Raw genomic sequence first — 55724 nt, 5'->3', positions numbered from 1 at the left:
CCAGCGGCACGATCGGCTCGCGCGCGTACCAAGACATGCTCGAGGTAAATGACCGCCTCACGGTGTTCGCGCAGGCGTGTCCGCGCTTCGTCGAGTTCGTCGAGGCTGGCGAAACCGACACGCCCGAGGTGCTGGCCGTCGCCGAGGAATACCTTGCGCCGCTGCGGCACTCCGGCGTCGACACGCTCGTGCTCGGTTGCACTCACTACCCGTTCCTGAAGGGTGCCATCAGCTATGTGATGGGACCGGATGTCTCACTCGTCTCCAGCGACACCGAGACGGCTAATGACGTGTACCGGCAGCTCGTGAGTCGGGATCTGTTGGCGGCAACGGATGCTGCTGCAACCCACACGTACGAAGCAACCGGTGATTCGGCTGACGAGTTCGTGCGCCTTGCCCACCGGCTCATGGGCCGCGAGGTGCGAGACGTGCGCCTCGTGCAGACCGGAGCCATCGACCTGCGGCCCTGACCTGCCGCACTGACCGCCGCTTCGCCCGACGCGGAGCACCGACCCGGAAAGAGAACCCGCATGAGCGAGATCACCCGCGCTGACGGTCGCACCATCGACCAGTTGCGTCCTGTCACGATCGAACGAGGCTGGTCCACCCAGGCAGAGGGATCAGCGCTGATCAGCTTCGGCGGAACCCGCGTGCTGTGCACGGCATCCTTCACCAACGGTGTGCCGCGCTGGCTCACCGGCAAGGGCAAGGGCTGGGTTACCGCCGAGTACGCGATGCTGCCTCGGGCCACCAACGATCGCAACGACCGCGAAAGCGTCAAGGGCAAGATCGGTGGCCGCACACACGAGATCTCTCGCCTGATCGGCCGGGCGCTGCGGGCAGTGGTCGATACGAAGGCGCTCGGTGAGAACACGATCGTGATCGACTGCGACGTGCTGCAGGCCGACGGAGGAACCCGAACCGCCGCCATCACGGGGGCCTACGTGGCGCTCGCCGATGCCATCGAATGGGGACGGCGCAAGAAGTTCATCGGTCAGAAATCGCAGGTGCTGCTCGACTCGGTGGCTGCCGTCTCGGTCGGCATCATCGACGGTGAGCCGATGCTCGACCTGGCCTACGTCGAGGACGTCCGCGCCGAGACCGACATGAACGTCGTGGTGACGGGGCGCGGGTTGTTCGTCGAGGTGCAGGGCACTGCCGAGGGTGCGCCCTTCGACAAGCGGGAGCTCGATGCGCTTCTCGAGCTGGGGCTGTCAGGCTGCGCGACCCTACGTGACATTCAGACCGACACCCTCGCTTCGGGTGAGTGACCGGATGCCGCAGCAGATCGTCCTGGCAACCCACAATCCCCACAAGGTCGCCGAGTTCGGCCGGATCGTCGCGGCGACCCGCCCCGACCTGCACGTCATCGGCTACGACGGACCCGAGCCCGTCGAGGATGGCGTCAACTTCGCCGAGAACGCCCTGATCAAGGCGCGGGCAGCTGCCCACCACACCGGGCTTGCAGCGCTCGCCGATGACTCCGGCATTGCCGTCAGCGTGATGGGCGGCGCGCCGGGGATTTTCTCGGCGTACTGGGCGGGCCACAAGAAGGATGCCGTCGCGAACATGCGTCTGCTGCTGGATCAGCTCTCCGACATCGCGGACCCGCACCGGAAGGCATCCTTCGTGTCGACCATCGCGCTGGTCGTCCCCGAACCGGGGTCGACCGCCTTCGCCATGGAGCATGTGGTGGAGGGGCGCTGGCACGGGCGCCTTGCCACCGAACCGCGCGGCGACGGCGGGTTCGGTTACGACCCGATCTTCATCCCCGACGGCCAGGAAGCGGGCGCGGAGCGCACGGTAGGCCAGTGGAGCCCCGAGGAGAAGACCGCAGCGTCGCACCGCGCCCAAGCGTTCATCGCCCTCGCGCCGCTGTTGTCGGCGCTCTGACACACGGCCCGGAAGCGAGAATCAGACTCGTTCCCGATTGGGCGCAGAGCGCCGCCGCGGGCTTCTCTCGCCCCTACGCTGGGTGCCGTGCATGATCACGCTCCCGGCATCCGTGGCGCGAGCAACCGTCGCCTCCTGACTGCCTCGCTCACGATCACCTCCGTCGTTCTGGTCGTCCAGGTTGTCGGTGCGTTCCTGAGCGGCTCGCTCGCTTTGCTGGCCGATTCCGTCCACATGCTCACGGACACCGCGGCCCTCGTGATCGCGCTCATCGCGAGCATCGTCGCGGCTCGGCCGGCTACCGACCGGCAGACCTACGGCTACCAGCGGGCCGAGGTTTTCGGCGCCTTGATCAACGCCGTCCTGCTGATCGGCCTGTCAGCGTGGATCGTCGTCGAGGCGATCCAGCGCCTGCTCGACCCGGGTGAGGCCGAGGTGCGCGGCGGCATCATGCTGATCGTCGCGATCGTCGGACTTCTTGCCAACGCCGCGGCGATGTGGCTGCTTTCTGCCGCGCAACGTACGAGCATCAATGTCCGCGGCGCCTACCTCGAGGTCCTCGGCGATCTGCTGGGTTCGGCGCTGGTCATCGTCGCAGCGATCGTCGTGCTGCTGACGGGGTGGCAGGCAGCGGATGCCGTTGCGTCGCTGCTGATCGCGGCTCTCATCGTGCCGCGCGCAGTCGGGTTGCTCCGCGAAGTGTTCCACGTCCTGTCGGAGTCGGCGCCGAAAGGAACGCACGTTGCCGACATTCGGGAACACATCCTCTCGACAGATGACGTCGTGGCCGTGCATGACATCCACGTGTGGCAGCTCACCCGCGGAGCTCCCGTCTTCACCGCTCACGTCGTCATCGATCCCCATGCCATCGCCGCTGGACGCTCGGGCGAAATCCTCTCGCGCCTGCAGACATGCCTTGCCTCACACTTCGACGTCGAGCACTCAACCTTCCAGCTCGAGCCCGCCGGCCACGTCGATTCGGGCGACGCCACTCACGCCTAGGACGTGCCCTCCCGGACGACGGTGTCGGGGGAGCGGTCGGGCCGCAGCCCGCGCCAGCGAGCGTGACGCAAGATGCCGCCGGGCGTGAACTCGGCGAACTCGACCTCGCCGACCAGCTCCGGCTTCACCCAGATCGCATCGCGCGCGTCGGCCGCCGGTACGTCGGCGAAAGGGTTCTCGTCAATTCCGAGAGGGGCGAGCAGGCGCGCCAGAGTCGCAAGCGCGGCATCCGTGAAGCCTGTTCCTACGCGCCCCGCATACTGCAGACCGCTTTCACCCGGGATGCCCACCAGAAGCGATCCGATGGCACCGGACCTGCCCCCCTGCCCGGGACGGATGCCGCCGATGACGACATCCTGGGTGCGGGTGAGCTTGATCTTGAGCCAGTCGGGCGAGCGCTCGCCGGGCCGGTAGCGCGAGCCGGGGTTCTTGACGACGACGCCCTCGAGGTCTGCCCCGCGCGCGGCGTCGAGCGTCGCATCCAGATCGTCGAACACCGGTGGGACCGTGACGCGCTCGCCCGCGCCGTCGGCAAGACGCTCCAGCAGGGCGCGTCGATCGCGCAACGACAGCGCCGTGGCATCCTGCCCGTCGATCTGGAGCAGGTCGAACAGGTAGTACTTCACCGGCGTGCGCGCGGCCTCGCGCACGATCTCGGCAGAATTCGCGAGGTTCATTCGCTTCTGCAGCAGCGCAAAGCTCGCCCTACCGTTCTCGTCCAGAGCGACGATTTCGCCGTCGACCACGCACGGCGCCTCGCCCAGCGCGGCATCGTGCAGGTCCGGATAGGTCGCCGTCATGTCGTTGCCGCTGCGGGCGCGGAGCGTGAGGGTGGTCCCGTCCCAGATCCCGACTGCGCGGATGCCGTCCCATTTCATCTCCACCCAGGGCTCCCCGCCCCAGCGCCTGATTGCGCCGGCGGCAAGCCCCGGCGTCGACATGGTGGCCAGCATCGGGGCGGTGACCGCGGCGTTGCCGGCGTCTTCTCGCGCCGGACGCGCCTGAGCGCGGGACCGGCCAGTGGATCCGACCGAGCGCCGCGAACCTGCCTGACCGGCGGATGCATCCTTCATCCGGTGGAGGAGCCACTGCGACTTCTCGCCGTCGCCCGCGGTGCGGATGAGCGCGAACCGCACGTCATCCATCGCCCCACCCGGGGCGCCGTGGGCGCGGAAGATGACCTCGTCGGCGCGCCATTTCTCGGTCTCATACGTGCCCGTGTCCCACACCGTCATGGTTCCGGCGCCGTACTCGCCCTGGGGGATCGTGCCGTGAAAAGTCAGGTATTCGATCGGGTGATCCTCGGTCATCACCGCGAGGTTGTTGCGGTCGGGTGTCTCGGGGATCCCGCGCGGGACCGCCCAACTGACCAACACTCCGTCCCGCTCCAGACGCAGGTCGAAGTGCAGCCGCGAGGCGTGATGTTCCTGCACGACGAAGCGTGGCGGATCACCGTCGCCGCGGGCGGCCGGCCGGGATCCGGCATCCGGAACCGGCTCCGGCGTTCTCGCAGCATCGCGCTTCTCGCGGTAGCGGTCCAAGGCGGCCGGCGTCGAGGTGCCGAAGAAGGGTGCGATCCCCGCGGCTGCGCGCTCGAGAACCTCCGAGAACAGCAGGTGGCGCAGTTGCGGATCTTCCAGTTCGTCCCAGGTTCGGGGAGCCGCGACGGTCGGATGCTCACGTCCTCGCAGCGAGTACGGGCTGATCGTGGTCTTCTTGCCGTTGTTCTGACTCCAGTCCAAGAAGACTTTTCCCGCACGCACCGCCTTGGACATCGAACTCACGACGAGATCCGGATGATCAGCCTCGAGCGCCCGCGCCAACTCCCGCGCCAGGTTCGAGGCGGCTTCGCTCGTGAGCGTCCCGGGAAGCGGCGCATAGAGATGGATCCCCTTGCTGCCGCTGGTGACAGGGATGCTCTCGAGCGACATCCCGCGCAGGATCTCTCGCACGAGCCGCGCAACCTCGGCGCACTCGGCCAGCCCGATACCGGGTCCCGGATCGAGGTCCAGGACCAGCCGATCCGGGCTCGCAGGGGAGCCGTCCGGCCCAAAACGCCATTGTGGAACGTGGAGTTCGAGGCTCGCAACCTGCCCGAGCCACACGAGCGCCGCCTGCGAATCGATGAGCGGGTAGGTCTTCGTGCCCGAGGAGTGCTCGATCGGCATCCGGGGGAGCCACTCGGGCGCGCCGCGCTCGAGGTCTTTCGTGAAGAACGACATGCCCGGATGCTCCGCATCGCCCACACCGTCGGGCCAGCGCTTTCTGGTTACGGGTCGTCCCGCGAGAAGCGGCAGGATCGCGGGGGCGATGCGGCTGTAGTAATCGATGACCTCGCCCTTGGTCGTACCGGTTGCCGGATACAGCACCTTGTCGAGATTGGTCAGGCGCAGCCGGTGCCCCTGCACCTGCACAGTCTGCTCCCGACCCGCCATGGGCCCAGGCTAGCCCGCGGTGCCTGAGACGGGTCGGATGCTGGCACCGGGCGCCGCGAACGTGTGTACTGGTGTGATGAGGTCCATCTGGAAAGGCGCGTTGACATTCGGACTGGTCAACGTCCCGGTGAAGGTCTATGCCGCGACCGAGGACCACGATGTGTCGCTGCATCAGGTCCATGCCGCCGACGGGGGCCGCATCCGCTATCAGCGCGTGTGCGAACTCGACGGCGAAGTCGTGCCGTACAGCGAGATCGACCGGGCCTACGACGACGGCGAGAAGACCGTCATCCTCACGAAAGAGGATTTCGCGGCGCTTCCTTCCGAGCGCAGCCGCGAGATCGAGGTCGTCGAGTTCGTGCCGACCGAGCAGGTGGATGTCTTGACGCTCGACAAGGCGTACTACCTCGAACCCGACTCCGAGTCGCCGAAAGCGTATGTGCTGTTGCGCAAGACGCTGGAGCAGACGGATCGCACCGCGATCGTGCGGTTCTCGTTGCGTCAGAAGACGCGCCTGGCGGCGCTGCGGGTGCGCGGCGATGTCCTCGTGCTGCAGACACTGTTGTGGGCAGACGAGGTGCGGGAGGCTGCCTTCCCGTCGCTCAGCGAGTCAGTGAAGATCTCCGACAAGGAACTCGAGCTGTCGGCATCCCTCGTCGAGAGCTTCTCGGGCGACTTCGACCCCGCCGACTTCGTCGACGAATACCAGCACGAGTTGCGGACCCTCATCGACGCCAAGCTCGAGAAGGGCGACGCGATCGACACTGCCGAAACGTTCGGCGAGCAGCCGGAGGAGCAGGGCGGCGAGGTCATCGACCTCATGGAGGCGCTGCGCGCGAGCGTCGAGCGCTCACGCGCCGCCCGCGAGAGTGGCTCGGGCAAGCAGAAGAAGTCCGGCTGAGCGGAGGCCGAGTCTTACTGGGAGTCCTCGGGGCGGTTGTCGAACACCTCGGGCTCCAGAGCCAGTTCGCGCGCTTCGGCGGCATCCGTCTCGAGCTTCTCGCCTGACGCGGCTTCTTTGCGAGACTTCCACTTCTCGCTGAAGTAGTGGTACGCCACCACCAGGGCGGTACCACCGACGGCGACCAGCAAGATGATGTCGATGTATTCCGTGACGAGGTCACGCACCCACGGGATGTACGCGATGAGGTAGCCCACCATGGTGAGTCCGAAGCCCCACAGCAGCGCGCCGATGAGGTTGTAGAGCGTGTATCTGCGCCACGGCATGTGTCCTACCCCTGCGGCGACGGGAGCGAAGGTGCGCACGATCGGGACGAAACGGGCGAGGATCACGGTGATCCCGCCGAAACGTTCGAAGAACGCATTGGTTCGCTCGACGTTGCGCTTACTGAAGATCCCGGATTCCTTGCGTTCGAAGACCGCAGGTCCGCCCTTGTGTCCGATGTAGTAGCCGACCTCCCCACCGATGAACGCGGCGAGGGCGATCAGCGAGCACACGACCCAGATGTTGACGCCGAACACGTCGTTGGTGTGGGTCAGCAATCCCGAGATGATGAGCAGAGTGTCGCCGGGGAAGAGGAACCCGACGAGCAGCCCCGTTTCGGCGAAGATGATCAGGCAGACCACCAGCAGGGCCCACGGGCCGGCCGCGGAAATGATCGTCTCGGGGTCGAGCCAGGGGATGAGAGCCAGTGGGTGCACGTGCGTTCCGTCGGTATCGGCGGTCAAGGGCGCGGCAGGATGCCTCGCGTGCGGAAGGTGGGACTTGAACCCACACGCCCGAAGGCACAGGAACCTAAATCCTGCGTGTCTGCCAATTTCACCACTCCCGCTGGTGCGATCAGTCTACTGACGCAGGTTTGGCGATCTCGACGCACGATTCCGGTGCGGAGCTTCCGCGCCGAGGCTGTCGCGTGGCCCGGCGACCTCCTGCACTTGCGCCGACCGTTCCAGCGCGACAGGGTGTGCAGTGATACTGCACCGTGAGGTATGGAGTGGCGAAAGGGGAAGATCGTGACGACCGAGCAGGTCCAGAGGTGGCTGGATGACTACCGGAAGGCGTGGGAGACGCGAGACGCGGATGCCGCGGCTGCGCTGTTCACGGAAGATGCGACATACCGAGAGCAGCCCTACGAGGAGCCGTATCGCGGCCGCGAGGGGGTGCATCGCTATTGGTCGAGTGTGACGGCGACGCAATCCGACATCCGCTTCCGGGTGGGGAAAGCCGTGGTGACCGGCGCTCACGCGGCCGCAGAATGGTGGGTCACGCTTCGCAACGAGGGTGCGGAGGTGACGCTCGCGGGGGAGTTCTTCTTGGAGTTCGACGACGCTGGGCTCGTTCATCACCTGCGCGAGTATTGGCACTTTGCGCCCGGACTCCTCGAGCCGCCCACAGGCTGGGGGCTGTGACTCACCTCGCCGGCAACGGATTGGTCACGGTCGCGGACCTGCCGATCAGAACCCTTGCGTTAAGTGTGGCAACACGGCAGAGTGTACGCCAGCACTGAACACTGTCCAGGCCGGCTTTCGCAAGAAGGTCGCGCGGCTGCCCACCGTGTACCGATTTCACAGGAGAAGTCATGCCACTCAGTACAGCTGTCCCACGGCGAAGGGGGATTCTCGCCGGCGCGGGATCGCCGTCGCCGCACTGGCCCTCGCCGCGTGCTCGTCGGGGACCACCGACGCATCGGGCTCGGGCGAGACCTCGGCGCCCACCGACGAGCCGTTGCAGATCGCATACATCTCGTTCGCGGTGGCGAACACGTACGACGAGCCGATGCTGGCGGCGGCGCAGGAGGTCGCTGAGGCCAACAATGCCGAGATCACGGTCTTCGATGGAAACCTCGATCCGGCGACGCAGGCCACGCTCATCGAGGACGTCATCGCCTCGGGGGACTACGACGGCATGATCGTCCAGCCCATCTATGGCCCCGCGATCATGGATGTGGTCGCCGAAGCCATGGATGCCGGGCTCACCGTCGTCAACATCGACCAGATCCTCGGCGAGGACTTCACCTCGGGTGCCACCCAGCTGCCCGGTCTCGCGTCGAACATCGTGTTCGTGCCGTCGATTCTCGGGCAGAAGCTCGGCGAGCAGACCGTCGAGGCCTGCGCGTCGAAGAACCTGGATCCGTGCAACGTCGCCTACCTGCATGACCTGAAGACCTCGAGCGTCAGTATCGCCCTGTGGGACGCGTTCAGTGAGGCGACCGCCGGAACGCCGGTCACCGTCGTGGCCGAAGGCGAGACGTTCTGGAACCCCGCAGCCGCGCAGACCGCGGTCGCCGACATCCTGACGGCAAACCCCGACATCGACGCGATCGTCACGTCAGATCAGGGTCTGCAGGGTGCGGTCCTCGCGGTCGGCGACTCCGGCGCCGCGGTCGGCGACTACCTGTTCGTCGGATACGGCGGTTCGCAGTGGGCTCTCGATGCCATCACGGACGGCGTCGTGTACTCCGATGTCATCCAGGCGCCCGCCACGACCGGTCGCCTGGGAATGGAGGCGATGATCGCCGCGCTGCGCGATGGCACGGACATGGGCGATGTCGATCCGTTCGCCGACTTCCCCAACAACGGGATCATGACACCCGACACCGTCAGCCAGTTCACTGGCGAGTGGCCCGGCTGATCCATGCCGCACCATCCGGCCGAGGCCGGCGTCCCGCAGCTCTCCGTCGAGCTGCGGGATGTCGGCAAGTCCTTCGGGGGCCTGCCCGTCCTACGGCACATCGACCTGACTATCCGTCCCGGAACCGTCCACGCCCTGGTCGGCGAGAACGGCGCGGGCAAGTCCACGCTCGCGAAGATCATCGCCGGCCTCTACAGCGCCGACGAGGGGGAGGTGCTCGTCAACGGCGAGCGCGTGAGCTTCGGATCGCCGCGGGAGGCGCTCGATCACGGCATCGCGACGATTGCCCAGGAGCTGGCCCTCGTTCCGGCCCTGTCCGTAGCCGAGAACGTCTTTCTCGGACGGGAGCCGCGGCGGGTCGGCTTCATCGGTCGCAAACGTCTCGGCGCCCAGTACCGGGCACTGAGCGAACGCACCGGGTTCGACCTCCCCGCGGACGTCCCGGTGGGCGCGTTGCGAACGGCCGACCAGCAGAAGGTCGAGATCATGCGTGCGCTGGCGCGGGGCGCGTCGGTCATCATCATGGACGAGCCGACGGCAGCGCTGTCGGGGGCGGATGCCGACCTGCTGCACGCCGTCGTGCGCCAGCTCGCGGCATCCGGCCACACTGTGGTTCTCATCTCGCACTTCCTCAGCGAGGTGCTCGAGCTCGCCGACGACATCACCGTGCTGCGCGACGGTCGTCTCATCCGCACCGGCCCCGCAGCCGACGAGACCGAGGCGAGCCTCATCGAGGCGATGCTCGGTCGGACGCTCGGTGCCGTGTTCCCCGAACAGCCTCCCGCCCCCACCGTCGGCGATCCGGTCTTGACCGTGACAGATCTGGTCGCACCCGGGGTTCGTGGAGTGTCGTTCTCGGTGAGACCCGGCGAGATTGTGGGTCTCGCCGGGCTCGTCGGTGCCGGTCGCAGCGAGATCGTGCACGCGATCTTCGGAGCCGCGGGCCGCCACGGCGGTTCCGTCGAGCTCCTGGAGCCGGGGCATGGGGACGGGCGCAAGCGACTCTCGGTGGGCGCGTCGGTGCCCGCGGCGCTCAACGCGGGCCTGTTCCTTATCCCCGAATCGCGCAAGGATCAGGGTCTCGTGCTCGGCCGCTCGATCCGCGACAACGTCACCCTGTCGAACCTCGCTGCCTTCGCCCGCGCGGGCTGGGTGCGCACCCGCGCCGAACGCGCCGACGCGAAGGCGATGCTTGAGCGCGTCACCGTCGCCGGAGACGATCGCCGCAACGTCTCGAGCCTGTCCGGCGGCAATCAGCAGAAGGTGCTGTTCGCGCGGGCGTTGCAGAGACCCCGTACCGTGCTCATCGCCGACGAGCCGACTCGCGGCGTGGATGTCGGGTCGCGCCGTGCGATCTACGACCTCATCGTGGCCGAAGCCTCGCGAGGAATCGGGGTGATCGTCGTCTCATCGGATGTCGAAGAGGTGCTGGGGCTCGCGCATCGCATCCTCGTCATTCGTAGCGGACGCATCGTCGCGGAGCTTTCGGGCGATGAAAGAACAGAAGAGAACGTCCTCACCGCGGCCTTCGCGGATCCGATCACGAGTGGGAAATCATGACCCTGACCACCGGCACCGTGCCCACCCAAGCCCAGCAGAGCGTGCTCTCGCGCATCCCGTGGCGGTCGGTCGCGATCGTCGTGCCCTTCCTCGCGGTGTTCATCGCGCTCTCGATCGGCAGCCCCGCGTTCTTGTCGTTCCAGAACATCGGAAACGTGCTCGACCGGCAGGCGGGCATCCTGATCATCGCGGCAGCGAGCACCCTGGTGCTGATCGCCGGTGGAATTGACCTCTCGGTCGGTGCCACCTACATGTTCACTGCCGTCCTGTGCGGCACCGTGATCATCAAGGTCGGCGGCACCGAGGGCGCGGTGCTCGGCATCCTGGCGGGCGTGCTCTCGGGCCTTGCGGTCGGCATCATCAACGGCGTCATCAGCACCTACCTGCGGATCAACCCGCTGATCGCGACTCTGGCGATGAGCTTCATCATCCTGGGTGCGACCAAGCTCGTCTCGCAGGCGGGCAAAGAGGGCATCGGCCAGATCCGGGTCGACGTGCCCGAGTTCACCTGGATCGCCAAGACCGAACCGCTCGGGATGTCGCTGCCGATCTGGATCGCGCTGGTGGTGGTGGTCGCCCTCGGTGTCGTGCTGTGGCGCACGACTTTCGGACGGTACGTCTATGCGGCGGGCGGCAATGCCGAGGCGGCACGTCTTGCCGGCATCCGGGTCAACCTCGTGCGGATCGCGACCTTTGCGCTCACGGGCCTCGGCGCCGGGCTTGCGGGAGTGATCGACCTGGCACGCACTCCCTCTGTTCCCGAGAACGATGCGATCGCGACGACGCTGACCTTCACAGTGCTGGCCGGCATCGTCGTCGCGGCACCTCGATCCTCGGTGGCGAGGGGGCGGTATGGCGGACGGTGCTCGGCATCCTGTTCATCGCGATGCTCTACAACGGTTTCACGCTGCTGAAGATCGATCCGCTGTTCCAGGGCATCGCGCTGGGCGCCATCATCCTGCTCGCGGTTGGGTTCGACGCGTGGTCTCGGCTGCGGCGGCGATGAGGCCGCGGCAGCGTCAGCGTTTGGGGGCGAAGAAGAAGTAGATCAAGGGGCCGATACCGCCGAGAAGAATCACGAAGGCCCACAGGGGCTTCTTGCCGTTGATCTTGTTCTCGGGACGGATATAGAGGTCCCAGAAAGCCAGTCCCGCCCAGGCGGCCCGGATGACGCCACCGACCAGTCCGCCGACGATTCCCGTGCCGGTCTTCCGCGCCGCGTGGCTTGGTGTCTTCATGGTCATGGCTTCCGCCTTTCGGGCCGCATCCGAATGCTCTCGTGCCATTGTGCAACGCCGACGCCGGGCACCGACAGGGCCTCGGTCGTGGGACTAGATGCCCTAGTGTGCGCGGTGGCGCCTGCCTACGCTCGGGGTGTCGCCTGGGTGCGGCGTGGGAGGTCCTGATGAGGTATCTGCGCTGGATCTGGGCGTACCCGCTGGTCACGGCTACCGCGCTGGTGCTCCTCGCCGTCGGTGTGCTCGCGGCATCCGGAATGCCTGACGTTGCGCGGTGGGTCGCGACGATTTGGGTTGCGGGGATCATCGTCTGGACCCTCGTGGGCATGGTGCGCGACGTCCTGCGTGGCCACGTCGGGCTCGATGTTCTCGCTGTCACCGCGATGGTCGCGACCCTCGCGGTCGGGGAGTATCTGGCGGGGCTCGTGATCGTTCTGATGCTCGCCGGTGGTGCGGCGCTCGAGGATATCGCCGGCCGGCGTGCGCGGCGGGACCTTCGCGCGCTGCTGGACAGATCGCCGCGCACCGCGCACGTCGTGACCGGTGGCGAATCGGGCGCTGTCGAGAGTGTGAAGGACGTCCCCATCGATGAGGTCGCTGTGGGCGACATCCTGCTGGTGCGGCCGGCCGAGATCGTGCCGGTGGATGCCGTGCTGCTGAGCGCCGACGCGGAGTTCGACGAATCGTCGCTGACGGGTGAGAGTCTTCCCGTGCAGCGCACCGAAGGCGACGAGGTGTTCTCGGGGGCCATCAACGGATCTCGCGCCGTGCGGGTACGAGCGACACGACGCAGCGCCGACAGCCAGTACCAGCAGATCGTCGCGCTGGTGCATGCTGCCGAGAGTTCTCGGGCGCCGGTCGTTCGCTTGGCCGACCGGTTTGCCGTGCCGTTCACCGCCGTCTCGCTCGTGCTCGCGGGAACCGCCTGGGCGATCTCAGGAGACCCGGTCCGCTTTGCTGAAGTGCTGGTGCTGGCGACCCCCTGTCCGCTGCTGATCGCGGCACCCGTGGCGTTCCTCGCAGGCCTGTCGCGAGCGGCGAAGGCGGGGGTCATCATCAAGAGCGGCGCGGTCATCGAGCAGCTCGCGCGCGTGAGTTCGGCGGCCTTCGACAAGACCGGAACACTGACGTGGGGTCGTCCCGCTCTCGTCGCCGTCCGTCCCGCGGACGGATTCACCGCCGACGAGGTGTTGCAGTTCGCGGCCTCTGCTGAGCAGTACTCCACGCACGTGCTGGCAGAGAGCGTGCGCCGCGCCGCCCTCGACCGCGGGCTCGATCTGCTCCCTGCGTCTGACGCCTCGGAGGAGGCCACCAACGGTGTCACCGCATCGGTAGGGGGTCGGCCCGTCACCGTCGGCAAGCCCGCGTATGTCGCAGCGCTCACGGGAACGGCGCCCCGAGAGACCCTGGATGCCGGTCAGGCCGCGGCCTACGTTGCGATAGATCGACGGTTCGCGGGAACCATCGTCCTGGCCGATGATCCTCGGCCGGATGCGCCTGCGGTTGTTGCCTGGCTCCGAGAGACCGGCGTGAGCCGGGTTGCGATGTTCACCGGCGATGTCGGCGCTACCGCGCAGTCGGTTGCGACGGCGGTGGGGATTGACGAGGTGCACGCCGAGCTGCTGCCGGGCGACAAGGTGGAGCTTGCCGCCGGTCTGCAACCTCGGCCGATGATGATGGTCGGCGACGGGGTGAATGATGCCCCGGTGCTGGCGGCATCCGACATCGGTGTCGCGATGGGTGCGCGCGGGGCGACGGCCGCGGGGGATGCGGCGGATGTCGTCATCCTGGTGGATGCCCTTGCTCCGGTTGCCGACGCCGTCGCGATCGCCCGCCACACCCTGCGCGTCGCGCTGACCGCGATCGGCGTGGGGATTGGGCTGAGCATTGCCCTGATGATCGTGGCTATGACGGGCGTCATCCCCGCCGTCGCGGGCGCCCTCATTCAGGAGCTCGTCGACGTCGCGACGATCCTGTACGCGCTACGGGCGCTCGGGGCGCCCCGCAGCGCCCAGCGACCCGTGGTTTCGCCAGCGGGATGACAGAGCTCGCCGCACCGCTGTGGATAACTCCCGCGGCGCGGCGCGCGGCCTTGTCAGGATGCACGGGTGACCCTCACCTCGCCCGCCGACCCGACAGTTTCGGTGGTCGCGCGTGTACGCGAGTCGCTGCGGGCGGCACAGATCGACCCGCAGCGCGATCCGGATCGGGCGAGCCAGATCGCCAGGTCCGAAGTGCGTCGGCACAACGATTTCGCGCTGGCCCGCGGCGAGCGGACCCTCGATGACGAAGCGCACCACGTGCGCGACATCCTGGCCCAGCTCTCGGGATTCGGTCCGCTGCAGGCGTACCTCGACGACCCCGAGGTCGAGGAACTCTGGATCAATGCTCCGGACCGGATCTTCGTGGCGCGTGCCGGAGTCGCGTCCCGGGTCCCGCTCGCGCTGACCGACACGGCGGTACGAGACCTCGTCGAACGGATGCTGCACGCGACCGGCCGCCGCGTCGATCTCAGCCAGCCTTTCGTCGACGCCTCTCTTCCCGACGGGAGTCGCTTGCACGTCGTGATCCCCGACATCACACGGCGGCACTGGGTCGTGAACATCCGCAAGTTCCTGCCGCGCTACCGGACGCTCGACGACCTCGTTGTGGCGGGCAGCGTGACGGCGGCGGATGCCGACCTGCTGGCGATCGCGATGCGGGAGGGGCGCAGCATCCTGGTCTCGGGTGCCACCCATGCCGGTAAGACGACCTTGCTCGCGGCGCTGATCGCTGCGTGCGCGCCCTCGCAGCGCATCGTCACGGTGGAGGAGACGTTCGAACTTGCCGTCGACGCGCCGGACCTCGTCGCACTCCAGGGGCGTCAGCCGAGCCTCGAAGGGGGAGGGGAGGTGACGCTGCGCCGCCTGGTGAAGGAGGCACTCCGGATGCGGCCAGATCGGCTGGTCATCGGGGAGGTTCGAGACGCCGAGGCGCTCGATCTCGTCCTGGCCCTCAACACCGGAGTGCCGGGTGCCGCGACAATCCATGCGAACTCGGCAGCTGATGCACTCCGGAAGCTCTGCTCCCTCCCGCTCCTGGCTGGTCGCAACATCGACAGCGGCTTCGTGGTGCCGGCGGTTGCGGCATCCGTCGACCTCGTCGTCCACTGTCAGCGGGACGCGACCGGACGGCGGCGCGTGACCGAGATCGTCGAACCCACAGGGCTTGAGGATGGCGTCATCCGTACTCGCCCCGCGCCCCGACAGGAACGGCAACCACTGATGCGGAGCAGGGGCCGATGATCCTGCTGGTGGGCGCAATGCTCGGCGCGGGGGTGTTGCTGGTCCTTTCGCCGTGGCTGTGGCCAGCCCGGCCCGCCACCGCCGCACCCGCCGAGCCCTCGGCGCTGACCCGACTGATCGGTGAAGCCGGCTTCGCGGAGCGGGCGAGACCTCGCACGGTACTGGCCTCTGCTGTCCTGGTTGGGGCGATTGCCGCCGCACTCGTGTGGCTGGTCTTTCCCACGCTGCCTCTGTGGCTTCTCGCGGGTGTCGTCGGCGCATACGCCCCCGTCGCCTGGTTGCAGTCCCGGGCGCGTCGACGAGCCAAAGAGCGTCGCGGTCTGTGGCCTGACGTGTGCGACCTGCTCGTGTCATCGGTTCGAGCCGGGATGTCGCTCGCTGACGCTGTCGCGAGCCTCGCGGTGTCGGGCCCAGAGCGGCTTCGACCCGACTTCGTCAGGTTCGCCCGTGATGTCTCGGCCTCCGGGCATCTGGATGCCGCGCTCGCCGGTCTGAAGGCTCGGCTTGCCGATCCGATCGCTGACCGGATCGTCGAAACCTTGCGCATGGCGCGCGAGGTCGGCGGTACCGAGCTCGTGCCGACCCTGCGCGCACTTGGTGCGTCGGTTCGCGCGGATGCGACACTGCGCGCCGAGGTCGAGGCGCGCCAGTCGTGGATTCGCGCCGCGGCGGTTCTCGGAGCCGTTGCTCCGTGGGTGATTCTCGGACTTCTCGCGCTTCGCCCCGAGGCTGCTGCCGCGTACGGATCGCCCCAGGGGATCGGGCTGATTCTGGGCGGCGCTGTCGTCACGGTTGTCGCGTTTCGGCTCATGCTTCGTGTGGGAAGGCTCGCGGAGCCGCGGAGGTGGTTCGCGTGAATCCCACCGACATCGCGCTTGCCGTGATTCTTGGCGGCGGCCTCGCCGGAGGAATGCTGCTCGTCTTCTCGGCGTCGCCGCGCTGGCGCGCCCGCGGGCTGACCGCTCGTCTCGCGCCGTACCTGCGCGATGTCACCGACGGTGACCCCGGCGTCGCGTTCAGCGCGATCACCGTGCCTGTCCTGAACACCGCAGCCCCGGCGTGGGGTGCTGCGGTGAACCGACTCTCGGACATCCGTTCTTCCTGGCGGCGCTCGCGCGCGCTTGTCTGGGCCCTGCTCGGAGCCGGTACGGGAGCCGCCCTGGCGACAATCGTCGCCCTGACGCACGGCCCACAGCCGGCTCTGCTGGCGGTGCCTCTGGCCGGTGGGGCGGCCGCGGTGGTGGCGGAGCAGTCGGCGCGCCGCGCCACCGAGCGCGCCCGCTCCCGGCGCCTGCACGAGGAGCTTCCCGTCGTCCTCGAGTTCCTCGCGCTCTGCCTGTCTGCGGGTGAGGGCCTGCTCGATGCGCTGCGGCGCGTCGGCAGCCGGGGGACCGGAGAGCTTGCCGTCGGCATCCGTGAAGTTGTTGTCGAGGTCGGAACGGGGGCGGTTTTAACGGACGCCCTCCTCGCGTTCGCTCGACGGGAAGACAGCCCAGCCTTGTCGCGCGCGGTCGATCAGCTTGTCGCCGCGATCGACCGCGGCACACCACTCGCGGACGTGCTACACGCCCACGCTGCCGATGCGCGCTCGGGGGAGCAGCGCGAGCTCATTGAGCAGGCGGGTCGCAAAGAGATCGCGATGCTCGTGCCGCTCGTCTTCTTGATCTTGCCGGTGAGTGTGCTGTTCGCGATCTTCCCCGGCGTCGTGATGCTCGACCTCGGATGAGTGCCCACCAACAGAGAAGACCGAACCGAAGGAGATGATGATGAGACGGATGCTGGACCGCCTGCGTGAAGCGTTCGCGCCGCGTGCGGGGACCGACGTGGAGGATGTCGGCGTGGCAGCCGCGCTGCGTGAAGACCGTGGTGACGTACCCGGGTGGGTGCTGATCACGCTCATGACCGCGGGGCTGGTCGTGTTGATTTGGGCGCTCGCGGGTCCGGCGCTGTCGGGTCTGTTCGAGCAGGCGATCTCCCGCGTGTCGGGGTTCTGAGGCGGCTGGCTGTGGGTGATCGTGGCGTCTGGGATGACGACCGGGGCTCGGCTCCCGTCGAGTTCGTCATGGTTGCCGCGCTGCTCACGGCCCTCACCCTCGGTGTGATTCAGCTCGGCATCGTGACCTACGTGAGAAACGTCGTGCATGACGCTGCAGTCGAAGGGGCGTACTACGGTGCGCTCGCCGATACATCGACCGGCTCAGCCGTCGATCGCACACGCGAGGTGATTACGCGGGCGATCGGAGCTGAGTACGGCTCGGATGTCGGCACGCGCGAGATCATGATCGACGGTCAGCCTGTCGTTGAAGTCACGGTGCGTACCGGGATCCCGCTCGTCGGCCTGTGGCCGAGCGGACTGCAGACGGAGGTGACAGCTCATGCTCCGCTGGAGTCGTTCGATCGCTGACCGGTTGCGTTCGCGACTGGCTCGGATTCTCCGCGAGGACGACGGCTCTGCATCCCTCGAGTTCCTCACGGTCGGCCTCCTCATGCTCGTGCCGCTTATCTATGTCGTCGTCGCGCTCGGCCAGATTCAGCATCAGGCGCTCGGTGCCGAAGCCGCAGCCCGCCACGTCGCCCGGGCGATTTCGCTGTCGTCGGATGCGGCATCCGCTGGCTCGAGCGCGTTCGAGGTGCTGTCGGCGGTGATGGCGGAGTACGACCTGGATGCCTCCGTCACGTCCCTGTCGATTTCGTGTGTCCCGGCGTCGGCATCTTGCCCGACAGCGGGGTCGACCGTTCGGGTCTCGGTCGCGACGCGCGTCTCGCTGCCCCTCGCGCCGCCGGTGCTCGGACTCGATCAGATCGCGAGCGTTCCGGTCGAGGCCAGTGCGGTGCAGCGGATGTCGCGATTCTGGAGCGGCGGATGAGGGCGGTAGGGAGGCGGCTTCGTGATTCGGTGCCTGCCGCGGGTGACGAGGACGGCAGCATTCTGCCGCTCGTGCTGGGGTACGCGATGCTCGCGCTCGTGCTCATCCTCGTGACCGTCGACGCGACGAGTCTGTACCTTGCGCAGAAGCGGCTCGATAGCGTCGCCGATGCTGCTGCCCTTGCCGGCGCTGACGGATTCACGCTCACGATCGCCGGTGGGGCGCCGCGCGCTGAGCTCTCGTCGGGCGATGTGTACGCGCAGGCGAGTGCGATCCTGGCGCAGTCGGATGGCGAGGCGAGCCTGGTCTCGGCATCCACGCCCGATGGTGTGTCCGCTCGGGTGACGGTTGCGAGGCAGTGGCATCCGCCAGTCTTCAGTCTCTTCGTGCCTGACGGTGTCTCGCTCCAGGCCACGGCCACCAGCCGCAACGCCCTGCGGTGAAAATCCTGAAACGTACGTAATGCAGCAAAACGGGAGTACCGTGTGGTCATGACTGATATCCCGATCACGGATGCGCGCGATCGACTCGCCTCCGTGATCGATGAAGCCCGCCGGGGGACCGTATATCTGACCCGACGTGATAGGCGAGTTGCGGCGATTGTTGACCCGGAGACCCTCGCCCAGCTCGAGGCTGACGCCGAGGAACTCAGTGATATTCGCGCGGTCGACGAGGCTTGGGCCGAGACCGAGCGACTGTCCGAGACGCCCATCCCGTGGGAGGACGTGAAGCGCGAGCGCGGGCTGTGACCTACCGCATCGACGTCCTCCCGGCGGCGGTTCGCGAGATCCGCAAGCTTCCGCCGGAGGCGAAGCGGCGCGTCCAAGCCGTCATCGAACTGCTGAGCGAGAATCCGCGGCCGCCAGCGGCGACGAAGCTGACGGCGCGGCCCGAGTGGAGAGTGCGCACTGGCGATTACCGCGTGCTCTACCGCAGCGAGGCCGACATCCTGACGATCGTTGTCGTGCGTGCCGGTCATCGGCGGGATGTCTACGAGAGATGACTCAGTCCGAGTCGTTCACCTCGATGACGATCCGGCCGTCGGCTCCGATGACTCCGGGGCCCTTGTCGGGGGTCGGAGCTGGCGCGGGGATGATCTGCTCCTGCTCCCACGCCAACCGTGCGTTCTGGGCTGACGGGTAGAAGAGCTCGTCCATCCCGAAGGCGCCTCCCGCGCTGGACGTCGACTGCATTGCTCGGCCTTGCCGCCACGCGATTGCGCCGCCGATCGCGAAGCTCACGGGCGCCAGCGCGAGCGCCGCGATCGTGAGCCACCCGAACACATCTGACATGAGGCGAGAGTACGTTCGTCGCGCGTCGAACGTATCCCCCTCAAGACGGATGCCGCGCGGTAGCGCCACGGCGTGGCTGCCGCACTCCTTTCGTTCGCGATCCGGCGTGGGCATACTGGGGCCGTGAGCGGGTCGCAGGGTGGAGATCCAACCGAGTGGGCTCTGCGAGTCGCCCGCGAGGCGGATATCGCGTCGATATGTGCTTTCGGAGAAGCGCATATCAGGCCTCACTATGCGCCGCTGATTGGCGCGGACGCTGCGGACCTTCAAGTGAAGAACTGGTGGAACGAGACGCAGATCCGACGGGCTGTGAAGGACGGGCTCGTCACCGTCGCGGAGGCCGCAGGCTGTGTCATCGGCGTCGCGCAGCGCGGACGATACGGTTCCGCTCACGTACTGTTCAAGCTCTATGTCGATCCTGCCTATCGGGGCCGCGGGCTCGGCTCAGACCTCGTCAGCAATGTCATCGATCGCCTTCGGCCAGAGGCTGAACGACTGTGCGTTGAGCATTTCGCGGGCAATGTGCGGGCTGCCGCGTTCTATGAGCGCGAAGGGTTCTTCGTTGAACGCGTCGAACCTCACGGCGCGAGCCCGGCGCTTGATGTCGTGTGGCGCGCGCGGAAGCTGTGACCGGTTCGCTCCGCGCGGACGGTCTCAGTCAGCCCTGGTAGCCGATGAGCCAGCGGATGCCGTATCGGTCGCGAACGATCCCGTCGTAGTCGTCCCACGGGCGCTGCTGCAGGGCATCCACGACCTCGCCGCCGCCGGCGAGGGCCTCGAACCACGCGGTCAATTCCTCCGGCGATGTGGTGCCGAGCAGCGAGAACTCGACGCCGGCCATCGAGACGGACTCCTCGCCCGGCGCGGCATCCGCGGCAAACAGCGTGACCAGGCCCGAGAGGGCTCCGTGCGCGATCGCCTCTTTGGGTCCGTCGGTACGCGAGAACTCGCCGTACGTGTACAGCTCGAGCTCTCCGCCGAACACTGACCGATAGAACGTCAGCGCTTCGCGGGCGGTGCCGTCGAAGTGGAGGGAGGGGACCAGGCCGCTCATGCCGCAGCCCTGCTCGCGAGGGACCGGCGGATCAGCTTGTCGACTTCGACCACGATCGGAGGGATGAGGGCAAGGCCGATCGCGAGCCACCATTGCGCGGCATCCAGCGGCGTGGTCATGAGTAGCGCGTTCATGAAGTCCAGCTCGACTGAAAGCACTGTGAGCACGATCGGGATCCACATCCACTTCAGGGCGTTGCTGATCGGTGCGGCAAGGCCCGACCCGGGGTCGCGACGCATCGCGAAGCCGGCGAGCACCGACCCGAGGCTCAGGACGACGAACGTCATCGTGACGGGGACCGACGGCTCGGTCTGGCTCGGCGTGCCGGGGGAGAGGAGCATCGCCGCCAGGGCCACCCCGAAGATGGCGACGCCGTAGAGCAGCCACTGGCCGATCGACCGGGCGTTCGCGAGCGGCACCTTCGTGTCTCGCGGCGGCTGGCTCATGAGTCCCGCGGGGCTCGGGTCCAGGGTGATGACGATCACGGGGAAGAACGTGATGAAGAAGCTCAGGAACAGCACCATCAGCGGCGTGATCGGGGTGCCGTTGTTGATGTCGAGGATGCTGGAGACGAGGAACAACAGCACAAGCGAGAACAGCGTTGCCATCTGGTAGCGGACGTAGCTGACGATCTTGTCGTAGATCGTGCGGCCGAGCCGGATCGCCTCGACGAGCGTGCCGAAGTTGTCGTCGGTGAGGATCATCTTGCCGGCCTGCTTGGTCACCTCGCTTCCCGATCCCATCGCGACGCCGATGTCGGCCTGCTTGAGGGCAGCGGCGTCGTTGACGGCATCCCCGGTCATCGCGACGACATCGCCGCGCTCCTGCATGAGGCGGGCGATCCGCAGCTTGTCTTCGGGAGTGACGCGGCCGAACACGTGGAGTTCGGGAAGGCGCGCGGTGAGCTCTTCGTCGCTGAGCGCTCGCAGTTCAGGGCCGCTGATCGCGCCCGGGCCGAGGCCCAGCTCTCGCCCGATGGCGGCTGCCGTCACGGCGTGGTCACCGGTGATCATCCGCACCTCGATGCCCGCCTCGCCCGCAATGCGCACCGCCTCGATGGCTTCGGGGCGCAGCGGATCGATGATGCCGACCAGAGCCACGAACGTGAAGTCTTCGGCAAGGGACATCGGGTCGGCCTGCGCCGCAGCCTCCTGGCCGGCGAGGTCTCGCACGGCGATCGCGAGGACCCGCAGCCCGTTGCGACTGAGCTCGGCGTTCGCCTCCAGGATGCTGTCTTTCGCGTCCGCGATCGGGACGACGCCGTCGGCGGTGACAACGTGCGAGCAGCGGTCGATCACGACATCCGGGCCGCCCTTCATCGTCGCCAGGAACGTTTCGGCTCCCTGGAGCGGCGCGTGGTGGAAGGTCACCATGAACTTGTATGCAGAGTCGAACGGCACCTCGGCTTCGCGAGGGTAGGCGCGGCGGCTCTCTTCGGCATCCACGCCAAGCTTCGCGGCCAAGACCACGAGCGCAGCCTCGGTGGGGTCGCCGACGACAACACCGGCATCCGAGACCGTCGCATCGGAGTTCAGGCACAGGCCGTAGGCGAGCGGCGTGAAGTCAGGAACCTCCTTGCCGGCGGCGTGACGAAGGGCACCGGTCTTGCGGTAGCCCTCGCCCTCGACGGTGAACCACTGCCCGAGCGCGTAGAGCTTGGTGGCGGTCATCTGGTTGAGGGTCAGCGTTCCGGTCTTGTCGGAGTTGATGGCGGATGTCGCGCCCAGCGTCTCGACGTCGCTGAGGTTCTTCACGACAGCCCGGTGTTCGGCTAGCTGCCGGGCGCCGTACGCGAGCATCCCCTGCACGAAGGTGGGGAGCGCAGATGGGATCGCCGAGACAGCCATCGCGATTCCGACGAGCAGTACTGTCGCGATCGTCTCGCCGCGCAAGAGCCCGAGGATGATCATGATCGCCACGGCGCCCCATGCGACGAACCCGAGCACCTTGGTGAGTCCGTCGAGTTCTCGCTGCAGGGGCGACTTCGAGGGCGCGACGGCGGTGAGCATCGCCGCGATCTGCCCCATCTGGGTCGACATCCCCGTTCCGGTGATGACCATCGCGGCGGTTCCGCGGGTGACAGTGGTGTTCTGCCACAGCATGTTCGCGCGATCGCCGAGCGCGACATCGTGTCCATCGATCGTCGCGACATCCTTGTCGACCGGCGCGCTTTCACCGGTCAGCGCTGCCTCCTGCGTCTGCAGGTTCGCCGAGCGCAGGATGCGGCCATCGGCCGGCACGAGATCGCCGGCTTCGAGCTGCACGAGGTCGCCGGGCACGATTTCGGGTGCGGGCACCTCACGCAGCGACCCGTCGCGCACGACCTTCACGTGCGGGATCTGCAACTTGGAAAGTCCGTCGACGCTCGCACGGGCGGCGAGTTCCTGCCGCGTGCCGAGCACGACGTTCAGCACGATGAGGGCCGCGACGATGAACGCCACGGCGAACTGGGCGATGATGAGGCTCACCACGACCACCGCGACCAGCATGAGGTTCATGGGGTCGGCGAGCATCCGCAGCGCGATCGTCCAGGCGCTCGGAGCCGGGGGAGCGGCGATCGTGTTCGGGCCGCCGGTTGCGAGGCGACGCGCTGCATCGGCCGAGGTCAGGCCGTTCGCGGCATCCGTCCCGAGACTGCGGACGACAGCATCAGTATCGAGGGTCCACCACGCGGTTGTGTCGGACGCCCGCGCGGGTGTGGGCTGAGTGGATTGTGGTCTGGTGTGCTCGGTCATGCCGGTCCCTTCGCCGCGCCCGATCCTATCGAGGCGAGCGTGTTCGCCGACAGGGCCGTTCGTCGCTGATTGAGGCTCGAATGCCCAGGATTCTCACGGGTGGTCTCCGAGCCTCCTCATAACTGGCAGTCGTACCGTCGAAGTGTGCGTTTGGCAGTACACGAGTTCGGCAGCGGCGACCGTACCGCAGCGATCGTCCACGGCATCAGCGGATCGGGTTTGCTGTGGCAGGACTTCGCCGAGCGACTCTCGCGGCGACACGGGATGCGGGTGCTCGCCGTCGACCTTCGCGGTCACGGCTCCAGCCCCCGATCCGAGCACTATCGCCTCCGGGACTTCACCGACGATCTCGTCGAGACGCTGCCGACAGACCTCGACCTCGCTATCGGGCACTCCCTCGGCGGGCGCGCCCTTGCCGACGCCGCCGAACGGCTGCAGCCGCACCGTGCGATCTACCTCGACCCAGCACTCGACGTCGACGCAGGAGTTGCCGGTCGTCGCCTGCTGACTTACCGGATGGCCGGTCCGGTCGTGGCGCGGATGCTGTCGGTGGTGGATCCCGCTGTACCGGCGTCCCTGCGTCGACGCCTGCGGGCCAGCACCCGCCGCTGGGATCGGTTCATGGCCCTGTCGGTCGTGCAGGAGCTGGATGCACACCGGGTTGAACCCGCGGTGCCGCCGGTGCCGTCGACAATCGTGAAGGCGACGAAGTCCCGGCTTCTTCGCGGGCGCTACCTCGAGCGACTCAAGGCCTATGGCTGGGATGTGCGGGAATTCCTCAGCCGCCACGAAATGCAGCTTCTCAAGCCCGAGGCGTTGCTCGACGCCCTCGAAGACGTACTGCGTGCGCCGACGCGAGCGCTGAGCGCGGTCTGAGTCTTCGCTGCCAGGCCTCAATCGAGGTCGATGCGTTGACGCGCCTCGGGGATATCCCATGCGTTCGGGCCGTCATCCGCTGACTCGGTAGCCACACCCCCGGGCACCAGCCGGTGATCGCCATCGCCGCGAGCAAGAGCGTGCCAAGCAACGCGGGAATAGCCAGAGCCCACACACCCGTGGTCGCCGCGCTCCCGGCGATGGCTGCGACGAAGACGGCAGCCGCCCATCGCGCGATGCGCTCGCCGCGCGTAATCGTGCAAACCCGGAGCAGGCTCACGGCGTGCTCGGGGCGCCCTGGGCCGCGTTCTGCTCCGCGATCTGGCGTCGCACGTCATCCATGTCGAGTCCTTCGACCGCGGTTATCACCTGCTCGAGTTGGGGAGCGGCGAGTGCGCCGGGTTGTGAGAAGACGAGGATGCGGTCGCGGAAGGCCATGAGCGTCGGGATCGAGGTAATGCGGAAGCCCGCGGCGAGCTGCTGCTGGGCTTCGGTGTCGATCTTCCCGAAGACGATGTCGGGGTGAGCCTCTGAGGACTTCTCGAAGACGGGGCCGAACATGCGGCACGGTCCGCACCACGCCGCCCAGAAGTCGAGCAGCACGATGCCCGATTCGTTGATGGTCGTCTCGATCGTTTCGAGGGTGATCTCTCGTGTTGCCATGATCTGTATCATACCCTAGGGGGTATACCCCGAGGGCTTCTCCCGTGCGCTCACATCGGGATGCCGCCCGCGCCGCTCAGAAAGGACACCTCATGCGACGCATCCGTCTGATCCTGGCCGCACTGGCCGCCGCCGTTCTCGCCACGAGTCTCGCCGCGTGCTCGGCGACGCCGTCGGTCGAGGTTCCCGACGGTGCCGTGATCATCGACGTGCGCACGCCTGAGGAGTATGCCGAGGGTCACCTCGAAGGTGCGATCAACGTCAACCTGCAGTCGGGCTCGTTCGAGCAGGAGATCGCCGAGCAGCCCCTCGATGGCACCTACATCGTCTACTGCCGCACTGGCAACCGCTCAGCGCAGGCTGTGGCGATCATGACCGAGCTCGGCTTTGGCGATGTCACGGATGCCGGCGGCGTCAGCGACGCATCCGCGGCGACCGGCATCCCGATCGTCACGGACTGACCGGCTCAGTCGGCGCGACCCGACCGCGGAACGAACCGGGGGACCCAGCGCACGAAGGCCACCGCGCCCAGGAGCCCGAGCACGCCGACCGCGCCGGTTGCCACCGACAGGGTCGAGAGTGCTGCGATGCCCGAGACGAGCAGCGGCGCCGCAGCCCCGCCGGCGTCGGTGAACATGCGCCAGGACCCGAGGAACGGGGCCGGGTCCGTGCGCGGAGCGACGTCGGCGCCGAGGGTGAGCAGGATGCCGCTGGATAGTCCGTTGCCGACGCCGAGGACTGCCGCGAACATGGCGAACCACATCGCTGATGAGTCGAGGTCGTGCGTGAACGCGAGCGCGAGGAACCCGAGGCCCATGAGCAGCATCGCTGGCAGGGCTGCCCACAGCCGTCCGAAGCGGTCCATGACCTGTCCGCTCGCATAGAACAGGGCAAAATCGATCGCCCCCGAGATTCCGACGACTAGCGCGATCGTCTGCGCGTCCAGCCCGATCGACACGCCCCACAGAGGTAGAACCACCTGTCGGGCCGATCTCACGGCAGCGAGGGATGCCGCAGCAATGCCGAGCCGAGACAGCACCGCGCGATACCGCCAGGCGACGACGAAGACGCTCTCGCGGCTCCCCGGAACCCGGATGCTGCCCGTGATCGCCTCGCCAGTGTCCTCTTCATCGAGCTCGTCTGCGGTCTTCTTTGCGGTCGCATCAGATCCTGCGCGTGCCGTGATCGGAGCGAACTGTTGCTCGGGGTCGGGCCCGAAGACCACCAGCAGGACGGTGGCGAGAAGGCACACGCCGAAGAACCAGATCGCCGCGTGTTCGTCGCCGAAGATCGCCAGCAGCGCTGCAGCGATGAACGGGCCCACGAACATCCCCAGCCGGAACGTGCCACCCAGCAGCGACATGGCGCGCGAGCGGAACGACAGTGGGACTCGGGTGGTCATGAACGAGTGGCGGGCGAGACCGAACGCTGCCGCGCACAGCCCGATGAGCAGGACTGCCGCCGCGAAAACGCCGAGCACGGGCGCGACGATCATGCCTGCCACTCCCACCATGGCCAACGCGCCGGCAACTCCCATCGTGACCCGCTCACCGAAGCGGGCGACAGCCCAGCCCGCCGGCAGATTTCCCGCCAGTTGGCCTACCACGAGGGCCGACGCGACGAGGGCTGCTCCTGCGACGTCCGCGCCCAACTGGGCTGCGATCACCGGAATGAGGGGGATGACGGCGCCCTCGCCAAGCGCGAACAGCACCGTCGGCACGTAGACCATCGGTCCGAATCTCCACAGCACGTCCCGCGCGCGGATCGGGGCGGGGGGATCGGACATCGGTTCCACGTTAGTCTGGACTGTCATGCTCGAACTCGATCTGTCCGCCGACATCCAGGCCCTGCGCTCCACATTCAACGACATCCAGTCCGTTGTCGACGTCGACGCGCTCGCCGCAGAGATTGCGCGACTGAGCGACGAGGCCGGCGCGCCCGACCTCTGGGACGACCCCGAGCAGGCGCAGAAGGTCACGAGCGCCCTGAGCCACCGGCAGTCGGAGATGTCTCGCATCACGGCAGTCGCACAGCGCCTCGATGACCTCGAAGTGCTGGTTGAGCTTGCCAACGAGATGGATGATGAGGAGTCGGCCGCCGAGGCGCGCCGCGAGCTCGCCGAGCTCGAGAAGGTCATCGGCGATCTCGAGGTGCAGACGCTGCTCGACGGCGAATACGACGATCGGTCTGCCGTCGTGACGATCCGCTCAGGGGCCGGCGGCGATGACGCCACCGACTTCGCTGAGATGCTCATGCGCATGTACCTGCGGTGGGCCGAGCGCCACAAGTACCCCGTGAAGGTCATGGACACCTCCTACGCCGAGGGTGCGGGGATCAAATCGGCGACGTTCGAGATCGACGCCCCCTACGCCTACGGCACCCTGTCCGTCGAGGCGGGCACACACCGTCTCGCCCGGATCAGCCCGTTCGGTGCTGCCGATAAGCGTCAGACCTCGTTCGCGGCTGTCGAGGTCATTCCTGTCATGGAAGAGGCCGTCGAGGTTGACATCCCCGAGGGCGACATCCGTGTCGACGTCTTCCGATCCTCGGGTCCCGGCGGTCAGTCGGTCAACACCACGGACTCGGCGGTTCGCATCACCCACATCCCGACCGGGATCGTGGTCTCGATGCAGAACGAGAAGAGCCAGATCCAGAACCGCGCCGCTGCCATGCGCGTTCTGCAGACCCGCCTGCTGCTGCTCAAGCGCGAAGAAGAGGCGGCAAAGAAGAAGGAACTCGCCGGCACGATCACGGCCAGCTGGGGCGACCAGATGCGCTCCTACTTCCTCTACGGCCAGCAGCTCGTGAAAGACCTACGCACCGGTCACGAGGTCGGGAACCCCGCGGTCGTATTCGACGGAGACCTCGACGGGTTCATTGCCGCGGGCATCCGGTGGCGCAAGCGCAAGGATGACGACGACTGACGCTCTGTCCCCGCCTCGAGGGGAGCCTGAACGTTCTCGATGAAGACTGAGCCCGCTTCGGGTGTCGCACCGGGCAGTGATCGCCCTCGCGCTTAGGCTCAGATGGCCATGATCCGGTTCGAGAACGTCACCAAGCGATACCGGGGCACCGCGAAACCCGCCCTCGACCAGGTGAGCTTCGAAGTGCTCCGCGGCGAGTTCGTGTTCCTCGTGGGTGCGTCGGGATCGGGTAAGTCATCCTGTCTGCGCCTCATTCTGCGAGAGGACATCGCCACCTCCGGCAACGTCCTCGTGCTCGGGCGCGACCTGCGCACCCTCGCCAACCGCAAGGTGCCCTACTTCCGCCGCCACGTCGGCGCCGTCTTCCAAGACTTCCGGCTGCTGCCGAACAAGACGGTCTTTCAGAACGTCGCCTTCACGCTGCAGGTCATCGGCTCCTCACGAGGGTTCATCAAGCAGGCGGTTCCCGAGGCGCTCGCCCTCGTCGGACTCGCCGACAAGCAGAAGCGGATGCCGCACGAGCTCTCGGGTGGTGAGCAGCAGCGGGTTGCGATCGCCCGCGCGTTGGTGAACCGCCCCCAGGTGCTGCTGGCCGACGAGCCCACCGGAAACCTCGACCCTGCGACATCCATCGACATCATGCAGCTGCTCGCGCGGATCAACGCCGGCGGCACCACGATCGTCATGGCAACCCACGAGGCGGGCTTCGTCGATCAGATGAAGCGGCGCGTCATCGAGCTGCGCGGCGGCCAGATGATGCGTGATGAGCGTCACGGTGGCTACGGCGACACGTCGGGTCTGCCCCGGCTTCAGCCCGAGCAAGTGCGCGGTGCCGCTGCTGCAGCTGCGCTCACCGCGGTCCTCGAACTGCAGCGTGAGGTCGGCATCGAGCCGACGGTGACGGATGCCGAAATCGCGGTCGCCGCTGCAGTCGATGTCGCCGACGATCCGTCGACAGCATCATTGGTCTCTGCTCTCGCTGAGGTGCGTCCGGCCCCGGTTTCGCCCGATGTTCCGGCCCCGGCGGTCGCCGAGGCGCCGACGGACGAGGCGCCAGCACACGCTCCGGCCCAGCGACCCGCTCCGGCGGAGCGACTCGCGCCCGCGGATCGACCTGCTCCCGCAGAGCAACCCGCGCCCAGTGCACCGTCAGTTCCGCCCGAGTGGCAGGTGCCTGCAGCGCAGCCCGCACCCGCTCCGCGCCCCACGACACAGCCGGTACCGGTCATCGACATCCCCGAGGTCGAGGTCGAGGAGCTGGGACTGGCGGAGCGGCTGGGGCTGGATGCCGAGCGTCGCGATGATGAAGTCGGGCCCACCTCATGAGGGTCGGACTCGTTCTCGGTGAGGCGTTCAGCGGGCTGCGCCGCAATGCGTCGATGGTGATCTCGGTCGTGCTCGTCACCTTCGTCTCGCTGACCTTCGTGGGCGCCGCCATGCTCATGCAGCTACAGATCGGCACGATGCGCACCTTCTGGGCCGATCGCGCCCAAGTGCAGATCTATATGTGCAGCTCGTTGTCGCAGGTGCCCACCTGTGCGAACGGCGTTGCCACGCAGGAGCAGATCGACGGTGTCCAGGCCGAACTGGATTCGGATTCGCTTGCTCCCCTGATCAGTGACCTTCAGTTCGACAGTGCAGAGCAGGCCTACCAGGAGGCGATCGATCTGCTCGGTGACGAGTACGACGGCATCCTCACTGCCGATCAGATCGGCGCGCAATTCCGCATCACACTCGCGGACCCGACGAAGTCAGCCGTGATCTCCGAAGCTTTCGGGGGAACCGACGGGGTGGAAGAGGTCAAAGACCAACTGCAGTACCTTGAGCCGCTGTTTTCTGCGCTGACTGTTGCAACGTATGTCGCAGTCGGGATCGCGGGGCTCATGCTCATCGCCGCAGTCCTGCTCATCTCGACGACGATCCGCCTCTCGGCATACGCCCGAAGACGCGAACTCGGCATCATGCGGCTGGTCGGAGCATCCAACCGGTTCATCCAGACGCCGTTCATTCTCGAGGGCGTGTTTGCAGCCCTCATCGGATCGGTGCTGGCAAGCGTCGCCGTCGTTGCGGGAGTGCAGTTCGGCGTGCAGGACTATCTGCGCTCGCGTATTCCATTCATCGCGACCTGGGTCGATACCGCTGACGTGTTCGTCGTCATTCCCGTGCTCATCGGAATCGGAATCGTGCTCGCCGCGTTCTCGGCGGGCTTCGCGATCCGGCGTTGGCTCCGAGCCTGAGCCGGCGGGAGCGAGGAGAACAGTGATGGCGCAGGATCCCCGAGCACCGCAGTCGGTAGGTTCCGCGCCGGCGTGGGGCATTGCGGGCATCATCCTCGGGCTCGGCCCGCTGCTGCTTTTCGGTGTGGCCGCTGCCGCGAACCTCGGTGGCCCCCTCATTTCGGTAGCCGTGTTCGGGCTGCCCGTGGTTGTAACCACCGTGTTCGCCGTGCTCGTCATCCGTCGCCTGTTGCGCGCGCGAGAGATCGGGTGGGGCTACACGGTGGCTGCGGTCACGATCTTTGCCGGTGTTATCGGATACGTCCTCTGGTTCTTCCTCGCACTGCTGGCGATCCAGTTCGGTAACGGGCCCGCCTGACCTCGCCGACTGTCGCGCGCCCACCGCTTGATACACTGGTGGGCTGCCGTCGAAAGGAGGAGCCATGCCACGCGAACGCGGAGAGAAGGTCATCGCGACCAATCGTCGTGCGCGCCACGACTACTCCATCGAGAAGACGTACGAGGCGGGCCTGGTGCTCACCGGCACCGAGGTGAAGTCCCTGCGTCAGGGACGCGCCAACCTCACCGACGGTTATGCGTACATCGACGGCGGTCAGGCGTTCCTGGACGCGGTCCACATCCCGGAGTACTCGCAGGGCCACTGGACCAATCACGCTGCCAAGCGGGTGCGCAAGCTGCTGCTACACAAAGACGAGATCATCAAGCTCAGTCACGCTGTCTCGGCGGGCGGATACACGCTCATCCCCATGAAGCTCTACTTCTCGGACGGGCGCGCCAAGGTCGAGATCGCGGTGGCCAAGGGTAAGGCCGAGTACGACAAGCGCCAGACGCTGCGGGAGCGCCAAGACAAGCGCGAGGCCGAACGCGCCATGCGCACCCGCAACCGCCTGGGGGAGTAGCCGCGCGCCCGGTCAGCGGGCGCTGAAACGCGCCTCGACGGCTGCGCTGACCACGATGTCGGCGGGCTGCAGTTCCAGGGCGCTCGCGGAGTCCATCGGGCTCGCCGCCATCATCATCCGGGGCGACGGGCCGGATGCCGCAGCCGGCGATCCGTCACCGAGCAGGCCCACGTCTGCCACTTCGACGGCAGTGACCTCGGCAAGTCCGAGGGCGGCGGCATAGGCGGTCGCTCGGGTCATCGCGACACGGACAGCCTGGGCAGCGACATCAGCCTCGACGGCCTTGCGGGTCGCCTCGGTGAGCACCCACTGCACGCCGTCGACCTGGATCGTGTCGAGCTCGGCGATCTCACCGAGCCATCCCGAGAGGGCGTCGAGGTCTGCGAACGTCGCCGACACGTCGAGCGAAGCATGGTGAACGAGCGGCAGCTGCTTGCCTTCGGAGTTCCACGGGCGCTCGGAGCGGACGGCCAGCCGACCGGTGGACCACTCGCGGATCTCGCCCGCATCCTGTCGGGCGGTCAGCGCTGCGCGAAGCATGCTGGCGGCATCCGTCGCTCTGCCCATGACGTCGGTTCGTTCGCCGCCCTCGGTCCTGATCGTGAGCCGTGCCACAGCCTCTTCGGGAGCGACCCGGGTCTCGTGTTCGCCGCGGACGGTGATGATGACATCGCGCATGAGTGCGACTCTACGTCGTGTGGCTGAGCACCGGGAATGCGCGGGATGCGGCATCCGTTGTATCCTGTAACGCTCGGGTGCTTTGCATCTGCGAACCTTCGAAACTCCACAGTGTGACAGCGGCCCTTCGCAAGAAGGACTCACGGGGATGATCGGTTTCGACATCGTCTGCGAATTCGCGAGAAGCGGGCCGAGGATGCGGGGTTATCTCGTAAACGCCCCCTGCAAACAAATAACTGCCAATAAGAAGCAGTCTGACTTCGCCCTCGCTGCCTGAGCAGCGAGCCCGAGTCCGTTAGCCCGTAGGCGATCCCGCTACGGTTCCTAGCGTCATCTAAGGGATCTTGCTGCGTGACGGCGCCTGGACGTCACGCGGGACTTCTCCCAGGCTGGGCTTGTCGACTTAGGTGTCTGTGACAAAGGTCGGAGCCGAGCAGAACGCTTTCACAGAATGCGCCCGGAGAAGGCGCGATGACCCAGCGATGGACGGGGGTTCGATTCCCCCCATCTCCACTGCCGCTGTCACGGAGTTGAAGCCCCGCGATCCCTTACGAGAGTAGGGATCGCGGGGCTTTTCTTCGCCCGTGGATGAGCGGCGCGATACCGAGTCGCCCACAAATCGCCCACAAGCTTCTGGCGCATATAGGTCGAAAAGCGTGTCCGAAAGCCGCTAGTTGCAGTTCATGCGCCGTCGGTCGTTGAGCGAGCGCAGCGAGACGAAACGCCCCGTCAGGTCTCCCAGAGCCGCGCGACGTTCGCGTTGAGCCCACCCTGATTCATCCGTTCGGCCACGTCGGCGAGGTCGTCGTCGAAGAGGTCGGCGTAGGTGTCGAGCGTCATCGCCGCCGACTTGTGTCCCAGCATCCGCTGCACGGCCTTGACGTTCGCACCCGACGAGATCGCGAGGCTCGCGGCGGTGTGACGCAGGTCGTGCGGAGTCAGCCGCTCGATGTCGGCGAGGTCGAGCGCCGTGGTGAACCACGAGTTCACGCCGTGCTGCGTCTTCGCGCGGCGCAGATGCTTGCCCTGCAGATCGGTGAAGACCAGATCGTCGGCGCGCTTGCCGCGACACAGCTGCTCCAGCGGCTCTTCCAGGAAGGCCGGGAATGGCACCAGCCGGCGCTCCCAGTTCTTCGGTGTGCCGAGCACGATCTTGCCTTCGACCTCGACCGCCGCTCGCTGCACCTGAATTCGGTGTCTCGGGAAGATGATGTCGCTCACGTGCATGCCGATCGCTTCGCTCCACCGGAGGCCGCAGTACGAGAGCAGAAGGATCAGCGTCCTATGCGTGTCGTTGTTGGTCGCCTCGGCGAGGCGAACGACCTCGCTGTGGGTCAGGTAGCGACGCGGCTTCTGGGACTGTTTCGGGGGCAGATTCTGAGCGCCGCGAGCGACGTTTCGAGGGATGCGTCCGTCGCGCACAGCTGTGTCAAGGATGCCGGCGAGCACGCCGAGCGCGCGATAGACGACGCTTGCAGACCGGGGGCTTGCGCCGGCCTTCGCGCTCTTCGTCCGCGTCGTCGTCGCGGTGCCCTCCGACAGCTCTCGGATCCATTGCTCCACGTGCGACGCGCGAATGTCTCCGATCCGAACGTCGCCCCAGCGGGGGAGGACATACACCCGCCACGACGTGTTCAAGGAGCTGAACGAGGAAGCCTTGAGTGCGTGCTTCTTGTTGCGCAGCCACTCGACGCCCAGCGCTCCGACAGTGATACGCGCCTCACCGGGGTCGGTATAGGAGCCGTTCGAGCGCGAGACCTCGGTGTGCGCGAGGTAGAGCTCGGCGTCCTTCTTGGTGCGGAAGCCCTTCTTCTCGACCTGCTTCTGCTGGTCATCGCGCCAGCGCACGCGGTAGCGCTTGCCCGCCGCGATCTCGTACGCCGTGATGCTTCCCATGGGTGACCTCGGGGTCAGGGTAGCGCCGACCGCGGACGCTGGCGGGTGCGCTCGAGCTGCACCAGCGTGTCTTGCGGACAACTGTCGGTATTTGCATGATGGGCGACCGGTGACCTCGGGTAGTGCCCGGAAGAGGTGGGTGGGGTACGGCCAGGATGGTGCACGATTGAGGCTCCGTCGTGCGCGCTCGGATCGGCGTCGGAGAGGGCGCGTTGGGAGCACCGCAGAGGGCTCAGGTGGCCGATGCTCCGTTGCGGTGTTGTGTGGAGAGAGTCTCGTACATCCTCCCGGCGACGATCGCGGCGACGACCGCGGAGATCGCTGCGGCGACCCACAGCGCGGCCTGCAGGCCGAGGAGGTCGGCGACGATTCCGCCGATGATTGCGCCGACGGCGTAGCCGAGGTCCCGCCAGACGCGGTAGACCCCGACGGCACGTGCACGCCAGGTGGGGTGGGCGACGTCTCCGACGACGGCGAGGAGGGTGGGGTAGACATCGCGGTGCCCAGGCCGAGAAGGATCGTCCCGGTCGCCCAGACGGTGAGGCTGCTGCCGGCGCCGATGATGACCAGGGCGATGGCCTGGAGGGCCATGCCGCCGGTGACGAGGTGCTTGCGGCCGATGCGGTCCGACAGGGCTCCGGTGAACAGCTGCCCGATGCCCCACACGCCCGGGTACAGCGCGAACAGGATCGCGATCTGCGCGGTGGGGAGGTCGCGGGTGGCGAACAGCAGGGGGAACAGTCCCCATGAGGGGCCGAAGTTCAGGTTGTTCACGAGCCCGGCGAGGCTGGCCGAGGCGAGCGCGGGTTCGCCGATGCTCGCGAGGAACCAGGTCCGCCGGTGCGTCAGGCCGGCGTCCTGGCTGGGCCGGGTGGTGGCGGGTGTGAGTTGTGCGGCCTCGGCGTGGGCGTGTCCGTGGGTTTCCCGTACGAAGATGCCGGTGATGATGAGCGCGAGGGCGGTGTAGGCGATGCCGAGCAGGAACGGTGCGGGGCGCAGCCCGTATTCGGTGGCGAGGTACCCGGCCAGGAGGGATGAGACGGCGACGGCGCCGTAGCCGGCGGCTTCGTTCAGTCCCATCGCGAGACCGCGCTGGCGGGGGCCGACGAGGTCGATCTTCATGACCACGGTCGCGTGGACCAGGTCAGGCCCTGGCTCACCCCGAGGAGCGCGTTCGCGGCGACGACCCATCCCCAGTCGGGTGCCCAGATCAGCATCAGCGGGACGGGCACTGCGACGAGCCACCCGGCCAGGAGCACCGGTTTGCGTCCGAATCTGTCCGAGAGGGTGCCGGCGAACCAGTTCGAGATCGCCTTGGTGACTCCGAACACGGCGACGTAGCTGAGCACCATGGTGTATCCGGTGATCCCGAACACGTCGCGCGCGAGCAACGGCAGGACGGTCTGCTCTTGACCGACCATGCCCCCGACGAGTGCGTTCACGGCGACGAGCAGCGCGAACTGCGGAGCGTTCTCCCGCAATCCGAGGCGCGGCGGCGGCGTAGCGGCGGTCATGCGATTCGTCGCGGCACTCGTCTGCCCGCGGGCTTCCCGCTGGGTGCTCGGCGCGCGGAGTCCGCCATGATGGGCGAGCAGTCAGCTGCGGAGCGGGATGCGGCGGGGGAGGCGCCTGTTGTGCGGGGAGGCTGGGCGTAGTCGAACAAGGGGGGCCTCGTGGGTTGCTTCTGAGGGGTGGTCTCGAGTCGCAGTCGGGTCGTCAGGACTGTTGCGACAGCGAGGTGGTGGCAAGCTCGCTGAGGACCTCGTCGGGGGTGATGTCGCCGCTGATCCGAACCCTGCGGCGTCCGGGTTCGTCGTGCAGTTCCACATTGGTGATGCGCGAGACGAAGGTGTCGCCGCACCCGCACGCGCCGACGTTGCACGAGGCCACGAACGCGTCCAGTACCTCCAGCGGTGTCTCACGGGGGAGGAGCAGGTCGACGCCTCCGTCGACGGTGAGAGCAGTCGGCGAGATCTGGGCGGTCATCGGATGGTTCCCTTTCGGCTGGTGTTCGGGGTCGGCGGTGGGGGAGATCGAGATCACTCGGCTGGCTCGCCGCCGGCCAGACCTTGGAGGACGTCAAGAGCGTCGCGGATGCCCTCGGTCGCGAGGCAGTAGTAGACGTAGCCGCCGCGCCGCTCCCCGACCACGAGACCGCGGTCGCGCAGGATGCGCAGGTGGTGAGACACGGTCGGCTGGCGTTCCCCGGTGGCCTCGACGATCGCGGTGACCGGCACGCACACGCCGTCCAAGGCGGTCAGGATCCGCAACCGGGTCGCGTCGCCCAGGGTGCGCAGGAACTCGGCCAGGGCGGACGCCTGGCCCGCCGCCATCGGCTCGTTCCCGCGAACGGGCGTCGTCTTCATCGTCACAGTGTGCTCCTCAAGGGCATATGTATATCTACCTATCTAGATATACCCACATCGTGGGTGGGATGCGGCAATGGCTGTTTCCGTCGACAACAGGCACTGACTCGGATCCGCCCAGTCGCGCCTCTTTATACCCCATACCCCTAGCGGGTATATTGGATGGTGCGACGGAGGTGCGGGATGGCACACGGATATTCGGGCGACAAGCAGGCGCTGCTGATGAGGTTGCGTCGGGCCGAGGGCCAGGTGCGCGGGATCGCGCGAATGGTCGACGAGGAGGCCTACTGTATCGACGTCCTCACCCAGGTCTCCGCGGTCACGAAGGCGTTGGAGTCGGTTGCGCTGACTCTGCTGGAAGACCACCTCGGACATTGCGTCGCGGAAGCCGTCGGCGAAGGCGGGCCGGTCGCGCAGGAGAAGCTGCGTGAGGCGAACGCGGCCATCGCGCGCCTGGTGCGCTCATAGAAGCGCGCATTTCACATTCACTCAACGCTCGCGAAGGGAGCACATCATGGCCGGACAGGGATTGCGGGACCTCGGACTGCGGTCGACCAACGGTGGCGGCTGCGCGTGCTGCAGCCCCACCTCCCACAGCACTGCGACCAAGGACGCGGCCGCCCTCGTTGCGGAGCCGATCGAGGGCGACGAGGTGTCGGCTCAGTTCCTGGTCGAGGGCATGACCTGCTCGCACTGCGTGCGCAGCGTCACCGAGGAGGTGTCCGCGATCGATGGTGTCTCCGGTGTCGACGTCGATCTGAAGGCGGGCGGCGTATCGACGGTGACCGTGACCAGCACGGCGCCGGTGGATGCGGTGCAGGTGCGGCATGCGGTCGAGGAGGCCGGGTACAGCCTTGCGTCCACGTCATGAGCACGGGTCGGTGATGCGGTCTCCACAGCAACGGGGTGACTCCGCGGGCTGTTCAGTGATGGCGACCACGGGCTGACTCGACGAACGGCGCTCCCCCCGGGATCTTTGCCTGAGGGGAGCGCCGTTGCCGTCTGCGTGGTGATTCGCCGGGTGGCGTCAGCGGCCGAGGATCGTGCGGGCGCTGTTCGCCGGGGTGAGGTCGAGGCTCCGCAGCAGCTGCGCGTTGAGGGCGACCACCACCGTGGACAGCGACATCAGGATCGCCCCGACGGACACGGGGAGGACGAATCCGATGGGAGCGAGGACGCCGGCGGCGAGGGGCACGGAGATGAGGTTGTAGCCGGCCGCCCACCACAGGTTCTGCTTCATCTTCCGGTAGCTCGCTCGGGACAGCTCGATCACCGACAGCACGGACCGGGGATCGTCGCTGGCGAGGATCACGCCCGCGGAGGCGATGGCGACGTCGGTGCCGGCGCCGATCGCGATGCCGACGTCCGCTCGGGCGAGGGCGGGCGCGTCGTTGACGCCGTCTCCGACCATCGCGACGCGCTTGCCTTCGGCCTGCAGCTCGGCGATCTTGGCGGACTTGTCCTCGGGGCGCACGCGCGCGAACACCCGGTCGATGCAGAGGTCCTCGCCGACCGCGTGGGCGACGGCTTCGGCGTCGCCGGTGATCATCACGACCTCGATGCCGAGGGCATGGAGCGCGTCGACGGCATCGCGCGACTCGGGACGGACCTCGTCGGCGAGCTTGAGGCCGCCGATGGCCCGACCGTCTCGGACGACGTGGAGGATGATCGCGCCTTCCGCTCGCCACGCGTCGGCATCCTCGATCTCGTTGAGGCCGAGCTCTTCGAGGAGAGCGGGGCCGCCGACGCGGACTTCATGGTTCTCGACGGTCGCGGTCACCCCGACCGCGGGGGACGAGGTGAAGCCGGCAGCGGACGGGATGGTCAGATCCTTCTCGCGGGCAGCTCGCACGATGGCCTTGGCGAGGGGGTGTTCGCTGTCGGCTTCGGTGGCGGCCGCGAGTGCCAGAACGGTCTCGGCGGAGTCGGAATCGGCGGTGGAGATGCCGGTGACGGTCGGCTCGCCCTTGGTGAGGGTGCCGGTCTTGTCGAACAGGACCGCGTCGATGGTCCGCATGCTCTCCAGGGCGAGGCGGTCCTTGACGAGAACACCGCCGCGGGCCGCGCGCTCGGTGGCGATCGACACGACCAGGGGGATGGCCAGACCCCGCGCGTGGGGGCACGCGATCACCAGCACGGTGATCGTCCGGATCACCGCGGTGTCCGGGTCTCCGACGAGCGTCCAGACGAGCGCGGTGAGTGCGGCGGCACCCAGCGCGAACCAGAACAGCCAGCCGGCGGCGCGGTCGGCGATCCGCTGCGCCCTCGAGGTCGAGTTCTGCGCGTCGGCGACCAACCGCTGGATGCCGGCGAGGGTGGTGTCATCGCCCGTAGCGGTGACCTCGACCCGCAAGCCTGAATCTGTTGCGACGGTTCCGGCGGTCACCGTGTCGCCCGCGGTCCGGCTGACGGGGCGGGATTCGCCGGTGACCAATGGATTCGTCCATGTCGGCGCGGCCCTCCACGACCCTGCCGTCCGCGGGGACGCTGCCGCCGGGGCGGACGACGACCACATCGCCGAGTCGGAGGTCGGCGGGGGAGACGGTGACGACCTGGTCGCCTTCGACGCGTTCCGCTTCGTCGGGCAGGAGCGCGGCGAGGGAGTCCAGTGCGGAGGTGGTCTGCGCGAGGGACCGCATCTCGATCCAGTGGCCGAGCAGCATGATCACGATCAGCAGCGCGAGCTCCCACCAGAACTCGAGCTCACGGTGGAGGAGTCCGAGGGTGGCGCCCCAGGATGCGAAGAATGCGACGGTGATCGCGAGACCGATGAGGAGCATCATCGCGGGTTTGCGGGCTCGGAGTTCGCTGACCGCGCCGCTGAGGAACGGCCAGCCGCCCCAGAAGTACATCACGGTGCCCAGCACGGGAGAGATCAGCTGTGCTCCGGGGAACGAGGGAACCGAGTAGCCCAGGACCATCCCGAACATGCCGGAGAACGCCACGACCGGGACGGCGAGGATCAGGTTGATCCAGAACTGAGTATTCGCTCCTCTGAGGGCCACTGATATTGCGGTTCAGGGCCACTCGCTCATCGACGCGATCGTGTCGGTGAGGGCCACCGAATATTGGGGTTGAGGGCCACCGTTCCTAGGCTCCTTCTGCCGCGTGGCCAATCACACGGCAGAAGGAGTGATTCGGATGGTACGCAAGATCAAGGCGAAGCTGGTGCTTCGGCTTCGCGCGGAGGGGTTCACGGGGAGGCAGATCGCCGCGCAGGGCATGTCCCGGACGAGTGTGGCGGCGGTCATCGACGCCGCCGACCGGGAAGGGATCGGTTGGGACGACGTCGCCAAGCTCGAGGAAGCGGACGTGTATGCGCGGCTGTTTCCTGGTCGTGGTGAACATGACAGCGTTCACGCGCAGCCGGACTGGGACAGGGTGCACCGGGAGCTCGCGCGGGTCGGGGTGACGCTGAAGCTGCTGCATGGCGAGTATGTCGACGCCTGCCGGGCGGCGGGATCGACGGCGATGGGATACGACAGGTTCTGCAAGGCCTACCAGCAGCACGTCCTCATCTCCGGGGCGGCGTCGCGGGTGGGGCACAAGGCGGGGCAGACGGTCGAGGTCGACTGGTCGGGCAAGACGATGCAGCTGACCGACCCGGTCACCGGGCAGCAGACGCGGGTCTACTTGTTCGTTGCGACGCTGCCGTTCTCCCGCTACTCGTTCGTGGAGCCGACGCTGGACATGCAGCAGGACGCCTGGTTGCGCGCGCACGTGTCGATGTTCGACTGGTTCGGCGGGAGTGTCCTGCGTGTCGTCCCGGACAACCTCAAGACCGGGGTGCTGAAGCACCCGGCGGAAGGTGAGGTGGTGCTCAACGATGCGTATCGGGAACTCGCGGCGCACTACTCCGCGGCGGTGCTCCCGGGGCGGGTGAAGAAGCCGAAAGACAAGGCCAGTGTCGAGAACACGGTCGGGAACGTCGCGACCTGGGTGATCGCATCCCTCCGCGACCGAAGCTTCGCGAGCTTGGCGGAGTTGCGGGCGGTCGTCTACGAACGCGTGGCCGCTTACAACGCGGAGCCGTTCCAAAAGCGCGCCGGGTCAAGGCTGAGCGTGTTCGACTCGGAGGAGAAGCCGCTGCTGCGGCCGCTTCCGGTGGTCCCGTTTGAGATCTCGAGGTGGTTCTACCGGCGCCGGGTTCAGAAGAACGGGCACGTCGTGTTCGAGCGCAACTTCTACTCCGTGCCCTACCCGAACATCGGTCGGAGTGTTGATCTGCGGGTCACCGACACCACGGTCGAGATCTTCGCCGGGCAGGAGCGGCTGACGAGCCACCTGCTCGCTCCGGTCGGGATGGTGAACGAGTATCGCACCCACGACAGCGATCTGCCCGACGGTCCCCGCTACCGGCAATGGGACGCCGAACGTGTTCGCGAGTGGGCGGGCCGGATCGGGGAGGACACCACGATCGTGGTGAATCGGATCTTCGAGTCCGTGCCCGTCGACGAGCAGGGCCTGGACGCGGCTTTGGCGGTGTTGCGGCTCACCCGCCGCTACTCCGCCGCTCGGGTCGAAGCCGCCGCCGGGATCGCCCTCGCGTCCCGGGTGAGATCTCCGCGCTACGCGCATCTGCGGCCCATCCTCGAGACGAACCAGGACCAACCCGACGGGAGGAGCCCATGGGCTGAACCCGCGACTACGGGGCCGACCGGATACGTCCGCGGCGCGGACTACTACGCCGGTGACATCCGATGAGCCGGCTCGACTCGGAGACGAAGCGGAAGCTGCGTGAGATGGGGGTGACGTCGCTGGTCGACGCGTTCGAGGTCCAGGACGACAGCCTCACGTTGGGAATGGCGTTCGAAGAACGCGTCAAGCTCGCCGTCGACGACGCCCACGCCACCTTCACCCACGCCAAGGTCGAAGGCCTCATCCGGCGGGCGGGTCTCCGCTACCCGAACGCGGACCTGCGGCGAGTCGACCTGCTCGAGCAGCGGGGTCTTGACCGCGGGGTGATCGCGCAACTCGGCACCTGCCAGTTCATCACCCGGCAGCAGAACGTCGTATTCCAAGGCTTCACCGGGTCTGGGAAGAGCTACCTCGGATCGGCGTTGGCGAAGCAGGCCTGTCAGCACCGCTACCGGGCGCACTACATCCGCATGCCCGACCTCGAAGAATCCTGGGCCACCGCCCGCGACCGGCCCGCGGGGAAGGAGAAGTGGCTCCGCAAATACGCGGCGTTCACGCTCCTCGTGATCGACGAATGGCTCCTCGACAACCCCGATGACAGCGTTCGCGGCATGCTGCTCGAGCTGCTCGAGCGCCGCTACGACGCCACCTCGACGGTGTTCTGCACCCAGTACGCGAAGAAGGACTGGCACCAACGCCTCGGCGGCGGAGTCCACGCCGACGCGATTATGGACCGCATCGTCCACAACACCATCTGGATCGAGACCGGCAGCACCAACATGCGCGAACACACCGCCAGGACGGCCTGACCGGCGCCGGTGAGCGTTGCCATCACCGGGTGGCGCTCACCGGCAATACCGGGCGGCCCTGAATCGCAATATCGAGTGGCACTGAACCCCAATATCGACTGGCCCTCAACCCTTCAAATACTCAGAACAGCCGCCGGAACTGGGCGACATGATGTGCGCCATGTCCGGCGTGCCCGCCATGGCCCGCATGCTCCCCGTGGTCGGCGTGGCTGTCATGACCGGCATGCTCCCCGTGGCTGTCATGTGCACCGTGGTCGGCGTGCGCGTCGTGGTCGGCGTGCGCACCGTGGTCGGCGTGCGCCTCATGGCCGCCGTGTCGGGCGTGCTCGTCGTGGACGGCCGCGTCGGTCGGCTTGGCCGCCGGGTCTGGGTGGTCGGTGGTGGTGCGCGCGTGGTGGTGGTGCGCGTGTGGGTCGATCATGGTGTGCTCCCTCGCTGTGGAGTGGGATGGGTGATGCCCACTCGTCCCTCACAAGACTTGCTCACCCCAACCACGATACCCCCTAGGGGTATTCCCTCGGGAGGGGATCCACGTCGGGTGCGGGGACTGCTGTGTCGTCAGATGGGGAGGGGGACGCTCAAGAACACGCCTTGCAGGTTCGACATCAGCGCGGTCCACAGGCCCGTGACCATGAGCGTGCCGAGCGCGATGAGGAGTGTTCCGCCGATGATGTTGATCAGGCGGATGTGGCGGCGCATCACTCCGACGGATCGGGTCGCCCAGCCGAATCCGAAGGTGAGGAGGATGAACGGGATGCCGAGACCGAGCGAGTATGCGAGGCCGAGGAGCGCGCCGCGTGCAGCGGATGCCTGATCGAAGGACATCCCGAGGATGACGGCGAGGGTGGGGCCGATGCAGGGTGTCCAACCTATGCCGAGAGCGATGCCCAGCAGGGGGGCTCCCGCCAATCCGATCCTTCCGCGCACGCGTGGCCGCATGGTGCGTTGCGCGAACCGGAGGCCGCCGATGAAGACCACGCCCATGATGATGATGAACGCGCCGAGGACGCGGGTGATCGGGTCGGCGTATTCCAGGAGGAGCCTTCCGGCGGTGCCGCCGAGCATAGCCACGCTGATGAACACGACGGTGAATCCGGCGATGAACAGCACCACGCCGATCACGACACGGTGCCGACCGGTCGTGAGAGCCGCGGTCGGAGTCGGAGCGGCGGATACCGGGGCGGCCGCGGTCGGGCCGTGGCACTCCGCGTCGCTGGTGCTGTCCGGCTCGTCGAGGTGTGCTCGAGGCGCGGGTGTGTGTGTCGTGCGGGGTGCTGCGGCGGCGCCGATGTAGCCGAGGTAGCCGGGCACCAGGGGAAGGACGCAGGGGGAGAGGAACGATACCAGCCCGGCGAGCACGGCGATCGGGATGGCGACGAGCAGGGACCCGCCGGCGACGGCGTCGACGAGGCTCACGATTCGTCCAGAGTCTCGGAGATGATCGTCTTGAGGACCGAGGCGCTGCTGAGCTGGCCGATGACTCGGGCGGCGACCCTGCCCTGCCGGTCCAGCACAATCGTTGTCGGCACGGCGTTCAACGGAGTCCTCTCCGCGAACGCGAGTTTCACGGACGCGTCGACGGTCGCCAGGGCACTGGGGTAGGTGACTCCGTAGGTGTCCGCGAACGCGGTCGCGGCGGCAGCGCCGTCGTAGATGTTCACGCCGAGGAAGGACACGTCTTCGTCTGCGAACGCCTCGTGCGCGGCTTCGAGCTCCGGCGCCTCGACACGGCACGGCGCGCATGCGGCGTACCAGAAGTTCACGACGAGGACATCGCCGGCGTACTCGTCGCTGGTGACGGCGTCGCCGGTGTCGAGCACTCCCTGGAACGTGACGGGTTGACCGCGGTCTGCTGTGGGGATCTCGACGACCCGGAAGCCGTCGGCGGCGATGAACCCCTTGTTGTCGCCCGCCCGGTACTGGTCGGAGAGGGGGTTGTCGGAGCAGGATGCCAACGAAGCTGTGAGGGCGAGCGCCGCGCCGGCCGCGGTGAGGCGCCGCAGTGTCGTCGTTGTGCGTCGGGTCATCGGCCGCTCGTCTCGGTTCGGTGCCGACGGGTGACGACCCATGCCTGTGCGGCGAAGATCACCGCGGCGAGGCCCGCCGCGACGCCGACGGTGAGCAGGTCGGACTGCACCTTGCTGATCGTGAACGCGGCGAGGATCGCGACGTCCAGCACGATGGTGGCGATGGGCAGCCAGCGGTGCGCAATGATCTTGTCGCGCAGGCGACGGAGCACTCCCCATTGCACGGCGATGTCCATCGTGAGGTAGAGGAACACGCCCAGCGCTGCGATACGGCCTAGGTCGAACACCGCGGTGAGGACGATCGCGGCCCCGGCAGTGATCAGCAGGGGCTGGTGGGGCACCCGCGCGGGAAGCGCGGGTGCCTGCTTCATGTCCTGCAGCATCCCGTACAGGCGCGACACGGAGAACAGGCTGGCGAGCAGTCCGGAGAGGGTCGCGATCACCGCGACGGCCACGGTGATGCCGACGCCCCACGCGCCGAACAGCGGGTGGGCTGCTTCGGCGAGGGCGTAGTCGCGGGCATCGATCGCGCCGGATGCTCCGATGCTTGCCCCGACCGACAGGGTGATCAGCAGGTACAGCACCGCGCAGATCGCGATCGAGATCATGATGGACCGGGCGATGTTCCGTTTGGCGTCCTTCAGGTCATCGCCCTGATTGGTGATCGTCGTGAAGCCCTTGTATGCGAGGACACACAGCGCGACGGCAGCCACCACCCCGAGCAAGCCGTCTCCGCTGTCCGAGCCGTCCGAGAAGAACCCCGCGCCGGTGGCGGCTGCGCCGATGAGCCCGGCCGCCGCGAGTACTGCGATCCCGACGATCTTCAGGACAGCGGTGACCAGCGCGGAGCGTTCGACGAGCTGGTTGCTGACGAGGTTGACCACCGCCGCGGCCGCGATCGCGATGACCCCCAGCAGCGGCACCAGCACGACGGAGTCCTGGAGCCCGAAGGGTCGCAGCAGGTAGGTGCCGAAGGTGCGGGCGAGGAGGCTCTCGGCGACCACCATCGACACGTACATGAACAGCGAGAACGACCCCGCGACCACGCCCGGGCCGTAGGCGTCTTTCAGCAGCATGGCGATGCCGCCCGCCGACGGGTTCACGCTCGAGTACCGCGCGTAGGCGTACGAGCTGACACCGGCTACGGCGGCGCCGGCGATGAACGCCACCGGGAACCAGTCGCCGGCGAGTCCGGCGACCTGCCCGACCAGCGCGAAGATGCCCGCGCCGATCATCACCCCGGTGCCCAGCGCCACCGAGCCGACGAGACTGATCTTCGTGTCCTGCTCGCTCACGTGCGCCTCCCGAATCGCAGGCCCCGGATCACTGGTCGCCGCCGAGGAGCCGGAGCCCGCTGTCGTCGGCCACGGCGATCTCTCCCGACGAGGTGAGAGCGATCGCCTGCGCCTGGCCGTCCGCGCTGCCCGCTTCGACCCACGATACGGCGGCGTCCGCGCTCGTCCAGATCGTGCCTTCGACGTCGACTCCGACCAGCGTCGAGTGGTCGGGGGATGCCGACAGTAGATAAAGTGTCGGCGCATCCGGGACGGGCGCGAAGGTGACTGCGCCGTCCACGCTGAACAGAACCCCGCCGGGGGTGGTGGCGTAGACGGTGCCGGTGTCGTCGACGGTGAGCGCGTACGCGGAAATGTTCGCGCCCGCTGCTGTCCAGGTCGAACCGCCGTCTGTGCTGGTCAGAACGGCCGGCTCGTCGGTCGAGAGCCCGTACAGGGTGCCGTCGGGTCCGGCGGTCAGGGCGTGGAAGTCCTTCTCGCTCGTGTACGCGATGGGGGACCAGGTCTGGCCGGCGTCGTCGCTGCGGATGATGCCGAGGTGCGGGGATCCCCACTCTGCGGGGGTGTTCGCGCCGGGGTGGCCGGACGCGACGAAGGCGTCGCCGGTGACGGCGAGCCCCATCGCGTCGAATTCGTACCCGCCGATCGGGTCCCCGATGCCGCCGTCGGCATCGACCGGGAGGAGACCGTCGTGGGTGCCGAGGATCGTGGTGCCGGTTGCCGGGTCGGTGATGATCGCGTGGACGTGGGTGGACAGGGCGGACGAGTGGTCGTCGCCCGCGGTGGTGGTCTGTGCGGTGCAGGCGGTGAGGCTGAGGGTGGCGACAGCGGCAATGGCCACCGCCGCGCGAACGCGGAAGTGCATGAGGGTTCTCTCGATCAAGGTGAAGGGGTGGCGCCGAAACGGCGAAGACCAGGCGAGCCCGACAAGTCGGGCGCACCCCTCACGTGCGACTGATCGAAAGCGCCGTCAGATCCGGCGAGGAGGGGCGCGCACTCGCGCGCATCGCGCCCACAAGTCGGCTGAGGGCCATCGCAGCGACGCCGATGCGCACCTCTCTGGGCAGAGCTCGAACGGCGAGCAGAACGATGAGGATCAGCGCGGTCACGCACATCGCCGCGACATCATGGCTGCCGACCGTCGCACACCCCGCGCAGTCGGCGCTGAGATCGGCCGGCGCCGACAACGGTGCCGACGCGGCCACGGATGCCGACACGGCAGCGGCGTCATGGCCTCCCCCTGTCGAGTCGGCCGCGATCAGCGTCGACGTCGTTTCGGTGTGTGCTGTCGAGGACCCGGTCCACAATGCGTGCATGCCGACCAGCCCGGCCATCAGCAGCGACACCACGATCACGGCGAACCACCGGCGGGAGGCGCTGCCGCCACCCGCTGCGTTCGACCACTCGTTCATCCGCTGCCCCTTCGGCACCCAGCCATCGTAGCCGGGCTCGCCCGGCGGGCGAGCCCGCGGGGCGAGCGCGGGGTTACGCGGCGTCGACGACACCCATCATGCCGAGGTCTTCGTGGTCGAGGATGTGGCAGTGGTAGACGGTCTGGCCGGGGAACCGGTCGAACGCGATCCGCACCGTGACCGACGTCCCCGCGGGCACGTCGACGACGTCTCGGACGTCCACACCGGTAACGTCGGCGCTTCCCGCGCGGAGGACCTGCACCGGCCAGACGTGCAGGTGGAACGGGTGGTCCATCGGCGACACGTTCACGATCGTCCAGTCCTCGACGGTCCCGATCGTCACACTCTGATCGGTCCGGCCCGCATCGAACGCGCGCCCGTCGATCAGGAACCGCATGCCCGCGCCGCCGCCCATGCCCATGCTCATCGTGAGCGTCCGCGTGCCGTCGACCGCAGTCTCGCGAAGGTCGCGGCGGGTACTCACGACCGGGTCGGCGACCACGGGGGGCGTCGCTCCGGCATCCGGGACCACGGTGAGCACGACAGCCTCGGGCGACGTCGTGGAACCGCCGCCCATCATCCCCATCCCCGCCTGTCCTCGGTCGTAGGCGGCAGCCACCAGGTCCGTCGCCGCTGTGGGAGTGGTGATCACGACATCGGCGCGGTTCCCCGGGGCGAGGACCAGCCGATCCGCGGACTGTGGGGTGCGGCGGTGTGAGTCGATCCCGCGCACCCGGGCGTCCAGGTCGCCCAGTCGCAGGTCGAGGTAGCGGCTCGTGCACGCGTTGACGATCAGGAGTCGCTGCTCCGATTCCGCGGGCGCGGGAAGCGTCGGGGAGGGCTGGCCGTTGACCAGCAGCACCTCGCCGGTGCGTCCCAGCATCCGCTCGACTCCCGACACCGACGCGACCGCACCATCTGTGATCGTCACGTCCGAGACGACCACGACCCGCGGCGGCGCCTGGGACCAGTCCTCCTCGTCCACGATGATCGCACCGTACAGGCCGGCGAACACCTGATCGGCGACCAGCTCGTGATGATGCGGGTGGTACCAGAACACTCCGGCCGGGTGATCGTCCGGGAGCTGGATCTCGTAGTCGAAGCTCTCCCCGGCACCGATGCGCAGGAACGGGTTGTCGCTGTTGTCGGATGCCGACACCAGCAGACCGTGCGTGTGCAGATTCGTCGGGTCGGTGAGGTCGTTCTGCAGCCGCACCCGCAGGAGATCACCGGGACGGAGGTGAAGCGTGGGTCCGGGAACGGTGCCGTTGTAGGTCAGCATCCGCACCGACGCGCCACCGACCTCCACCTCCCGCTCGGCCGCCTGCAACGTGACATCGAGCACACCGTCGACCGACTCCAGCACCGACGGCTCGACCCACCCGGCCGCCCCCGACGTCGCGGTCGCCGTTCCGCTCCCGGAGGTCTGCGATCCGACCGTCGTCCACACCAACCCGGTCGCGCCGATGCCGAGCGCGCCCACACCGAGAGCGCCGATCGTCAGAGCCTGCCGGCGTGTGATCCCCCCGCTCATGCGCCGTTGAGAGTACGCATACGTTCGTTGAACTCATCCGTGTCGATCTCACCGCGCGCGTACCGCTCCTCGAGGATCCGCCGCGCCGACGACACCTCAGCCCCTGGGGCCGGCGTGCCGACCGCGGGAGGTGCGGCGGCGGGCGGGGCCGCGTTCGTGCGCGTGCTCAGCCGGATCGCCACGAACACCAGCAGCCCGATCCCGATCAGGATGAGGATGCCCCACAGCCAACCCCAGCCCCAGCCCATGCCCATCCCGAAGCCCATGTCGTAGCCGCCGTCGCCGTCATCCCACATCATCAGAACACCACTCCTTCTGGACAGGTCACCAAGACCTGCGATGACCTCGCGCATACCCTGTGTGGGTATCGAGGACACGTCCACCCTACGTCCGATACGGACGGCGCAGGTCGGGACGAACGTCCCGACCTGCGGCCGCGCACGGGCTAACACTGAGTGGCCGGAGACGTGATCGACGCGGGTGGTAGCCTGGCCGCACATCCCCGGGATCGCTCGCCCGAACGGCTCCGGCACGTGGGAAACGTTTGGGAAGAATCGACCGCAAACGACCGTCACTGAGCACAGCGTGGAATGCAGTGATTCCGCGGAATCATGCGGGACTGTGGCCGTCGAAATGTTGGAAATGTCGAACCTTCAGAGTTCAAATCCCTCCGTCTCCGCCATGAAAGCCCTTTCCGACATTTCAGAGCATTGCTCGGTCACGCTCGACGACGGAAACTAGCGCTAATCTGGCCGTTTGAGATTTCAAAGACGAAGGGATCGCGCTTCTCAATCGGGAGCTCTCCCGCGAGATTCCGCAGTTCTTGCTGTTCCAGCGGCCGCTTGGGAAGAGTTTGGGAAGAGCTGGAGACGGAGGTGTCTGGACCCTCGGTTCACGAGATCACTCGGCAGCGGCGTCGTCTTGTCGGACCGCGTGGTGAACGGCGCCCATAGACGCCGTAGTTCTCCGCATGCAGCCTCGCGACCTCCGGCACCAGCAGTTCGTCCTTCAGCTGTCGGGCCGACGGGGCGCGGTCTTTCGCGCCGCGCGGTAGCCGCGGGAGGTGAGGAAGCCCTGCACTGCCGGTCGCAGGACACGGCAGATGAGCTCGACCCGAAGCGATCCCGGTACTCGTCGATGAACCGGATCGTCTCGGTCAGGGGCGGTCGAGCTCCTTCGCGAAAAACACGCTCGCAGCCTTGAGGATCTCGTTCGCCTTCCGCAACTCCGAGACTTCCTTCTCCAGCTGCTTGATCCGTTGAGCGGCGTCGGTCGAGACGCCTGGCTTGGTGCAGGCGTCGACCTCGTAGCGGCGCCGCCAGAGGCGCAGCGTCTCCGGGCTCATCCCGAGCAGACCGGCGACATGACGGACCGCGCTCATCATGTTCGGGTGCTCCGGCCGCGCCTCGGCGAACACCCGCAACGCACGCTCACGCATCTCCGGCGAGTACTTCCTGTTCATCGAGTTCCATCCTTGCTTGAAGAACGGAACGAAAGTGCAGCCGATTCACTCTGCCAGCCGGCTGAAGTGCGACTACGTTATAGGTCAGCACAAACTGTATAGTCATCGCGTGCTGACTATTGCCACGCGAGTGGATGTGATGAACCGGCTCGGCAGGGCCATGGCGGACCCGACGCGTTCACGGATCCTGATGACTCTGCTGAATGGGCCAAGCTACACGGCTGTGCTTGCGCGGGAGCTTGAGCTGACCCGGTCAAATGTGTCCAACCACCTGGCGTGTTTGCGTGACTGTGGCATCGTGGTCGCCGAGCCTGAGGGCCGGCAGACCCGGTACGAGATCGCCGATCCGCATCTTTCCCACGCGCTGACCTCGTTGCTCGAAGTGACGCTCGCGGTGGACGAGAGCGCACCGTGTATCGACCCGGCCTGTACCGTTCCTGGCTGCTGTGTGCAGGATGTCCAATGAGCGCGGCGATCACGGCTGATCGCCGCGTGACGCTGCACCGGCGGGTGCGACTGATCGTCGCGTTCACGATCACCTACAACATCCTCGAGGGCATTATCGCGGTCGCTGCGGGTGCGGCCGCGTCGTCGGCTGCGCTGATCGGGTTCGGTCTGGACTCATTCATCGAGGTCCTCTCGGCCGTGGCGGTGGCATGGCAGTTCACCCGGAAGAATCCCGAACGGTGGGAGAAGCCGACCGTCCGGGCGATCGGCATCGCGTTCTTCGCGCTTGCCGTGTACGTCACCGTCGACGCGATCATCGCCCTCGCCGGCGTCGAACCGGTTGAGCACAGCCCGCTTGGCATCGGTATCGCGGTCGCGAGCCTTGTCGTCATGCCCGCACTCGCGTGGTTCCAATTCCGGACCGGCCGCGAACTCGGGTCCAAGAGCGTCCAGGCAGACGCCAAGCAACTGCTGCTGTGCATCTACCTGTCCGGCACCGTGCTGATCGGCCTGCTGCTGAACTCGCTCTTCGGCTGGACGTGGGCCGACTCGATCGCCGCACTGATCATCGCTGCGCTCGCGATGCGCGAGGGAATCGAGGCCTGGCGCGGCGACATCGAATCACCGTTCGAATCCGCGTCGTCCCAGTGCCGCGTTGCTATTGCCCGGCCGATGGAGTGCCCGCCCTGCTCCGGGCGACTGCGGGCACCTCGCTGGAGCAATGAGTGGGCCTCCCCGCTGCCGAGCTACCGAAACGCGACCGCGAGATGATCGCTCTAGGCTTCCGAACGGACTCGCCGCTGCGAGACAGGGGGCTCCGACACATCGCGACGCAGTGCCGCGACGAGGTGACCGAACGGCGAAGACGAGCATCGAACTGATCACCTGGCGAATGACGATGCACGCAGGCATCACGGGATGACCGCGGCCGGTCCGCATGCACAAATCTGCATCCGCCGCCACTTGGCTACACTTCGGAAAAATCCCTGGATAATCGAGAAAACCGGTCGTACCCTGGCGCCATGAGAGGTGGCCTGGAGCGTTGGAAACGGGGTGCTAATTCGCGCGGGGTCCGCCACGCGATCGCGTACGCGATGGAGGGCACCTGCGATGCTCACCTCCCGCACCTTTACGGTGTCGAAGCGCTCGAGAACTACAGCGATGTCTCAGGTGCGACCGTATCGAGATTCATCGTGGAGAACGGTGCCATCTCGAGCGACGAGTTGACCGCCGGTGGACTCCGCGTATGGCTGACCGGCCACGATCCGATCACGGGGGAGGAACGAGGCCGTCAGCGGTTGAGTCCCGACGCTGACTTGGTGCTCGACGGGACGATCAATCACCCGAAGTCCTACAGCATCGCCGCGCTTCTGCATCCTGGGCTCGCACGAGAGTTCGAAGCGCTGCAGGACCGGCTGAGAGACCAAGTGCTCCTCACCTGGCAGCGGCAACTCAATGCCCGACGTGGACACAACGGGCTCATCCGCGAAGACAGCACCCGGCTCGAGGTTGTCGAGTTGCAGCACCGCCGTTCGCGCGCGCTTGACCCGCACATCCATCGTCATCTGTGGCTCAACGTGAAGGTGCTCGGCGCCGACGGCAGGTGGTCGAACGTCGACTCCCGAGTCGCGATGAAGCTGCACACCGTTGTGAATGCCGAAGGTGAGCTTGCTGCGCGCACCGATCCTGAGTGGATCGCAGCGCTGGCCCGCCACGGCTACACGATCGGGATCGACGGCGAGATCGCTGAGCTGGCCGCTACCGTGCGCCCGCTGTCTCGTCGGTCCGCGCAGATCGAAGCCAACCGTGCACGCCTGATCGCTGAATGGACGTCTGCTCACGGCGGGTCCGCGCCCAGCATGGACGCGCTGACGCAGATCGATCGGCGCGCGTGGGCGGTGTCGAGGCCGAACAAGCCCCAGGGCCTCGATGAAGGCTCGTGGGAAGCAGTCGTGCGCGACGAGATCGCCGAGATCGATCAGACCCTGCGCCAGGAGCGCGCCACGGTCGAACTCGATCACGTCGATCCTGCGGTGCTCGATCGTGACCTGCTCGCGGCGATGGCGATCGTCGACGCGGACGGGCGCTCTGTGGGCTCCAGTGGGCGATTCAGTGCTTTCGACGTGCGCGCCGGCGCCATCCGCGCGCTCTCACGCAGTGGAATCGTCGCCGCGCGTGCCGACCTCGATCAGGTGATCGACGACGTCACCGCACGAGCGCTGCGCGAGTCGGTCGACCTCGGAGGCGGGGCCGACGCCCCCGCGCACGTCAAGGTCTTCATGGCGACCGAAACGATGAGGTCGAAGATCTTCCTCTCGCACCGGCTCGACCGAATCGCAACGCCCGGACGCTCCCTCCTCCCCACCGAACTGCGAAAGCAGGCCGGTGGGGAGTGCGGCCAACTGGACTCGGCGCAATTCGTCGCCGCAGCCGCGATCGCCGGAAGCGACGGCCTGGTCGCCGTCACCGGGCCGGCCGGTGCAGGCAAGACGACCATGCTGCGGGTCGTCTTTCGCGCGCTGAGCGCGCAACGCCGACGCATGCTCATCGTCGCGCCCACGCGCAAGGCGGCTTCGGTTGCAGCGCGCGAGGTCGGCGCGGCCGCAACCAGCATCCACGCGCTCCTCGCGGATCACGGATTCCGGTGGGGCACGGATGCCGCGGGTGCCACAACCTGGCATCGACTGTCGATCGGCGACGTGGATGCTGCTACCGGAGCGATCTACGACGGCCCGACGAGCTTCGTCCTGCGCGCGCGGGACCGCATTGTCGTCGACGAGGCCGGCATGGTCGACCTGCAGGTCGCGAACGCGCTCGCAGAACTCGCCCACGAGCGCGGTGTCGGCGTCGCCATGGTCGGCGACCCTTATCAAGCCCTCCCCGTCGGACACGTGGGTGCCATGGCTGCCGCCGTCCGGCACGCTTGCGCCGCGGTCGAGCTGGACGCGGTGCACCGATTCGCGGATGCCGAGTACGCGGCCCTCACGCTCGAGCTGCGGCATCCCGACGATGCCGAGCACGCGGCGCGTATCGCGAGCCGACTGGACGAACGCGGGCACCTGACACGAGTCGACCATGCGGAGGATGCCCATCGGCACATGATCGACGCCTACTTCGCATGGCAGGCGCGCGGCAAGCGTGTCGCGCTCGTCACCGGCGCCAATAGCGACGCCGGCGCACTCAACGACGAGATCCAGCAGCGGCGGGTCGATCGCGGGGAACTGGACCCGACCGTTCTCGCGTGGGGCATGGGGGAGCAGCGCATCCTCGTCGGCGACACCGTTCAGACGCGCCGCAACGATCGTCGTGTGGGGGTGGAGAATCGCGCCACCTGGGTCGTCAGCAAGATCGCCGAAGACTCGCTGCTGCTGCGATCCGTCAACGACAGCGGGGATGTGCGCAAGGTCACACGCGACTACGCGTTCGAGCACGTGCAACTCGCGTACGCGTCGACCGTGCACGGCATACAGGGCGAGACGGTGGATGCTTCGATCGTCGGCCCTGACGTGGACGCCGCCGGCCTCTACGTCGGCCTTACCCGTGGACGCGAGCACAACGAGGTGGTCGCTGTCGCACACACCGGCCGCGCCGCGCGCGCGAACGTCGCGACTTGCATGCTGCGCGGCAGCACGGAGTTGACGATGCAGGATGCCGTGCGTGCAGCCCGGGCAGAGATGCAACGGGCTGCGCAGGTTCGAGATCGACACGATGCCTTCGCGCGCGGGCCTCACGTTGCGCCGAGCGCGGGGCGCGGGATGTCGATCTGACGGTGCTGGTCCTGATTGTCGCGCTGACGCCGACCACGGGGCGTCAGATGTCGGAGCGACAGACCCGGTGCGATCGTTCTGCGTTGTCGGCCGCTCGTGGTGAACTAGGCGAATGAGGTCGGCGATCGAGATCTTCGAGTCCACGGATGGTGTGGTGTCCCTCGAGCTGCGCACGGAGGGCGAGACCGTGTGGGCTTCGCAGGCCGATATCGAGCAGCTGTTCGGGATCGCGCGATCGAGCGTCTCACGTCACATCAGCAACATCATCCGCGATGCCGAGGTCGATGCCGAAAGCAATTTGCAGAAAGTGCAAATTGCTTCCTCCGACCGTCCCGTGACGCTGTACAGCCTCGACGTGGTGCTGGCCGTCGGGTACCGGGCGAACTCGGCGCGAGCTGTCGAGTTTCGTCGCTGGTCGACCGATGTGCTCAAGCGGTACATGCTGAAGGGAATCGCGACCAACGAGCGCCGGCTCCTGGAGCTCGACTCGCTTGTGAAGGTGCTGTCACGCTCGACGGACCAGCTTGTTGCTGGCGTCGCAGAAGTCGTCGCGCGTTACCTGCCGAGCCTGCGCGCGCTCCGCGACTACGACGAGGGCGAGATACCCGTTGTTGACGGCGATGTGCCGACCTGGACGCTGACCTATGACGAGGCGCGGGCGGTGATCGACGAAGTCGGGGCGGAGTTTCCGGCCGACGCGCTGTTCGGCGGCGAACGGGGCGACGCGTTGCGCGGTGTGGTGGCGACGATCTATCAGGGATTCGGGGGAGTGGACCTATACCCGACGGTGCAGGAGAAGGCGGCGAATCTGCTCTACCTCGTCGTGAAGGACCACCCGCTCACCGACGGGAACAAGCGCAGCGCGGCGGCGCTGTTCGTGCACTTCCTTGCCCGCAACCAGGTGCTCGACGACGCGCGCGGCGTGGCGCGGATCTCCAACAACGCGCTGGCAGCGATCACGCTCATGGTCGCGATGAGCGACCCGAAAGAGAAGGAACTGATGATCGCCCTTCTGGTGAGTATGCTCGCCGGCGAAGGCTGACCCAAGTAGTCAGGGCTCGACGCCGAAGATCCGCAGCAGCGCGGCTCTCGGGATCATCCGTCGGGGACCCAGCTGGACAGTCGGGATCGTCCCGCTGTCGATGCCGAGCTTGATCGTGGGGTAGTCCACGCCGACGAGTTCTGCAGCAGCCTTCATCGTCAACGCGAGCGACGTCGATGTCTGGTTCATCGTTCCATCTCCCATGGTTGTGCGCAGTGTGTGACAGCACTTGCGCACACCGTACACCCAAACTGAGCAATGCGCGACATGAATTCTTCACGTCACGCATTGCCCTCCGGAATTGTGCATGGCAGACTCGCCGCATGACCGAACTTGTCGTCGAGTCGATCGCGCCCGAGAGAGTCGAGGTGGGCGATGGCATCAGCATCCCGACTGCCTGGGACGTCATCGTGACGGGTGAGCCCGGCGTGCCTGGCGCCATCCGACTCCACGGCGAATATGACGACGCCCTGCGTCGCGCGGTAGCCGCGACAGTTCGTGTCGACCGCGTCGGCGAGGGCGATGAGGTCACGGCGCAGGTGCTGCGCGAAGCGCGGGTCCAGTGGCTCGTCGCGGCATCCGCGTTCCGGATTGTCACGGTCGCACGAGAGGGCGGCGAGTTCCAACCGCTGTCGTCCTATCTCGCAGACGTGAGAGCACACAGCGATCGCACGCCGACCGAAGCTCGCGACCAGGCGATCGTCCTCTACCGGATTGCATCCACCATCAATCTCGCTCCGCTCAAGTTCGTCTCGGACTACCTCAACGTGAGCGTCAGCACTGCGACCCGGATGATGGCTCGGGCGCGCCAGCAGGGGCTGGCTGCAGATCTGATCACCCGTGAGACCTACAACCGCATGCAGCAGGACGAGCAGCGACGGATGACGGGACCCCACCGCGTGCCGGGCTCGAGTCCCTCGCGTTCCTCTGGCCCCTCGATGGGCATGTGACCTCTGCGTCGCGGCGACCTGCTGGATCCACGAGCGTGAGCGGCGTAGCCTTGACTGAGCGAGGAACAGCCACGCGGCGGCGTTTGCGGCCCGGTTGACTCCCCGATCTCCACAGATTCGATGTTGAGAATCTCCTCCGTCGGATCGCCCACATATCGCCCGCATTTGCCGTGAATGTGGGCGATTCTTCTTGCATGTTCCTGTCGGCGCATGCCCTCGACAGCGGCAGGATTCCGCGGTTTTCGGCGTCGAATGCGGGTCGTTCACATGCCCAAAGCCTCTTTCGATTCCCCCCATCTCCACCACGGCACACAGAAGATGGATGCCGAAGCCGCTGTCACACTGTCGGAGTGAGCCTCCTGGGCCGTGCGATTGCGCTGGTCCGGGAGGCTCTTCGTTTTCGCGCGCATGCGAGGATCCTGCTATGCCTAGCTCCCCGCTCATCTCGGCCCACGAACTTCACGATCTTCTCGAGGCGGGGCCCGGCATCCGGCTTCCTGGAGTCCCGCGGGGTGGTGGTCTTTCGGGCCCGCGGCGTCGTGACCGCGACGGGGTGAGCCATCGTGCGATGGTCAGTGAGAACGACCAAGAACTCACACAGAAAGACGACACCGCACGATGGCTCTTGACCAGTCTGCCCTCCTCGAGCTGCTCGGGGAACTGAAGCTCACCGGCACCACCGACCGCATCCGAGCCGCGACCGAGCGGCTCTACCAGGAGCTGATCGACGCGGAGACAGCCGCATTCATCGGCGCCGCCCCCTACGAGCGCACGAGCGAGCGCACGACTACCCGCAACGGTTCCCGGCCGCGGGTGCTGTCGACCACGGCTGGGGATCTGGAGTTGCGGA

General features: G+C 67.3%; 59 protein-coding genes, 1 tRNA gene, 1 other RNA gene and 3 pseudogenes (2 of these 64 cut by a window edge). 38 read left to right on the top strand and 26 right to left on the bottom strand.

Annotation, left to right across the window (positions count from 1 at the left end; genetic code table 11):
- From murI to MICSW_RS09790, 4 genes are all read left to right on the top strand, one after another.
- Positions 1–470 carry the 3' portion of a glutamate racemase gene (murI, locus tag MICSW_RS09805; protein ID WP_228177138.1) on the top strand. The gene continues 349 nt to the left of window position 1, outside the view, so 470 of the gene's 819 nt are visible here — the last part of the coding sequence; its start codon lies off the left edge, out of view; the stop codon is at positions 468–470.
- Between the two features lie 60 nt (positions 471–530).
- A complete protein-coding gene (gene rph, locus MICSW_RS09800; RefSeq protein ID WP_292728822.1) occupies positions 531–1271 on the top strand; it encodes a ribonuclease PH in 741 nt (246 codons plus the stop codon).
- Positions 1272–1275: 4 nt separating this feature from the next.
- Positions 1276–1893 carry a non-canonical purine NTP pyrophosphatase gene (locus MICSW_RS09795; protein WP_464498327.1) on the top strand — a complete coding sequence of 206 codons (618 nt, stop codon included), beginning with the start codon at positions 1276–1278 and terminating at the stop codon, positions 1891–1893.
- A gap of 87 nt (positions 1894–1980) precedes the next feature.
- Positions 1981–2895 (top strand): cation diffusion facilitator family transporter, encoded by a 915-nt coding sequence (locus MICSW_RS09790; RefSeq protein ID WP_292728824.1) that lies wholly within the window; start codon positions 1981–1983, stop codon positions 2893–2895.
- On the opposite strand, the gene MICSW_RS09785 is transcribed toward MICSW_RS09790, so the two are convergent.
- Positions 2892–5330 (bottom strand): ATP-dependent DNA ligase, encoded by a 2439-nt coding sequence (locus MICSW_RS09785; protein ID WP_464495488.1) that lies wholly within the window; start codon positions 5328–5330, stop codon positions 2892–2894. The two genes, MICSW_RS09790 and MICSW_RS09785, sit on opposite strands and share 4 nt — an antisense overlap.
- 76 nt (positions 5331–5406) lie before the next feature.
- Between MICSW_RS09785 and ku the strand changes: the two genes are divergently transcribed.
- A complete protein-coding gene (gene ku, locus MICSW_RS09780; protein WP_292735794.1) occupies positions 5407–6231 on the top strand; it encodes a non-homologous end joining protein Ku in 825 nt (274 codons plus the stop codon).
- A gap of 14 nt (positions 6232–6245) precedes the next feature.
- Here the strand turns inward: ku and MICSW_RS09775 are convergent, their stop codons facing one another.
- On the bottom strand, positions 6246–6992 hold the full coding sequence (locus MICSW_RS09775) for a DedA family protein (RefSeq protein WP_228177189.1): 747 nt from the start codon (positions 6990–6992) through the stop codon (positions 6246–6248).
- A gap of 49 nt (positions 6993–7041) precedes the next feature.
- Positions 7042–7123 (bottom strand) — tRNA-Leu (locus MICSW_RS09770).
- A gap of 181 nt (positions 7124–7304) precedes the next feature.
- On the opposite strand from MICSW_RS09770, the gene MICSW_RS09765 reads away from it, so the two are divergent.
- The 4 genes from MICSW_RS09765 (at position 7305) to MICSW_RS09750 (ending at position 11396) form a co-directional block, all read left to right on the top strand.
- Positions 7305–7700: a nuclear transport factor 2 family protein gene (locus MICSW_RS09765; protein WP_464495486.1), complete on the top strand. Its 396-nt coding sequence runs from the start codon at positions 7305–7307 to the stop codon at positions 7698–7700.
- A gap of 316 nt (positions 7701–8016) precedes the next feature.
- Positions 8017–8922, top strand: coding sequence for a sugar ABC transporter substrate-binding protein (locus MICSW_RS09760; protein WP_464495485.1), 906 nt, complete (start codon positions 8017–8019; stop codon positions 8920–8922).
- Positions 8923–8925: 3 nt separating this feature from the next.
- Positions 8926–10482 (top strand): sugar ABC transporter ATP-binding protein, encoded by a 1557-nt coding sequence (locus MICSW_RS09755; protein ID WP_464495483.1) that lies wholly within the window; start codon positions 8926–8928, stop codon positions 10480–10482.
- On the top strand, positions 10479–11396 hold the full coding sequence (locus tag MICSW_RS09750) for an ABC transporter permease (RefSeq protein ID WP_464495480.1): 918 nt from the start codon (positions 10479–10481) through the stop codon (positions 11394–11396). Before MICSW_RS09755 ends, MICSW_RS09750 begins: the two co-directional genes overlap by 4 nt.
- Before the next feature lie 105 nt (positions 11397–11501).
- Here the strand turns inward: MICSW_RS09750 and MICSW_RS09745 are convergent, their stop codons facing one another.
- Positions 11502–11726: a hypothetical protein gene (locus tag MICSW_RS09745; protein WP_464495477.1), complete on the bottom strand. Its 225-nt coding sequence runs from the start codon at positions 11724–11726 to the stop codon at positions 11502–11504.
- A gap of 161 nt (positions 11727–11887) precedes the next feature.
- Between MICSW_RS09745 and MICSW_RS09740 the strand changes: the two genes are divergently transcribed.
- The 10 genes from MICSW_RS09740 (at position 11888) to MICSW_RS09695 (ending at position 18874) form a co-directional block, all read left to right on the top strand.
- Positions 11888–13762, top strand: coding sequence for a heavy metal translocating P-type ATPase (locus MICSW_RS09740; RefSeq protein ID WP_228177145.1), 1875 nt, complete (start codon positions 11888–11890; stop codon positions 13760–13762).
- A gap of 66 nt (positions 13763–13828) precedes the next feature.
- A complete protein-coding gene (locus tag MICSW_RS09735) occupies positions 13829–15004 on the top strand; it encodes a CpaF family protein (protein ID WP_228177146.1) in 1176 nt (391 codons plus the stop codon).
- Positions 15001–15861 (top strand): type II secretion system F family protein, encoded by an 861-nt coding sequence (locus MICSW_RS09730; RefSeq protein ID WP_464495470.1) that lies wholly within the window; start codon positions 15001–15003, stop codon positions 15859–15861. The genes MICSW_RS09735 and MICSW_RS09730 overlap by 4 nt, the downstream gene beginning before the upstream one ends.
- A complete protein-coding gene (locus tag MICSW_RS09725; protein WP_464495469.1) occupies positions 15858–16730 on the top strand; it encodes a type II secretion system F family protein in 873 nt (290 codons plus the stop codon). The genes MICSW_RS09730 and MICSW_RS09725 overlap by 4 nt, the downstream gene beginning before the upstream one ends.
- Before the next feature lie 37 nt (positions 16731–16767).
- The gene (locus MICSW_RS09720; protein WP_464498321.1) at positions 16768–16998 is read left to right on the top strand and encodes a hypothetical protein; all 231 of its coding nucleotides are present in this window, start codon (positions 16768–16770) and stop codon (positions 16996–16998) included.
- Positions 16999–17009: 11 nt separating this feature from the next.
- Positions 17010–17408: a TadE/TadG family type IV pilus assembly protein gene (locus MICSW_RS09715; protein WP_464495466.1), complete on the top strand. Its 399-nt coding sequence runs from the start codon at positions 17010–17012 to the stop codon at positions 17406–17408.
- Positions 17380–17871: a TadE family protein gene (locus MICSW_RS09710; protein ID WP_464495463.1), complete on the top strand. Its 492-nt coding sequence runs from the start codon at positions 17380–17382 to the stop codon at positions 17869–17871. Before MICSW_RS09715 ends, MICSW_RS09710 begins: the two co-directional genes overlap by 29 nt.
- Before the next feature lie 29 nt (positions 17872–17900).
- Positions 17901–18314, top strand: coding sequence for a pilus assembly protein TadG-related protein (locus tag MICSW_RS09705; protein ID WP_464495462.1), 414 nt, complete (start codon positions 17901–17903; stop codon positions 18312–18314).
- A gap of 48 nt (positions 18315–18362) precedes the next feature.
- Positions 18363–18620 (top strand): type II toxin-antitoxin system Phd/YefM family antitoxin, encoded by a 258-nt coding sequence (locus MICSW_RS09700; protein ID WP_464495459.1) that lies wholly within the window; start codon positions 18363–18365, stop codon positions 18618–18620.
- Positions 18617–18874, top strand: coding sequence for a type II toxin-antitoxin system RelE family toxin (locus tag MICSW_RS09695; RefSeq protein WP_464495456.1), 258 nt, complete (start codon positions 18617–18619; stop codon positions 18872–18874). Before MICSW_RS09700 ends, MICSW_RS09695 begins: the two co-directional genes overlap by 4 nt.
- Before the next feature lies 1 nt (position 18875).
- Here the strand turns inward: MICSW_RS09695 and MICSW_RS09690 are convergent, their stop codons facing one another.
- Entirely contained in the window at positions 18876–19163 is a 288-nt protein-coding gene (locus MICSW_RS09690; RefSeq protein ID WP_464495454.1) for a hypothetical protein, read from the bottom strand.
- A gap of 72 nt (positions 19164–19235) precedes the next feature.
- Here MICSW_RS09690 and MICSW_RS09685 point away from each other — a divergent pair, with 72 nt between their 5' ends.
- Positions 19236–19793, top strand: a complete 558-nt coding sequence (locus MICSW_RS09685) for an N-acetyltransferase family protein (protein WP_464495453.1) — start codon at positions 19236–19238, stop codon at positions 19791–19793.
- 28 nt (positions 19794–19821) lie between these two features.
- On the opposite strand, the gene MICSW_RS09680 is transcribed toward MICSW_RS09685, so the two are convergent.
- Together MICSW_RS09680 and MICSW_RS09675 are read right to left on the bottom strand one after the other, a co-directional pair.
- Complete coding sequence (locus MICSW_RS09680) at positions 19822–20217, bottom strand: VOC family protein (RefSeq protein WP_464495452.1); 396 nt, start codon at positions 20215–20217, stop codon at positions 19822–19824.
- Positions 20214–22952 (bottom strand): cation-translocating P-type ATPase, encoded by a 2739-nt coding sequence (locus tag MICSW_RS09675; protein WP_464495451.1) that lies wholly within the window; start codon positions 22950–22952, stop codon positions 20214–20216. Before MICSW_RS09675 ends, MICSW_RS09680 begins: the two co-directional genes overlap by 4 nt.
- Before the next feature lie 144 nt (positions 22953–23096).
- Between MICSW_RS09675 and MICSW_RS09670 the strand changes: the two genes are divergently transcribed.
- Complete coding sequence (locus MICSW_RS09670; RefSeq protein ID WP_464495448.1) at positions 23097–23828, top strand: alpha/beta fold hydrolase; 732 nt, start codon at positions 23097–23099, stop codon at positions 23826–23828.
- A 276-nt stretch (positions 23829–24104) separates the two neighbouring features.
- Here MICSW_RS09670 and MICSW_RS09665 read toward each other — a convergent pair whose 3' ends face one another.
- Positions 24105–24491 (bottom strand): thioredoxin family protein, encoded by a 387-nt coding sequence (locus MICSW_RS09665; protein ID WP_464495447.1) that lies wholly within the window; start codon positions 24489–24491, stop codon positions 24105–24107.
- Between the two features lie 92 nt (positions 24492–24583).
- Here MICSW_RS09665 and MICSW_RS09660 point away from each other — a divergent pair, with 92 nt between their 5' ends.
- Positions 24584–24952 carry a rhodanese-like domain-containing protein gene (locus tag MICSW_RS09660; protein ID WP_292728424.1) on the top strand — a complete coding sequence of 123 codons (369 nt, stop codon included), beginning with the start codon at positions 24584–24586 and terminating at the stop codon, positions 24950–24952.
- 5 nt (positions 24953–24957) lie between these two features.
- Here MICSW_RS09660 and MICSW_RS09655 read toward each other — a convergent pair whose 3' ends face one another.
- A complete protein-coding gene (locus MICSW_RS09655) occupies positions 24958–26277 on the bottom strand; it encodes an MFS transporter (RefSeq protein WP_464495444.1) in 1320 nt (439 codons plus the stop codon).
- Between the two features lie 25 nt (positions 26278–26302).
- On the opposite strand from MICSW_RS09655, the gene prfB reads away from it, so the two are divergent.
- The 5 genes from prfB to smpB all read left to right on the top strand — a co-directional run bounded on the left by prfB (position 26303) and on the right by smpB (position 30551).
- Positions 26303–27415, top strand: a complete 1113-nt coding sequence (gene prfB, locus MICSW_RS09650) for a peptide chain release factor 2 (protein WP_292728420.1) — start codon at positions 26303–26305, stop codon at positions 27413–27415.
- 108 nt (positions 27416–27523) lie between these two features.
- Positions 27524–28741, top strand: a complete 1218-nt coding sequence (gene ftsE, locus MICSW_RS09645; protein WP_292735753.1) for a cell division ATP-binding protein FtsE — start codon at positions 27524–27526, stop codon at positions 28739–28741.
- On the top strand, positions 28738–29652 hold the full coding sequence (ftsX, locus tag MICSW_RS09640; RefSeq protein WP_292728416.1) for a permease-like cell division protein FtsX: 915 nt from the start codon (positions 28738–28740) through the stop codon (positions 29650–29652). Before ftsE ends, ftsX begins: the two co-directional genes overlap by 4 nt.
- A 25-nt stretch (positions 29653–29677) precedes the next feature.
- Positions 29678–30010 (top strand): hypothetical protein, encoded by a 333-nt coding sequence (locus MICSW_RS09635; RefSeq protein WP_292728414.1) that lies wholly within the window; start codon positions 29678–29680, stop codon positions 30008–30010.
- 64 nt (positions 30011–30074) lie between these two features.
- The gene (gene smpB / locus MICSW_RS09630) at positions 30075–30551 is read left to right on the top strand and encodes an SsrA-binding protein SmpB (protein ID WP_228177168.1); all 477 of its coding nucleotides are present in this window, start codon (positions 30075–30077) and stop codon (positions 30549–30551) included.
- 12 nt (positions 30552–30563) lie between these two features.
- Here smpB and MICSW_RS09625 read toward each other — a convergent pair whose 3' ends face one another.
- Positions 30564–31229 (bottom strand): SIMPL domain-containing protein, encoded by a 666-nt coding sequence (locus tag MICSW_RS09625; RefSeq protein ID WP_464495438.1) that lies wholly within the window; start codon positions 31227–31229, stop codon positions 30564–30566.
- Positions 31230–31373: 144 nt separating this feature from the next.
- Here MICSW_RS09625 and ssrA point away from each other — a divergent pair.
- Positions 31374–31745, top strand: a transfer-messenger RNA (tmRNA) gene (ssrA, locus tag MICSW_RS09620).
- Between the two features lie 213 nt (positions 31746–31958).
- Here ssrA and MICSW_RS09615 read toward each other — a convergent pair.
- The 4 genes and pseudogenes from MICSW_RS09615 to MICSW_RS09600 all read right to left on the bottom strand — a co-directional run bounded on the left by MICSW_RS09615 (position 31959) and on the right by MICSW_RS09600 (position 35491).
- Entirely contained in the window at positions 31959–33125 is a 1167-nt protein-coding gene (locus tag MICSW_RS09615) for a tyrosine-type recombinase/integrase (protein ID WP_194385019.1), read from the bottom strand.
- Between the two features lie 232 nt (positions 33126–33357).
- Positions 33358–34639 (bottom strand): annotated as a pseudogene (locus MICSW_RS09610) (MFS transporter).
- A 202-nt stretch (positions 34640–34841) separates the two neighbouring features.
- Entirely contained in the window at positions 34842–35111 is a 270-nt protein-coding gene (locus MICSW_RS09605) for a hypothetical protein (protein ID WP_194385021.1), read from the bottom strand.
- A 53-nt stretch (positions 35112–35164) separates the two neighbouring features.
- Positions 35165–35491 (bottom strand): ArsR/SmtB family transcription factor, encoded by a 327-nt coding sequence (locus MICSW_RS09600; protein ID WP_194385022.1) that lies wholly within the window; start codon positions 35489–35491, stop codon positions 35165–35167.
- A gap of 183 nt (positions 35492–35674) precedes the next feature.
- Between MICSW_RS09600 and MICSW_RS09595 the strand changes: the two genes are divergently transcribed.
- Together MICSW_RS09595 and MICSW_RS09590 are read left to right on the top strand one after the other, a co-directional pair.
- Positions 35675–35959, top strand: coding sequence for a metal-sensitive transcriptional regulator (locus MICSW_RS09595; RefSeq protein WP_228178038.1), 285 nt, complete (start codon positions 35675–35677; stop codon positions 35957–35959).
- Between the two features lie 46 nt (positions 35960–36005).
- Complete coding sequence (locus MICSW_RS09590) at positions 36006–36362, top strand: heavy-metal-associated domain-containing protein (protein ID WP_195691743.1); 357 nt, start codon at positions 36006–36008, stop codon at positions 36360–36362.
- 156 nt (positions 36363–36518) lie between these two features.
- Here the strand turns inward: MICSW_RS09590 and MICSW_RS09585 are convergent.
- A pseudogene (locus tag MICSW_RS09585) lies at positions 36519–38421 on the bottom strand (heavy metal translocating P-type ATPase).
- Positions 38422–38632: 211 nt separating this feature from the next.
- On the opposite strand from MICSW_RS09585, the gene istA reads away from it, so the two are divergent.
- Complete coding sequence (gene istA, locus MICSW_RS09580) at positions 38633–40195, top strand: IS21 family transposase (RefSeq protein ID WP_464495435.1); 1563 nt, start codon at positions 38633–38635, stop codon at positions 40193–40195.
- Positions 40192–40938, top strand: coding sequence for an ATP-binding protein (locus MICSW_RS09575; protein WP_183498614.1), 747 nt, complete (start codon positions 40192–40194; stop codon positions 40936–40938). The genes istA and MICSW_RS09575 overlap by 4 nt, the downstream gene beginning before the upstream one ends.
- A gap of 121 nt (positions 40939–41059) precedes the next feature.
- On the opposite strand, the gene MICSW_RS09570 is transcribed toward MICSW_RS09575, so the two are convergent.
- The 10 genes and pseudogenes from MICSW_RS09570 to MICSW_RS09525 all read right to left on the bottom strand — a co-directional run bounded on the left by MICSW_RS09570 (position 41060) and on the right by MICSW_RS09525 (position 48668).
- Positions 41060–41359, bottom strand: coding sequence for a hypothetical protein (locus tag MICSW_RS09570; RefSeq protein ID WP_464495432.1), 300 nt, complete (start codon positions 41357–41359; stop codon positions 41060–41062).
- A gap of 137 nt (positions 41360–41496) precedes the next feature.
- Positions 41497–42321, bottom strand: coding sequence for a cytochrome c biogenesis CcdA family protein (locus MICSW_RS09565; protein ID WP_228178228.1), 825 nt, complete (start codon positions 42319–42321; stop codon positions 41497–41499).
- Between the two features lie 29 nt (positions 42322–42350).
- Positions 42351–42800, bottom strand: a complete 450-nt coding sequence (locus tag MICSW_RS09560; protein ID WP_414683131.1) for a TlpA family protein disulfide reductase — start codon at positions 42798–42800, stop codon at positions 42351–42353.
- Positions 42801–42839: 39 nt separating this feature from the next.
- A pseudogene (locus MICSW_RS09555) lies at positions 42840–42965 on the bottom strand (TlpA family protein disulfide reductase); the annotation flags it as partial.
- Positions 42962–44260, bottom strand: a complete 1299-nt coding sequence (locus MICSW_RS09550; protein ID WP_228178040.1) for an APC family permease — start codon at positions 44258–44260, stop codon at positions 42962–42964. The pseudogene MICSW_RS09555 and the gene MICSW_RS09550, both read right to left, overlap by 4 nt.
- A gap of 28 nt (positions 44261–44288) precedes the next feature.
- Complete coding sequence (locus tag MICSW_RS09545) at positions 44289–45143, bottom strand: F510_1955 family glycosylhydrolase (protein ID WP_292799560.1); 855 nt, start codon at positions 45141–45143, stop codon at positions 44289–44291.
- Positions 45144–45204: 61 nt separating this feature from the next.
- Entirely contained in the window at positions 45205–45672 is a 468-nt protein-coding gene (locus MICSW_RS09540) for a DUF6153 family protein (protein ID WP_228178042.1), read from the bottom strand.
- A 73-nt stretch (positions 45673–45745) separates the two neighbouring features.
- Positions 45746–47206 (bottom strand): multicopper oxidase family protein, encoded by a 1461-nt coding sequence (locus MICSW_RS09535; protein ID WP_464495427.1) that lies wholly within the window; start codon positions 47204–47206, stop codon positions 45746–45748.
- Entirely contained in the window at positions 47203–47559 is a 357-nt protein-coding gene (locus tag MICSW_RS09530; RefSeq protein WP_228178044.1) for an SHOCT domain-containing protein, read from the bottom strand. Before MICSW_RS09530 ends, MICSW_RS09535 begins: the two co-directional genes overlap by 4 nt.
- Positions 47560–48362: 803 nt before the next feature.
- Positions 48363–48668 (bottom strand): transposase, encoded by a 306-nt coding sequence (locus tag MICSW_RS09525; protein ID WP_228178045.1) that lies wholly within the window; start codon positions 48666–48668, stop codon positions 48363–48365.
- A gap of 109 nt (positions 48669–48777) precedes the next feature.
- Between MICSW_RS09525 and cmtR the strand changes: the two genes are divergently transcribed.
- From cmtR to rhuM, 4 genes are all read left to right on the top strand, one after another.
- Positions 48778–49134 (top strand): Cd(II)/Pb(II)-sensing metalloregulatory transcriptional regulator CmtR, encoded by a 357-nt coding sequence (gene cmtR / locus MICSW_RS09520; RefSeq protein WP_195691741.1) that lies wholly within the window; start codon positions 48778–48780, stop codon positions 49132–49134.
- On the top strand, positions 49131–49886 hold the full coding sequence (locus MICSW_RS09515) for a cation efflux transmembrane domain-containing protein (RefSeq protein WP_228178046.1): 756 nt from the start codon (positions 49131–49133) through the stop codon (positions 49884–49886). Before cmtR ends, MICSW_RS09515 begins: the two co-directional genes overlap by 4 nt.
- A 251-nt stretch (positions 49887–50137) precedes the next feature.
- On the top strand, positions 50138–52882 hold the full coding sequence (locus tag MICSW_RS09510) for an AAA family ATPase (RefSeq protein WP_228178047.1): 2745 nt from the start codon (positions 50138–50140) through the stop codon (positions 52880–52882).
- A 112-nt stretch (positions 52883–52994) separates the two neighbouring features.
- Positions 52995–53924 carry a virulence protein RhuM/Fic/DOC family protein gene (rhuM, locus tag MICSW_RS09505; protein WP_228178048.1) on the top strand — a complete coding sequence of 310 codons (930 nt, stop codon included), beginning with the start codon at positions 52995–52997 and terminating at the stop codon, positions 53922–53924.
- Between the two features lie 9 nt (positions 53925–53933).
- Here rhuM and MICSW_RS09500 read toward each other — a convergent pair whose 3' ends face one another.
- Positions 53934–54113 carry an excisionase family DNA-binding protein gene (locus MICSW_RS09500; RefSeq protein WP_228178049.1) on the bottom strand — a complete coding sequence of 60 codons (180 nt, stop codon included), beginning with the start codon at positions 54111–54113 and terminating at the stop codon, positions 53934–53936.
- Between the two features lie 134 nt (positions 54114–54247).
- On the opposite strand from MICSW_RS09500, the gene MICSW_RS09495 reads away from it, so the two are divergent.
- Positions 54248–54874: a hypothetical protein gene (locus tag MICSW_RS09495; RefSeq protein WP_228178050.1), complete on the top strand. Its 627-nt coding sequence runs from the start codon at positions 54248–54250 to the stop codon at positions 54872–54874.
- A 618-nt stretch (positions 54875–55492) separates the two neighbouring features.
- On the top strand, positions 55493–55724 hold the beginning of the coding sequence (locus MICSW_RS09490) for an IS256 family transposase (protein WP_046746337.1). 1004 nt of this gene lie beyond the right edge of the window; 232 of the gene's 1236 nt are visible here — the first part of the coding sequence; its start codon is at positions 55493–55495; the stop codon falls past the right edge of the window.

The organism is Microbacterium sp. SW12 (assembly GCF_055391095.1).
The sequence above is the reverse complement of the archived record's forward strand: the minus strand, read 5'-3'. Positions and strand labels throughout refer to the sequence as shown.

Coding starts and splice junctions, on each gene's coding strand:
- MICSW_RS09690 (WP_464495454.1), bottom strand. CDS start 19,163: ATGTCAGATGTGTTCGGGTGGCTCACGATCGCGGCGCTCGCGCTGGCG.
- prfB (WP_292728420.1), top strand. CDS start 26,303: ATGCTCGAACTCGATCTGTCCGCCGACATCCAGGCCCTGCGCTCCACA.
- ftsE (WP_292735753.1), top strand. CDS start 27,524: ATGATCCGGTTCGAGAACGTCACCAAGCGATACCGGGGCACCGCGAAA.
- MICSW_RS09515 (WP_228178046.1), top strand. CDS start 49,131: ATGAGCGCGGCGATCACGGCTGATCGCCGCGTGACGCTGCACCGGCGG.
- MICSW_RS09665 (WP_464495447.1), bottom strand. CDS start 24,491: ATGGCAACACGAGAGATCACCCTCGAAACGATCGAGACGACCATCAAC.
- MICSW_RS09590 (WP_195691743.1), top strand. CDS start 36,006: ATGGCCGGACAGGGATTGCGGGACCTCGGACTGCGGTCGACCAACGGT.
- MICSW_RS09525 (WP_228178045.1), bottom strand. CDS start 48,668: ATGAACAGGAAGTACTCGCCGGAGATGCGTGAGCGTGCGTTGCGGGTG.
- MICSW_RS09500 (WP_228178049.1), bottom strand. CDS start 54,113: ATGAACCAGACATCGACGTCGCTCGCGTTGACGATGAAGGCTGCTGCA.
- MICSW_RS09540 (WP_228178042.1), bottom strand. CDS start 45,672: ATGAACGAGTGGTCGAACGCAGCGGGTGGCGGCAGCGCCTCCCGCCGG.
- MICSW_RS09635 (WP_292728414.1), top strand. CDS start 29,678: ATGGCGCAGGATCCCCGAGCACCGCAGTCGGTAGGTTCCGCGCCGGCG.
- MICSW_RS09595 (WP_228178038.1), top strand. CDS start 35,675: ATGGCACACGGATATTCGGGCGACAAGCAGGCGCTGCTGATGAGGTTG.
- MICSW_RS09600 (WP_194385022.1), bottom strand. CDS start 35,491: ATGAAGACGACGCCCGTTCGCGGGAACGAGCCGATGGCGGCGGGCCAG.
- MICSW_RS09700 (WP_464495459.1), top strand. CDS start 18,363: ATGACTGATATCCCGATCACGGATGCGCGCGATCGACTCGCCTCCGTG.
- istA (WP_464495435.1), top strand. CDS start 38,633: ATGGTACGCAAGATCAAGGCGAAGCTGGTGCTTCGGCTTCGCGCGGAG.
- MICSW_RS09785 (WP_464495488.1), bottom strand. CDS start 5,330: ATGGCGGGTCGGGAGCAGACTGTGCAGGTGCAGGGGCACCGGCTGCGC.
- MICSW_RS09615 (WP_194385019.1), bottom strand. CDS start 33,125: ATGGGAAGCATCACGGCGTACGAGATCGCGGCGGGCAAGCGCTACCGC.
- MICSW_RS09730 (WP_464495470.1), top strand. CDS start 15,001: ATGATCCTGCTGGTGGGCGCAATGCTCGGCGCGGGGGTGTTGCTGGTC.
- MICSW_RS09680 (WP_464495452.1), bottom strand. CDS start 20,217: ATGAGCGGCCTGGTCCCCTCCCTCCACTTCGACGGCACCGCCCGCGAA.
- ftsX (WP_292728416.1), top strand. CDS start 28,738: ATGAGGGTCGGACTCGTTCTCGGTGAGGCGTTCAGCGGGCTGCGCCGC.
- MICSW_RS09530 (WP_228178044.1), bottom strand. CDS start 47,559: ATGCGCGAGGTCATCGCAGGTCTTGGTGACCTGTCCAGAAGGAGTGGT.
- MICSW_RS09655 (WP_464495444.1), bottom strand. CDS start 26,277: ATGTCCGATCCCCCCGCCCCGATCCGCGCGCGGGACGTGCTGTGGAGA.
- MICSW_RS09740 (WP_228177145.1), top strand. CDS start 11,888: ATGAGGTATCTGCGCTGGATCTGGGCGTACCCGCTGGTCACGGCTACC.
- MICSW_RS09510 (WP_228178047.1), top strand. CDS start 50,138: ATGAGAGGTGGCCTGGAGCGTTGGAAACGGGGTGCTAATTCGCGCGGG.
- MICSW_RS09795 (WP_464498327.1), top strand. CDS start 1,276: ATGCCGCAGCAGATCGTCCTGGCAACCCACAATCCCCACAAGGTCGCC.
- MICSW_RS09720 (WP_464498321.1), top strand. CDS start 16,768: ATGATGAGACGGATGCTGGACCGCCTGCGTGAAGCGTTCGCGCCGCGT.
- ku (WP_292735794.1), top strand. CDS start 5,407: ATGAGGTCCATCTGGAAAGGCGCGTTGACATTCGGACTGGTCAACGTC.
- MICSW_RS09745 (WP_464495477.1), bottom strand. CDS start 11,726: ATGACCATGAAGACACCAAGCCACGCGGCGCGGAAGACCGGCACGGGA.
- MICSW_RS09535 (WP_464495427.1), bottom strand. CDS start 47,206: ATGAGCGGGGGGATCACACGCCGGCAGGCTCTGACGATCGGCGCTCTC.
- MICSW_RS09570 (WP_464495432.1), bottom strand. CDS start 41,359: ATGATCGACCCACACGCGCACCACCACCACGCGCGCACCACCACCGAC.
- MICSW_RS09495 (WP_228178050.1), top strand. CDS start 54,248: ATGACCGAACTTGTCGTCGAGTCGATCGCGCCCGAGAGAGTCGAGGTG.
- MICSW_RS09710 (WP_464495463.1), top strand. CDS start 17,380: ATGCTCCGCTGGAGTCGTTCGATCGCTGACCGGTTGCGTTCGCGACTG.
- MICSW_RS09605 (WP_194385021.1), bottom strand. CDS start 35,111: ATGACCGCCCAGATCTCGCCGACTGCTCTCACCGTCGACGGAGGCGTC.
- MICSW_RS09575 (WP_183498614.1), top strand. CDS start 40,192: ATGAGCCGGCTCGACTCGGAGACGAAGCGGAAGCTGCGTGAGATGGGG.
- rhuM (WP_228178048.1), top strand. CDS start 52,995: ATGAGGTCGGCGATCGAGATCTTCGAGTCCACGGATGGTGTGGTGTCC.
- rph (WP_292728822.1), top strand. CDS start 531: ATGAGCGAGATCACCCGCGCTGACGGTCGCACCATCGACCAGTTGCGT.
- MICSW_RS09750 (WP_464495480.1), top strand. CDS start 10,479: ATGACCCTGACCACCGGCACCGTGCCCACCCAAGCCCAGCAGAGCGTG.
- MICSW_RS09625 (WP_464495438.1), bottom strand. CDS start 31,229: ATGCGCGATGTCATCATCACCGTCCGCGGCGAACACGAGACCCGGGTC.
- MICSW_RS09660 (WP_292728424.1), top strand. CDS start 24,584: ATGCGACGCATCCGTCTGATCCTGGCCGCACTGGCCGCCGCCGTTCTC.
- MICSW_RS09675 (WP_464495451.1), bottom strand. CDS start 22,952: ATGACCGAGCACACCAGACCACAATCCACTCAGCCCACACCCGCGCGG.
- smpB (WP_228177168.1), top strand. CDS start 30,075: ATGCCACGCGAACGCGGAGAGAAGGTCATCGCGACCAATCGTCGTGCG.
- MICSW_RS09755 (WP_464495483.1), top strand. CDS start 8,926: ATGCCGCACCATCCGGCCGAGGCCGGCGTCCCGCAGCTCTCCGTCGAG.